Source organism: Rossellomorea marisflavi, from assembly GCF_022170785.1.
In the GTDB taxonomy this organism is placed as follows: Bacteria; Bacillota; Bacilli; order Bacillales; family Bacillaceae_B; genus Rossellomorea; species Rossellomorea marisflavi_B.
This window is the reverse complement of record NZ_CP081870.1, coordinates 2256898-2313354: the sequence shown is the minus strand read 5'-3', so window position 1 is coordinate 2313354 and position 56457 is coordinate 2256898. Positions and strand designations below refer to the sequence as shown.

Here is a 56457-nt window from a genome sequence, read left to right as displayed (position 1 = left end):
GTCTGGACTTGAAATCGCAAAAGCGATGAGAAACGGTGACGTAATGGAGAAAGTAGAAGTCTTCGACGCGTAATCAGGCACAAGGGTTGAAATAAATCCTGCGTTGTTGTATCATACTATCTACAGGCTGCGTTGTACGTAACCATAACGAAGTTTTAACCTTTAAGCTGTAATAGGGAGTTTTATATCGAAGTCGGAATGCCATGCCTCCACGATAGAGGACGGCAGGAAACCTTCTGCAAACACCCACTTTGAGGAGTGGTGGTTTAAAACTTTCTTATAATCCGTTACGGCAACTGTGGCTCTTAACACACACATGGAAGCCAGTCTCTCAGGAGGCTGGCTTTTTATGTGTTTGCACATACTGCCTTCAAACACGGACTTTACTAGCACTCAAGCATCTTCGTTCGTAATATGACCATAGAAATCACGGTCGGAATGCTGCCATTAAGGCTTATGAAGGGTGTCCTGTATGGAAAAAATAAAGAAAATCAGTATCCCTGATACGGCAAGAGTGATCGTTATTGCTGATATCCACGGGGAACTCGGACTTTTGAAGGAATTAGTGCAAAAGGCAAAGGTTCATCGAGACGACCGGTTGTTGTTCATCGGGGATTTGTGCGAAAAGGGACCTGACAGCAGTGGGGTGGTGGATTACATCATGGAACTTTCAGTTAGGAATCCGAACGTGCACGTACTTGAGGGGAATTGTGATACGCTGGTGGACGATTTGATGGACCTGAATCCAGACCTTATAGGGTACTTGAATCGACGGGGGAAATCCCTCTTTCATGAGTGGATGAAAAAAGAGGGAATGACGTTTTCAGAGGATATGGGAATAGAAGAAATGAAAATTGTCCTGGTGAATAGCTTCAGTAAGCAGATCGAGTGGCTTTCAGGACTTCCCACCGCCATCGAAAGCGAAAGGTATGTGTTTGTACATGCAGGGATTGACCCAGGGGAAGAGTGGCAGGAAACAAACCGGATGGAGGCATTGACGAAGAGGACGTTCATGGAAGGGTATCACTGTGCCGGTAAACAGGTCATCGTTGGACATTGGCCCGTGGTCAATTACCCCGAAAATGGCTTCTCCCATGCACCTTTAATCAATCACGACAGGAAAATGATCTCCATCGATGATGGATGTGTCGTGAAATCGTCCGGACAATTGAATGCACTGATCATCAAATCAGGAGCATACTCCTTCATGTATGTCGATCATCTTCCTGATTTTGAGGTTAAAGGGGATTATATGCCGCGCAAACAAGAGGCGGCCGGCATCACGTTCCCGGATTATGAGATCGAACGGTTGGAAGTGGCAGAGGATTTCAGCCTATGCATGCATAAAAAGACGGAAAGAATGCTCTGGGTTAAAAATGAGTACATAGAGGAAGATGGTCATAACGTGAAGGACGATGTGTCATGCACCTTGCTTCGTGTAACAAGAGGTGAAAGAGTGCAGTTGGTCGATGGAGGATGTACAGGATTCGATCTGGTGAAAAAAGAGGGAAGGGTGGGGTGGATTCCCAAGGGGTTACTCAAGTAAAGGTGCCCCTCCTGTCCGTACATGGTTAAGTGTCCCGCAACAAGCGAATGTCCAGGAGGGGCAACTCCACTATATCAGAGGCAAACCAATCGTTCAAATATATCATAATAATATTATGTAAACCCGAACGAATCAAAACGAAATCCCTCACTAGAGGAGGGATTCAAGCCTTCATATTTTTAAACAATGATTTGATGGAGCGTGGAAGATCCTTTGCTTCTTCAACTGTCATCGTGATGCTATCCTTCTTGAACTCGATATCCTTCTGGATTTCCTGTTGGGTGGCCTTAAGCTGGGACGATTCGTCTGTCAGTTTATTCATTCTTCCCTGGATGCTTTCCACTTGTTCATTCATACGATTAATGACCGGTTTAGTCGTTTTTAACGTTCGGACAATGGATACGCCGAGCATGATGATGGCAATCACCACGATGGCGATGCTTATATAAACAATCCACATGTCGATTCCTCCTTCTAACGGATATGTATACTTACTATGTTCCCTTTTTCACCTTAAAAAAACGCATGCTCGTGATTATTATAGACGAATGTGGCGTCTCCTTGTAATCTTAAGAGTATAAAACAAAGTGGAGAGAAGGGATGAGTTTTGTTAAAAGCAATTTTTTTCGATTTGGATGACACGTTATTATGGGATGCCAAAAGCATTTCCGAAGCATTCAGTGCTACATGCCGGTATGCAGCCACTCAGGTGAAAGTGGATGCTGATGAGCTGGAATCTTCTGTGAGGGATTCTGCTAGGGAGCTTTATGCCTCGTATGATACATATGAATTCACACAAATGATCGGGATCAACCCATTCGAAGGTCTTTGGGGGGATTTTTTCGACAATCATGACGAGAATTTCACCAAGCTTAGCCGGATTGCACCGGGCTATCGTGAAGAAGCTTGGAAAAACGGACTAGAACGTGAAGGTGTAAGGGTGGAGGGTCTAGGAGAAGAACTTGCCGAACGTTTTAGGGAAGAACGCAAGAAGCATCCTTTTGTATACGATGAAACATTTGATGTACTCGAGAAGGTGAAAGGTTCGTATGAACTGATCCTTTTGACAAACGGATCACCCCATCTGCAGCAGACCAAGCTTGAGCTGACGCCTGAATTGGTCCCATACTTCAAGGAAATCATCGTTTCGGGGGCAGTAGGGAAAGGAAAGCCGGAGCCTGAGATGTTTGAGCTTGCCCTCGAGAAAGTCGGGATAGAAAAGGAAGAAGCCATCATGGTAGGCGATAATCTGAATACAGATATAAAAGGTGCCAATCAATGTGGGATCAGGACCGTTTGGATCAATCATCATCAAAAGACGCCTGAAGTGGTTACTCCTACTTATGAGATTGATCGTTTGGCCGGTCTCATTCCACTGCTCGATCGTCTTTGATTAGACACTGCAAGGAGGTAGCGTTTTGGTCAAAAGTAGCTGTTCCCTACTTGTTCATGCGCCCATCGAAGCCGTATGGGATTTCATATCCGAGTTGGAAGAATGGGCTCCCCTCGTCTCAGGGTATATAGGACACAGGCGTTTTGCACGCGATCACGTAGAATGGAAGATGAAGATCCCTTATGGCCTCATTAAAAAAACGGTCGCGGCGGAAGTCAGGGTGACGGAATGGATCCCGCCGGAGAAAATCAGCTTCACCATGGAAGATGTGAAGAAATCTTTCGGGGGATGTGGTGAATTCACGGCTAAAGCTGACGGGGACGGGACCATCATGAACGGATGGCTGTCCATGAATCCGAAAGGTTCCCGAAAGTGGGTCCCGGACAGGATATTGGAAGGAATCATGGAGGAAATGATCGTGTCGTTGTCAACTGCCATCAAAATCAGGTTGGAACAAAACTAAGCCCGCTGGATTGCGGGCTTTTTGTGTTGCATCCAACTATGATAAACTAAAGATTCTTAGAATAATAAGATTGGGGAATACAGCATGCAAAAGCTTCAGGACGTAAGGGAAGAAGCCATAAATGAAACGAAACAAAAAATAGATGAAGACATCATACGCTACATGCAGGAGAGAAAAAGCTGCCCGTCATTCGATGACTATGTAACAGACAGAAGGTCTTTCTTTCATCAGGTGTGGATCAATACGTGGTTGAATAGGGTAACCAATGACCTCATGATCAGCCACAAAAAGGCCTTTCTCCGTAGCCGGGGAATCGAACTGAACGGAATGGAGAAAAAATGGGTGAATCAACTTTTCAGGAACGAGATAAGGGAGATAGACCCATTCGATGGAGAAGCTTGGTTAAAAGAGACAGTCAAGGCAGGTCAGGAGTGGAAGGACCGTTTCAATGCAGTCAAAGATCAACAGAAGGAAGATCATGCCCGTATAAAGCGCTCCACGCTTCAAAAGGAAATCAGAAGGGATATCCTTCAGTGGGTGGAGGACCAGGTTCGGAAAAAGGAGCTTGCATGGTACGCAGAGCTTCGCTACCTCATGGCGCAGAAAGTTGTAGGTGACATCGGAAATAAGAAAAAATTCATCCTAGAGGAAGACCAGCTAAGAGAAGAGGGTGCATTCCATTCTTCACACTATCCTTTACTGGAGGATTTCATGGGAGAATTCACGGGATCCCTCAATAAAAAAAGTGAGCATTGGGACCGGGATGCCTGGGAGTATGAAACATATCTGGCGCCTTACGAGCGATTCAGTTCCTATCATGCCGATCAGCTGATTGTGAATTCACTGCTTGAAGCCCTATCGGAAGATCACCTCGAACGTTACCTGGAAGCCTTTGGTCAGCCTTTGAATATGGAAAGGCTGAGCAGGATGAATCACCCGCTTTTCTTGTCAATGATGAACACCTGGTTTAAATGGCTAGGTGAAGAAAAGGTAGCGCGCCTCCTTGAGATTGCGGAAGGACCGTGGGATCCTGAAGTCCAGCTGATTAGCTTGACAGCAGATATGGAAGAGAGAGAAAAGCGTGAACGGGAAGAAAGGGAGGAACAGGAGAGGAAACAGCGGGAAGAGGAGGCCATGATGGAGTCCATTTTTGGACGGGAGTACAGTGCCCCTGGTAAGAGCAATATCCGATATATCCTGCATCTCGGTGAAACGAATACAGGCAAAACCCATACCGCACTGGAAAGTATGAAAAAAGCCCGGAGCGGTATGTATCTTGCACCTTTGCGTCTTCTTGCCCTGGAGGTTTACGATAAACTAAATCGTGAGGGAATCCCATGTAATCTGAAAACCGGTGAAGAAGAGAAAGTGACTGTTGGTGCCCTTCATAGTGCCAGTACCGTGGAAATGTTCCATGAGAAGGATTTCTATGATGTGGTTGTGATCGATGAAGCCCAGATGATTTCCGACCAGGACAGGGGCTACGCATGGTATCGGGCCATTACCAAATCCAGGGCGAAGGAAGTCCATATCATTGGCAGCACCAATGTGGAAGAGTTGCTGTTCCGTTTGCTCAGTGAGGAGGATGTCACGGTCCACCATTATAAACGCGAGATCCCCCTGCAGGTGGAACCAAAGGAATTCAAGCTTCGAAGCGCGAAGAACGGAGATGCGATCGTCTGTTTTTCAAGGAAAAAGGTTCTGGAGACAGCCTCAAGGCTTCAGTCCGGCGGACATAAGGTGAGTATGATCTATGGAAGCATGCCGCCTGAAACCCGCAAAAAGCAAATGATGCAATTCATAGAAGGGAAGACGAATCTGATTGTCTCAACGGATGCCATCGGAATGGGTCTCAATCTCCCCATCCGGAGGATCGTGTTCCTTGAAACGGAGAAATTCGATGGGACCAGGAGAAGACGGCTGTCTTCACAGGAAGTCAAACAGATCGCCGGTCGTGCAGGACGGAAGGGGCTTTATGAGATAGGGAAGGTTTCATTCAGCAGGCACGTCAAAGCGATGGAAAAACTCCTTCATCAGGAAGACCGCCCCCTCAATCGTTTTGCCGTTGCACCCACCTCTTCGGTCTTTGAACGGTTCCAGCGCTACAGTAATCACTTGGGGACCTTTTTTGAGCTTTGGGATCGATTCAAGTCTCCTGAAGGAACCGAGAAGGCTTCGTTGATTGAGGAAAAAGAGCTGTATGAGCGGATCGAGGGATCAGACATTGAAGCAAGGCTTTCCCTGGACGACCTATACGGTTTCCTTCACCTTCCTTTCAGCAAAAAGGAGGATCGCCTGATCACACAGTGGCTCCAATGCATGCATGCCATCATCGATGGTGAGGAGCTCCCGGAACCGGTCATCAGGACACGAAATTTGGAACAACAGGAACTATCCTATAAATCAGTGGGCTTACACCTCCTCTTTCTCTATCGTCTAGGCCGCCAGACAGAAGCGGCCTATTGGGAGCGGGTCAGGGAAGAGATAGCAGATGGCGTGCATGATTCCCTTTCAGACGAGGTTCAATCCTACAGCCGCACGTGCAGGAGCTGCGGGAAGAAGCTGCCGCCTGAATTCGGCTTTTCCATCTGTGACCGCTGTCATGGCAATAGGTCGAAACGAAAAAGAAGAAGGCTGAGCTGATGATGGGTATTATGACTCAAAATATGGTACGATGCCCCTAGATTAAACAGTAAAGAGGTGCAAGGGATGAAAATAGAAGTATGGTCTGATTATGTTTGTCCATTTTGTTATATAGGAAAACGCCGCCTGGAGCAGGCACTTGAGCAGTTTGATCATGCAGATGAGGTGGAAGTCGAATTCAAGAGCTTCGAGCTTGATCCCAACTTCCCTAAGGATACAGATAAGAACATCCATCAGCTGATTGCCTCCAAATACGGGATCACTGAAGAACAAGCAAGGAATAACTCCGTAAGCCTCACCCAACAAGCGGCTGCCGTTGGTCTTGATTTCCGCTTTGATACCAGTGTGCCGACCAATACATTCGATGCTCATCGACTCACTAAATTCGCACAAACCAAAGGAAAAGCGGCTGAGTTGACGGAGTTGCTCTTGAAAGCTCACTTTACCGATTCTAAGCATGTCGGTGACGAAGACACCCTTCTCGACCTTGGGGAGTCTGCCGGATTGGACAGGAATGAGGCAACTGAAGTCCTTAAAGGTGAAGCCTATGCGAAGGAAGTCCGAATGGATGAAGCAGAAGCACGCGAGATCGGGGTACAAGGCGTACCATTTTTTGTGATTAACAGAAAATATGCCATTTCCGGCGCGCAACCACCTGAAGTTTTCCGTGATGCGCTGGCTAAAGTTTGGGAAGAGGAATCCCGTTCCCCTTTGACTTCACTAAATACGGACCAGGGGATGACGTGCGATGAAAATGGGTGCGAGATACCTGAAGAAAAGTAAATGATATAGCAGCGTTTGGAATGTTTTTCCTCTATACCACTAAGACCGACTCATCACGAGTCGGTCTTCTTGTTTGTCATAGGGGTGAGAATAGGAAGGGGCTGGGACAAAAGTGTCTTACTCACAGTAAAACCCGGATGAACTTCCCTACTTTCAGGCAAGTTCATCCGGGTTATTAAATTGTTCTTTGACCATTTATATGTACTCGTTTCCAGCGGTTGATTGGAGTGCAAGACGAAGACTCCAGCGGGAAGAGTAGCTGATGTGAGACCCCGCAGGCATGCCGAGGAGGCTCACGGGCTACCCGCGGAAAGCGTAGTCTTGCACGGAAATCATGAGCGGTATAACGAAGCCATACTGATATTGTTCGTCGTGAAATAATCCCTTTTTAGTTTTGTCCCAACCTCCTTGCTCTCTGCTTGAACGGATGAGGATTATTCACTAAAGAAGTTCTCGGTGTAATAGGGTTGGGCCTTTTCATTGAATGAAACCCCTACGCCGAGGTACTCATAATGGGACTGAAGGATATTTTCACGGTGACCCATCGAGTTCATGAGGCCTTCGTGGGCAAAAATCGAGCTGAGCTGCCCATAGGCAAGGTTTTCTCCCGCCGTCCTGAAGGCTACCTGATCATCGGCCATTCGGTCGAAAGGCGATTCCCCGTCGAGGTTTGTGTGACTGAAGTAGTTATTTTCTGCCATATCATCGCTATGTTTCCTTGCCGTTTCCCTGACGTGGTCATCCCATGTCAGGACAGATTCACCCATCCTGACCCGGATGGCATTCGTGAGGTCGAAGAGTTGATACTCAAATCCTTCTTTCATGGATGCAGAGGCTTTAGTGTAGTAATCCTTCTTCTCGTTCTCCAACCCAGAATCGATCACCTGGATGGCTGTGACAGTATTATTCTCATGCTTATCATAAAAGATCGTCACATAGGAGTCATCGACTTCAAAAACATCATGCTCCCCGTCGGTCTGAAGTTGAAAAAGCGTCATCCCCTTACGGATATGTTCGAGGGGTTTGCCCATTTCATTACGTACATCCTCTTTGGAGGCCCCGATTTTAATGCCTGTCGTTGAAGCGATGAGATCTTGATTCGTGTACAGGCCGTTCACCTTGCCATTGTCGTCATAAGAGGCCATGAAGAAGTTTTGGTAGTGGTCATGGTAGGCGAACCATTCTACGCCATACTCATTCATGGAATGCCTCTGGGCATCACCTGCTTGCTTCTCTACTTCTTTCTTGTCAGCGCCAAGTTCGATATTGTGAACAGAGAAGGTGTCACTGCTTGGGGTGGTTAGTGCCGGCTTTTCTGCTTGTGGCTCTTTTGGCTCTCTATCTTTGCTCTCTTTTAAATCATCCAGCTTTGTAAGCAGGGATTGCATGCCTTGATCTAGGCCGTCTATCGCACCCTGTACGTCATCCCGTTCCTTGAATTTCTGGAATTTGTCCATGATGGAGCCGAGACTCGATGCCTCAACCTGTTCGATCCATAGTGGCTTGGTAATATATGCAGCTGCTATAAGTACGATAAGCAGTAGTAGTTTTTTCACGATATACAACTCCATTCCTACTTCCATTCTAACCAATCCAAGCTCAAAGTAAAAAGAAAAAGCTATTACCAGTTTGTTTTACCTTGGGGGTGTTCGGGTAACATACACACATACGTGTAATGAGGGGGAAGTGTTTCATGAATTTATCTCATCAAGAGCGCATTCAGCTCCATGAATTCAATAATCTGACAAAGTCCTTAAGCTTCAATATGTACGATGTATGCTATACGAAAACGCGAGAAGAGCGGGAGGCGTACATCGAATATATTGATGAACAATACAATGCGGAACGTCTAACGGGCATATTGACACATGTGTCTGACATCATCGGGGCTCACGTTTTGAATGTGTCCAAGCAGGATTATGTCCCCCAGGGAGCAAGTGTCACCATCTTGGTATCGGAAGGTCCGATCGTTGAAGTCCCCACTGAACACTTCGATGAATCTCCAGGCCCACTTCCGGCAAGCGCCGCCATGCACCTGGATAAGAGCCATATTACCGTCCACACATACCCGGAATACCACCCCCATGAAGGGATCAGTACATTTCGGGCGGATATCGATGTATCCACCTGCGGTGAAATATCTCCACTGAAGGCATTGAATTATCTCATCCATTCCTTTGATACAGACATCATGACGATGGATTATCGAGTACGGGGGTTCACCCGGGATATCAATGGCCGCAAGCTATTTATAGATCATGATATTCAATCCATCCAGAATTATATACCTGAAGCAATCAAAGAGGAATACGACATGATTGATGTAAATGTATATCCGCAGAACATCTTCCATACAAAGTGCAAACTGAAGGAATTCGATCTGAACAACTATCTGTTCGGGTATACGGAAGACCGCCTCGATGAAGGAGAGGCGAAGGAAATCACAAGCAAGCTGAAAAAAGAGATGGATGAAATTTTTTACGGTAAGAACATGGATAAAAGGGAATAGGGAAGGCGCCCGGGTCAGAGGGCGTCTTTTTTTTGTCAGATTCACGGGGGCAGGCTGTAAGACATATGGTTTACTATGGGCGAACCGCCTCCCTGCTTAAGGGAAGAGTGAAGAGAGGATGATTCCATGACGATTAAACATTATTTTGCATGCGGGAATACTGCAAAAGGATTGATCAGTTTATCGGATTCCGCTTTTGAAGAATTGGAAAAAGTGTATATACTCGACGGTGGGCCAGGGGCAGGGAAATCGACCCTTTTGAAGGAGCTCGGTAAACGGTTTGAGAAATCGGGATATGACTTGGATTACATTCATAGTGCTTTGCAACCTGATGCCTTGGATGCCATCCTGCTTCCGGAGAAGGGGATTGGTGTAATCGATGGCAGTGAAATGTTCAATGTAGCCCAGGCGGTCGTGGAAAGAATTGATCTTACAAAGGCATTGGATATGGAGAGGCTAGCAGATCATACGGAAGCCGTGTTATCTTTTCACAATCAGTTCATCGGTAAACGACAGGAAGCCTATGATACGTTTGCAGCGTCCTTGAGAGAACATGATGACATCGAAAAAGTGTACATTTCCAATATGGATTTTGAAGAAGCCAATACCCTGACGGAGGAATTGATTGCCAGCTTCTTTGCAGGAGAGGAACAGGGAACAGAAGGGAGAATCACGCGTCGATTCCTTGGTGCGGCAACCCCGATCGGCGCAGTCGACTACATCCAAAACCTCACCGATGGTCTTACGGACAGGTTTTTCATCAAGGGAAGGGCAGGATCCGGTAAGTCAACGATGCTGAAAAAAATTGCAGCAAGCGGGAGGGATAAAGGGTTCAGTGTGGAGGTTTACCACTGCGGTTTTGATCCCAATAGCCTGGATATGGTCATCCTAAGGGAACAGGGCATCGCCATTTTTGACAGTACGGCTCCCCACGAGTATTTCCCTTCACGGAAAGGGGATCACATCGTTGATATGTATGATCGATGTATCACGGAAGGAACCGATGAAACATTCAGTCGTGAGATTGAAGAGGCGACGAAGGGCTACAAAGATAAAATGAAGGAAGCGATCCAGACGCTGAGTGAAGCAAAGGATTTTCATGACAAGATGAAAGGGATCTATGTCAGTCTGATGGATTTCGATAAGGTGGAGCGGATATCGGAAAATCTCTACAACCGGATAGAATCAGAAATCCAATGATGAGGAATGAAGGTGCGGGCATGATCCCCGCGCCTTATTTTTGTAGGAAAATAATCAACGCGAGCTAATGTTATTCAAATATAATAATGGCAATATCATATATTATCTTAGTATAATTTCGTTCGTCTGAATGAAATATGGTAGAATAATAGCAGGGATTCCGACCAGAGATCAACGATCGGAAACATGAAATCAGAGGTGCAAATGAGAGATGGTCAAACTAATTTCTTGGAATGTGAACGGAATCAGGGCCTGTGTCAAAAAGGGCTTTCTTGATTTCTTCAAACATAGTGATGCGGATATCTTCTGCATTCAGGAATCAAAGCTCCAGGCGGGTCAAATCGAATTGGATCTGCCAGGATATCATCAGTATTGGAACTATGCCCAAAGAAAAGGATACTCTGGGACAGCCGTCTTCACAAAAACGGAACCACTCCATGTGAGTTACGGATTTGTTGAGGGAGAGGTTGAAGAAGAAGGGCGATTGATTACATGTGAATTCGAATCCTTCTATCTTGTGACCATGTACACCCCGAATTCAAAGCGGGATTTATCCCGAATAGTCGACCGCCTTCGTTGGGAAGATAAGGTAAGGGGATATATAAAGAAGTTGGACGAGCATAAACCTGTCGTCCTATGTGGGGATTTGAATGTCGCCCATCAACCCATCGATTTGAAGAATGACCGTTCAAACCGTGGGAATTCTGGGTTTACGGATGAGGAAAGGGAGAAAATGACGCAGCTCTTGGATGCCGGATTCATCGACACGTTCAGATATCTTCATCCGGATCGTGATGATGCGTACACCTGGTGGTCTTACATGAACAAGGTGAGAGAGCGGAATATCGGATGGCGCATCGACTATGTCATTGCTTCGCGTTCCCTGGCGACTTCACTTGCTTCAGCCGGGATGGAACCAGCGGTGCTCGGCAGCGATCATTGTCCCGTATACGCTGAATTCAAAGAACTATCCGAATAAGGAGGAACTACATATGAAAAAGAAAATGACTGAGTGGGCAGACAGAGTCGAGGGGACCATTGAAGCCCTGCCTGAAGAAATGGAGTATCTCCTTCAAAATGACTTGAAGTCCCCGGAAGGACTCACCATCATCGATTTTAAGACCGCCCTTTCACAAGCGGTTGTGGAGCGATGCGATAAGGAAACGGAAGAATTGATTGCTGATGGTCATGCGATACTGGACGAACCTGTCCGGTACCTGAAGGAAAACCCGGAACACTTCGTCTATCTGGAAGCGGAGTGCTTTGACCGTGTGGGAGTTGACGGAGTCTCCCTTGAGATGAATGACGTCTTCCAAACCTACGGCGCTCTCCTTGGACTGAAACTCCAAAAGAAATTTGGTCCTGAAATCAAGCAGATCCTGGCTGAGACCCTGACGAATGGAGAGGACTCCTACGAACTTTTATTCAACGGGGAGGATGGTCTGTGGGACCTCAATCTGACATTGAATGATATGAGGGGGTTCAGTGAAGAAGCTACCCTTCTGGAAGCGTATGAGATGGTTTATCAATTTATTTTCTTCCTTCGCTTTACAATCGAATGATAACCAAAAGGAACCTCCCGGATTTGTTCATTCCGGGAGGTTCCTTTGCTTTTTAACGGGTTCATAATCTGACAGTGTCCCTTCGTAAATCAGCTCAAACGATGGGGATCTTCTGAAATCCTCGGGGGTAACCAGGGCGGGTAGCTTATCCCAGAGCTTGACGCCCGACCGGCTTAATACTTCCGCGACGAATTGGGAGCAAAAGTAGGAGTTGCTGAATTCCACCGGCTCATTCATCGTCACGCCGACGATCCCGAAAAGATTATAGAGATACTTATTGCTGCTGCGTTTGAATACATTCAGAACCCGGAGCATTTTTTGCGTATCCCTCTGAGACACCTTCAGCCTGTATATCACACAGGTCGTCTTCGGATATTTGCTGTATGTACCACTGTGGACATCTTCCTTTACAAATCCACCAGACAAAGGATTGGATGGATGCTTCCTCCCGAAGCTGTACATGTCCGTGAGTTCCCGATCAAATGAAATGGACGCGTGATTGTAGGGGGCTTTCGTATAGCTCTTAATCGATTTAGTGAACAGGGTGCCCGTATCCGTCAATAAAATATAAATAAAGTGGTCTTCCAACCGCGCACCTCCTAAAAAAATGTAGATGTTCCACCTTCTTCATTATACAATAACCTGAGGGGTTAATATGACCAATGACCCATCCTTTTAAAGGATTTTAACAATAGGGGGGACATCTTTGACCACTAGCGCTTATTGGACGTTATTCATCATTTTCCTGACGCTTTCAGCCGGTCATCTGGCATTCCTTTCAGTAAGGAAGTTCCAAGGGGACAAGGATTTCTCCCGTGTTTCCCTGCGGATCAAAACATGGTGGGGGATGTTTGTCGTTTTTACGGTTGCCACCCTTTTCAACCCTCTTGTATCCATGCTCTCATTAATGCTCCTTTGCTTCTTCTCTCTGAAAGAGTATTTTTCCATGATGAAGACAAGGAAGGCCGACCGGCGTATTTTCTTGTGGGCATACATATCGATCCCGCTCCAATTTTATTGGATCTACCTTGGCTGGTATGGAATGTTCATCGTCTTTATCCCTGTGTACGTTTTTTTACTTCTGCCGCTACCGAGGATCCTGGGGAAAGGCACCGTAGGGTTCTTAAGGTCGGTCAGTTCTACTCAATGGGGCCTGATGCTTATGGTGTTCGGCCTTAGCCATCTGGCCTATTTCCAAGTTGCGAGTCCCGAATACGGAGCCAATCTTGTCCTTTACCTTGTCATCCTTACGCAGGTGAGTGACATCGTTCAACATCTCGTTTCCATCTATGCCGGCCGCTTAAAGGTGGTTCCTACAGCGAATCCTGCCATCACATGGGAAGGATATATGGTGGCTTTACTGGTTACAACGGGCTTATCCTTTAGCCTCTACCCATATCTGACGCCACTGAATGAAACATTCGGCCTCTTGTCAGGCGTCATCATTGCGACAGGTGCCTTTATCGGAAGTCTTACGGTATCTGTATTGAAACGCGATCTTCTGATCGGAGACCGGCCGAAGTTCACTTCCCTGAAGGAAAGCTACTTGAACCGGGTGGACAGTCTGGCTTATACAGCACCCATTTTCTTTCACATCATCCGCTATTATTTTGATTTTATGTAAAAAAGAAGCTTGGAAGAGAATCCAGGCTTCTAGATTAAGAATGTTAACGATGGATGTGTATAACGGATTTAGTTGGCGATTTTCCTTCAGTTCTTTTGCATGTCCTGAATGGCGATGGCCAAATCTTCGTTTCCGAACAACTGGAGGACGCCCAGAAGGGTACTGTAGGGAATATCTGAGGATTCCTCTTTCGGGACCGTCAGCTCCATCATTTGTTTCAGGACAGGATTATCTCTCTGCTCCGGATACGCTTTGAGGTAAACGGCAACGGGATCAAGATCCTGATTCACGCACCATTGGGCAAATACCATCATCATCATATTTTCATCTTTTTGATAGTTTTCAATGATTTTCTTTTCCATTTCATTTCGTTCCATGAGATCACTCCTTAAAGCACCATTATAACCGAGAAAACATGGGGTTGAGAAGAGAATGGTGTGAAAGGGAGGGATTACGTGTATAATAGGGGTTTAGGAAAAGGTATGAAAGGAAGTTATGCATGGAGATTATTCAAATGAACGCAGAAGAGTTGAAAGACCCGACCGGAATCCTTCCGGGACAGCGGTATGAAGTCATGATTGAAATCGAAGTTCCGGAAGATGATGAATTATATACACCATCCGGAATGTATATAAAAGGCATTTACGTCAGGGAGGAAGCATCCTCCAAACTCGCTCAGTATTCTATCATCGAACGGGGTTCCGAAACCTACTTGGATTTTGCCCTTGAGGAAGAAGAAGAGCAGGCATTGGTTGCTTATTGTGACGAAAATATCTGATGTGAAAACACCCTTTACGGCCCTGGCTGCGGTAAAAGGGTGTTCTTTTTTTATGATAAGAAGGGGGTGTGGATGGAGAGGATTTCCTCCTGGGATTTCTTTTAAACGTTGTAATTTTTGGTCGATTTTTCCTGATATCATGTGCTATGATAAAGATATCTAAGTGCTAGCAGTTGCTATACTTCTGATGAAAGGTGGAGATAAATGTTGTCAAATCAAGGGAAGATGCAGCTTAATGTAAGGATTGACCCGGAAACGTCGGAGAAATTGGATGAGATTGTCGAATACTATCAAGAGAACACAAAAATCGGCCGTGTTTATAAAGGTGACGTGTTAAGCGATATCATACATAAATCGTATGACGTGATGCAAAAACAAAAAGCCATTCAAAAAAGGAAATATTAAGGGCTTTATGTCTGAAAGGAAAAGAGGAATCATGATGAACATTTCCACAGGGAAGCTCAAAGGTTCAGGCACGTCACCTTATGTGTGGGCCATTGCGTCGATTCTGCCGTTTTACTTCATTTTTCAATCTTCCTCCACCATGGAAATCATCACCGGTATCATCCTGACGATCATGTTTTTCATATCGTTGCGGTTTGCCTTCCTGTCGAGCAGGTGGCCGGTGTATTTGTGGACAGGGATCCTGATCGCCATTTCCATCACGATGACCGTGCAATTCAATTTTATCTATTTTGCCTTTTATATCGCCTATTACAATGGGAATATACGGAACCGGGCGGCGTTCCTGACGCTATATGTGGTGCATTTGGTCCTCACAACGGCATCGATCAATTATAAATTCGTCCTCCAGCATGAGGTTTTCCTCTCTCAGTTTCCTTTTATCCTGATCATTTGGATCAGTGTGATTCTGCTTCCTTTCAATATTTTCAATCGAAACAAACAAGGGCAGTTAGAAGAGCAACTCGAGGACGCCAATAAACGGATCTCGGAATTGGTGAAGCAGGAAGAACGGCAGCGGATCGCAAGGGATCTCCACGACACCCTGGGTCAGAAATTATCATTGATCGGATTGAAAAGTGATCTTGCCAGAAAGCTGGTTGAAAAGAATCCGGAGCAGGCGAAGAGCGAGCTCATGGATGTCCAGCAGACGGCACGGACGGCGTTGAGCGAAGTCCGGACACTCGTATCACAGATGAGGGGTATCCGGCTCGAGGATGAATTCATCCGGATCCGTCAGCTCTTGTCAGCTGCCGACATCCGGTTCATCCCTGAATACGAGGAACCGCTCCCCAATATATCGCTGTTCCTTGAGAATATCCTCAGTATGTGCCTGAAGGAAGCCGTTACAAATATCGTTAAGCATAGCGGCGCCACAGAGTGTACACTCAGGGTGGTGGAAAGCCATGATAGCCTTAGATTCGTTCTTTCTGATAACGGTAAAGGCATCCCTAAGGATTACCGCAAATCAAAAGGGAGCGGATTGATTGGAATCCGTGAGCGGCTCGACTTCGTGAACGGAGAGCTTGGAATCGAAGGAGAAGATGGCACCACTCTGACAATGATCGTGCCTAAAGTAATAAAAGATACAAACAGGGAGGGTTACAATTGATTTCAATCGTGATTGCAGAAGATCAGAGGATGATGCTGGGGGCCCTTGGTTCCCTCTTGAACCTCGAGGATGATATGGAAGTCGTAGGGATGGCAGGAGACGGGGAAGAAGCGCTCTCGCTCGTTCGGGAACTACGTCCTGATATATGCATGATGGATATCGAAATGCCCAAGATGACCGGCCTGGAAGCAGCAGAAAGACTGAAAGACACGGACTGCAGGGTCATCATCTTGACCACCTTTGCACGATCAGGGTATTTTCAACGCGCCCTGAAGGCAGGGGTGAAGGGATATCTTCTGAAAGATAGTCCCAGTGAAGAACTGGCTCAATCCATACGTCTCGTCATGGACGGTAAGAGGATGTTTGCACCAGAACTCATGGATGATGTCTATGGGGAAGAAAATCCATTGACCGATCGTGAGAAAGAGGTCCTATGGCTCGTCGCAGATGGGAAAAACACGCAGGAAATCGCCGATGAACTCAGTTTGAAGGCAGGGACCGTCCGCAATTATATCTCAACCATCCTTGAAAAACTAGGCGTGAAAAATAGGATCGAAGCCATTACCCAATCGAAGGAGAAAGGCTGGTTCAAGTGAGTTGTTTTTTTGCACTGAACAAAAATGATGATCCCCGACCTGAAACCACCCTTCACCATGGGTAGAACCGAAGGAACGGGTAGACAACTTGACCTGCTTACAACAATGATCAGAAAATCAAACGTATATAAAGTCCTTCTTTTCTTTCTACGGTAACTTCCACTTTTCACTACAGAGTGTTAGAAGCGGAAGCCAACTGACTCCAACGTGCCAAGCGGGCAGGGTGAAACCCTGCAAGAATGAGGAGGCTCACCGCACATCCCGTGGAAAGCGGTTGGCCGCAGCGAAGAGTACGGACTCCTACTTATCACATGCCAATCCAAAAACTAATAGAAATTATATAACGCCACACCTTTGAACGATTTTATAGGATAAAAGCAGTTTCTTCCTTGGATGGACTTGACAATCCATCTCTTCATGATAAGATAGCATCGAACTCAACTTACATATGACGATCCACTAGGGGGGCCCTTAATAGCGGCTGAGATTGAAGTGAAACTTCAAGACCCTTTGAACCTGATCTGGTTGATACCAGCGTAGGGAAGTGGCGCTTTGAGGGTATTTCCATCCGTTTTATATTCTCAAAAAGCCATTTTCCACCAACTATGTGGAAAATGGCTTTTTTTCGTTTCAGTGGATCGTCAGGAGGAGGAAAAAGAAATGAAGTTTTCAGAAGAATTACGGCTGGCTGCAGATGATTGCTGGGAAGCGAGTTTTCAACACCCTTTCGTACAGGGGATCGGAGATGGTTCCCTGCCGCTTGAGAATTTTAAATTTTATGTTTTGCAAGATTCCTATTACCTGACCCATTTTTCAAAAATGCAGGCACTGGGAGCTTCAAAAGCGGCCGATCTTCAAACTTCTGCCCGGTTGGCTGCACATGCACAGGCAACATTCGAAGCAGAGCTTTCTCTCCATGAAGGGTTTTCTAACAAACTCGGAATCACAGAAGAAGAAAAAGAGCGGTTCGTCCCATCTCCGACTGCGTACGCTTACGCTTCACACATGTATCGGTCTGCTCAGGTCGGTGACTTGGCTGATATCTTGGCTGCCTTGCTTCCTTGTTACTGGCTTTACTACGAGGTGGGAGAAAAGTTGAAAGGAAGCTCTCCGGAAGAGCCTATCTACCAGGAGTGGATCGCCACCTACGGAGGGGAATGGTTCAGGGAGCTGGTCGAGGAACAGATCCAACGGCTCGATGAACTGGCAGAGCGCGCAAGTTATGATCAGCGTGCTCGTATGAAGGAACTGTTCATCATGAGCAGCATCTATGAACTGCAGTTTTGGGAGATGGCTTTCACCCTTGAGCGGTGGCCCTTCCAGGAATTACTGACGACCGTCCGATCCGGAGCTGGAGCTTGATGGTGAGACCCCATCCGGAGTTTCACATCATCACTTCGGGAAAGCAGGTTCCGCGAGAGGTCATCCATATTTGTACTCGTGTGCATCACCTGGTGGATGCCATTCACCTGAGGGAAATCAATTGGTCATCACGCTGTTTATATGACACCATTATCGCCCTGCTTTCAACCGGGGTGCCTGCGGGGAAGCTCGTGGTCAATGATCGTGTAGACATAGCATTGTTGACGGGGGTTGAAAGAATTCAGCTGGGATCCCGGAGCGTCAAGCCATCCCAAATCAAAAAGGCATTCCCGACTATTAAAATCGGAGTCTCCGTTCATACCCCGGTCGAAGTAGAAGCGGCAAGGAAAGCAGGGGCAGACTCCGTCATCCTGGGGAATGTATACCGTACTGATTCTAAACCTGGAAAAGCCGGTATCGGTGTGGGTGCGATCAGCACAGTAAAGGATAGATTGCCCGTGGTTGGAATAGGTGGAATTACGCCGAACAACGCGGCTGAAGTGATCCGTGCAGGGGCAATGGGCATCGCCGTGTTGTCTGGTGTCTTTCTCAGCCGGGATCCGCTGAGAGCGGCCGAGGAATATCGATTATCTATAAAGGGAGCTGAAGTACTATGAAGCGTATCATTATTGTCGGTGGGGGTGTGATTGGTCTATCCATCGCCTTCGAGCTTGTGAAGAAGGGATGCAGCGTCACCCTTTTGGAAAAAGATACGCTTGCATGTAAAGCCACAGGTGCAGCAGCGGGAATGCTGGGGGTTCATACTGAAACAAGGGGAAACCCATCCATGACATCCCTTGCCAAAGAAAGTCGGAATCTCTTCCCTGACCTTGCTGATGAACTTCTGGACTGTTCAGGGGTCGATATCGGTTTAAAACAAAATGGAATGATCATCCCGGCTACGACCAACAGGGAACAGCACCTCCTCCGAGGGGAAGCGAATAGTCCTGAAGGAGTAATGGAGCACTTACGATGGCTGGAAGAAAGAGAGTTAAGGGAAATGGAACCATCCTTGTCCCATTCGTTCATTGGTGGTCTCTTTATTCCCCGTGACGGGAACGTTCTCGCACCGCGACTGTCCGAGGCCCTGTCTATATCGGCTGCAAGCAAGGGGGCGGTACTCCATGAAGGCACCGAAGTAGAATCCCTGATCATGGAAGGTGGAACAATCCTCGGGGTCAACACTTCGAGGGGTCGTCTTTACGGTGATGAGGTGGTGGTAGCGGGAGGGGCATGGAGCCAGCACATCCTGCGACGGTTAGAAATCGTCCTGGACGTGGTCCCGGTGAAAGGGGAATGCATTTCCTTGGTTCCTAAGGAAGGATGTCTGAACAGGACGATTGTGACAGATGACCTGTATTTGGTACCGAAAGCAGATGGCACTTTGACGATCGGGGCCACCGAACAAGAGGGATCATTCAATGAGGATGTATCTGCTGAAAGTGTTTCGAGTTTACTTGCCAAGGCATGCACCATAGCACCGGATCTTGCTGACGCAGTATGGAGAAAAGCCTGGGCAGGCACCAGGCCGAAAACATCTTCCCGGCTTCCATACATCGGTAGGGTTCCGGATGTGGAAGGACTGTCATTGGCGACAGGTCACTACCGGAATGGGATCCTTCTAGCCCCGATTACTGGCGTGCTGATGGCAGATTTACTGATTGATAAGGACTTTGAAAGGGGCTTGGGTCATGAATATACTTGTCAATGGAATAGAGACCATGATTCCGCATCATGTGAATTCGGTCGATGACCTTCTTATCCATCTTACGATCGGTGATCGTAGGGTGATTGTGGAGTGGAACAAACAGATACTGAAGAAGGATGAGCATGAGGATATTAAATTGAACGCTGGCGATCGGGTAGAGATCGTCCATTTTGTAGGAGGCGGATGACATGTTGAAGATAGGGATGTATGAATTTCAATCAAGATTGCTCCTCGGAACGGGGAAATATCCGGACCAAGAGATTCAGCGACAGGCGGTGGAAGCGTCCGGTGCAGAGATCCTCACTTTTTCAGTCCGGCGCTTGAACGTATTTGATCCCCCTGGAGAAAATGCCTTGGAAGAATCAGATCTCGGGCGTTTTACTTTACTGCCCAATACTGCCGGAGCGAAGGATGCCGCGGAAGCCGTCCGCCATGCGCAGCTTGCCAAGGCATCCGGTTTGTGTGACATGGTCAAAGTGGAAGTGATCGGATGTGAAAAGACCCTGCTACCGGATCCGTTGGAAACCTTGAAGGCATCTGAAGAACTGCTGAATCAGGGGTTCACGGTACTTGCCTATACGTCGGATGACGTCGTCCTTGCCAGAAGACTAGAGGAGCTTGGTGTGCATGCCATCATGCCTGGTGCTTCTCCGATCGGATCTGGTCAGGGGATTATCAATCCGCTGAATCTTTCCTTCATCATCGAACAGGCTCATGTACCCGTCATTGTCGATGCAGGTATCGGCTCACCTGCAGATGCAGCCAAAGCGATGGAGCTTGGAGCAGACGCCGTTTTATTGAACACGGCCGTTGCTCAAGCAGGTGACCCTGTGAAAATGGCAGAGGCAATGAAGCACGCGGTGTTATCTGGCCGACTGGGATACGAAGCGGGCCGTATACCAGAAAGGATCTACGCTACCGCAAGCAGCCCCTCGGAGGGACTGATGAAGTGAAGAGAGAAAGGTATTCCAGACAGATTTTATTCTCTCCCATCGGGGAACGGGGGCAGGATGCCCTGGGGGAGAAGCACGTCATCATTATCGGTGCCGGTGCGCTGGGATCTTCTGTCGCCGACATGTTGGCAAGGTCGGGTGTAGGGAAGCTCACCATCATCGACCGTGATTATGTGGAATGGAGCAATCTTCAGCGGCAACAGCTCTATACGGAGCATGATGCAGAGAATTCACTTCCAAAGGCGGCGGCAGCCGAACGCCGGTTGAAGCAAGTGAATTCACAGGTGGAAATCGAAGGGAGGGTCGGCGAAGTCACTCCCGGTATGCTTTCCTCGATGGAAGCGGATCTTTTGATTGATGCAACCGATAACTTCGAAGTGAGACTTATGGTGAATGATCACGCCCGGATGAGAGCCATTCCGTGGATTTTCGGCGCCTGCCTTGGATCCTATGGGATCACGCATACGTTTCTCCCTGACGAAAGGCCCTGCCTTCGCTGCATACAAGACGTGATCCCCATGAATGGAGATTCGTGTGAAACGCAAGGTATCATCTCTCCAGCCGTCACGATGGTGACCTCTTATCAGACAACAGAAGCGTTGAAGATCCTTACCGGCGCAAACGGCGCTTTAAGAAAGACCCTCTTGTCCTTTGATCTGTGGGAAAACAGCCGTAGTGAGATTTTGATTCAACGCTTAAGGAAAAAAGATTGCCCGACATGCGGACCCAATCCAAGCTTTCCTGCATTGAAAGGGGTAACTGGAGTGAAAGCTAGCATCCTTTGCGGGAGGGATGCCGTTCATATCAGACCGTCAAGCCCACTCAATCTTCATTTTGAATCGTTCACTGAAAGGATGAAGGGGGTACAGCTCCTCAGTGCGAATCGCTTCCTGGTGAATGTGAGCATCGAAGGGCACCGGATGGTCGTTTTTTCAGATGGACGTGCATTGATTCATGGGACTTCAGACATTTCCCAAGCAGAGGCCATCTACCGTAAATACATCGATGAACAGGAGTGTGTGCAAGATGAAGAAAGTATTGACCATAGCAGGATCAGATAGCGGTGGCGGCGCAGGGATCCAAGCGGATTTAAAGACGTTCCAGGAGCTCGGGGTGTTCGGAATGAGTGCGATCACTGCTGTTACGGCACAAAACACATTGGGCGTCCACGGGATCCATCCTGTACCACCGTGTTTTGTGGGCGAACAGATGGAGGCCATTGCAACGGATTTGTCTCCTGACGCAGTGAAGACCGGAATGCTGGTAGATGCTGAAATGATTTCCCAAGTCGCTTCATCCATCAAGACGCTGGGGTGGAGTCGCGTAGTAGTGGACCCGGTCATGGTGGCAAAAGGGGGGGCTTCTTTGCTTCAAGAAGAAGCCGTGGAGACCTTGATCAACGAATTGATCCCCTTATCTTTTGTGGTCACCCCCAATATCCCTGAAGCAGAAAAACTGACAGGAATCAAAATCATTACAGAGATTGATCGACAGAATGCGGCTAAATCCATCCACTCCATGGGGGCGGATCATGTCATCATTAAAGGAGGGCACCTTATAGACTCATCTTCGGAACAAGTGACCGACCTATTATATGACGGGGATCGGTTCCATCGTTTTACTTCCAGACGGTCCAATACACCTCATACACATGGTACAGGCTGTACGTTTTCTGCAGCGGTCACCGCACAACTTTCCAAAGATCAACCTGTCCATGAGGCCGTATCTCTGGCAAAGGAGTTCATTTCTTCTGCAATCGAACACACCCTTCAATTTGGAAATGGTCATGGCCCGACCAATCATCAAGCTTTCAGAAAATTTACGAGAACGATAGAATAATCCGTTTTGTTGTATCCTTTTTGGGGTTTTTAGATCGGACAAAGAGGTCTACTTAAATGATTGCGTTTACATTAATGGAATATTCAAAATTGACAATAAACTTATTGACGCATATTTTATTACCTGTTAATCTTATCTATAAAATTGAAGAATCATATTCAATGACGAGAACAGTAAGGTGATAGCGTGTCCCAAAGAGAGCCGGGTTGCTGGGAACCGGTGGATGCCATGATCTGAAGATCCTCTCCGAGAAACAAAGCTGAAACGATGCAGTAAGCTTTGTCGGTCTTCACCGTTAAGAAGAATGTTTCATAGAGTGCCGGACCCGTGAGGACCGGAACTAGGGTGGTAACGCGATCAGACTCGTCCCTATTCAGGGGACGGGTTTTTTGTGTTAAAAAGCAATAGAAAGGAAGAGAAGCATGGATCATACACAGGAAAAGAGCCGAACCGTATTGGTGGAGGATATCATGATTGCCAATCAGCGCATCAAAGACGTAGTGCTTCACACACCTTTGCAGTTCAATCCCCTGTTATCAGATAAGTACGGGTGTAACGTATATTTGAAGAGGGAAGATCTTCAAGTCGTACGTTCGTTTAAAATCAGGGGTGCCTATAACCGAATCAAAAAACTTACCCAAAAGGAACTTCAAAACGGGATCGCCTGCGCGAGCGCAGGAAACCATGCCCAGGGTGTCGCCCATTCCTGTCACCTGCTGCAAAGCCGCGGGAAGATCTTCATGCCGACTACGACCCCGAAGCAAAAAGTGGACCAAGTAAAGTTCTTCGGAGGGGAGTATGTGGAAGTCGTCTTGACAGGTGATACATTCGATGATGCTTATGAAAAAGCCATTCTATGCAGCGAAGAAGAAAACCGGACGTTCATTCATCCCTACGATAATGAAGATGTGATTGCCGGACAAGGAACTGTGGCAGTGGAAATCCTCAATGACTGTGAGGAACAGATCGACTATCTCTTCGTTCCCGTCGGTGGAGGTGGGTTGGCTGCGGGAATGGGGACGTTCCTGAAGAGCGTTTCGCCTGATACGAAGGTGATCGGCGCTGAACCATCGGGCGCTGCCGGAATGAATGAGTGCCTGACCCAAGGAAAGCATGTCACCCTTTCAGAGATCGATCCATTTGTGGATGGTGCAGCCGTTAAAAACGTAGGGGAGATCACCTACACAATTTGCCGGGAAGTCCTCGATGATTTGCTGGTGGTCCCTGAGGGTAAGGTATGTTCCACCCTTCTGGAACTCTATAATCGCAATGCGATCGTTGCGGAGCCTACAGGTTCCCTCTCCCTCGCAGCCCTCGATCAGTATGCCGATCAGATCAAGGGGAAAAACGTGGTATGTGTCGTGAGTGGTGGCAATAATGACATCGGACGGATGCAGGAAATCAAGGAGCGTTCAATGATCTTTGAAGGACTGCAGCATTATTTCATCGTCCATTTTCCCCAAAGGGCCGGAGCACTCAGGGAGTTCTTGGATGAGGTTCTTGGTCCACATGATGATATCAACCGCTTTGAGTACACGAAGAAGAACAATAAAGAGAGCGGACCCGCCCTTGTAGGGATCGAACTCAAGCATCGTGAGGATTATCCTGGGCTCTTGGACAGGATGAACCAAAAGGGATTTGCCTATCAATGTGTCAATCAGGATAAGACGCTGTTTCAATTATTGGTGTGATAACAGAGCCCGGAAAGCCCAGCGGTGATCCGGGCTCTTGTTGTGTTCACCTATCGATTGAAAAGGACCTTCGTGACTCTTACACCTCCTTAGCATGTGTGTCTACAACCGGTTATGGGCAGGAATTTTCCGTGGTTTGCCGAATTGTTACTAGGAGAGGTTGTTGTACGATGCAACCTACTGAATGAACAACCATTCATGTAAGGAGTGAATAGAACGTGACGAATATAAAAAGGGTGGCAGTCGTTACCGGTGGAGCTAAAGGGATCGGGAAGGCTGTTGTGGAAAGGCTTGCTCATGAGGGCCATCAGATCGCAGTGCTAGATACGGATGAAGAAGCACTAGGATTGATGCTTGAAGGGGCACAAGGGTATGAACCGTTTACAAGGATCACGGATATATCCCGACCCGAGGAGGTGAAGAAAGCTGTGGAGGAGACAGTTGAGCGCTTCGGACGGATCGACATCCTTGTGAACAATGCAGGCGTCATCCGGGACAATCTCCTTTTTAAAATGTCCGACAGCGACTGGGATACAGTCATGGACGTTCACCTGAAAGGGGCGTTCCTGATGTCGAGGGAGGTCCAGACCTTCATGGTTCATCAAAAGCATGGGAGGATCATCAACCTATCATCCACGTCTGCATTGGGCAACCGGGGGCAGGCGAATTACTCGACTGCCAAAGCTGGTCTTCAGGGATTGACGAAGACGCTTGCCGTTGAACTGGGTCCATACGGAATCACCGTGAATGCCGTGGCTCCTGGATTCATTGAAAGCGATATGACGCGACAGACCGCCAAGCGGATCGGGATGCCGTTTGAAGAATTCGTCAGCATGAGCATCAGACAAATACCGGCCAGGCGAAGCGGTCAGCCAGAAGATGTCGCCAATGCAGTTGCCTTCTTTGCAGATGAGCGCTCATCATACGTGAACGGACAGATCCTTTATGTATCAGGTGGGCCGGCTTCCTGAAAAACCTCCTCCACAAAAAATCGTGATTCTATGATCGCGATTTTTTTGTGGTTCACGGGTGTACACTTATACTTCAAGATGAATAAATTTGGATAAGCCCATCAACAAAAAAAGGTGGTTGAAACGAAATTCTGTGAATACCTTGAGTTAAGGGCATGGAAGAAACAAATTTGTGAAAAATAGTTCAATTTCATTATTCCTATCAAAAAAGTCGGATTGACTTATCTCAATTATCTGTTATCATTTTAATTATTCAAATGAATATCACTTATCCAGAGCGGTGGAGGGAACTGGCCCGATGAAACCCGGCAACCTACGTATTGTAAGGTGCTAACTCCAGCAAAATGGGACTCATTTTGGAAGATAAGGTTCGATACCTGAACAGCTTTCCGAAATGGGGGGCTGTTTTTCCATGGACCCAGATGTTGAAACCGGGGGGAAGTCGATGAACAAGAAGGATAAACAGGAAGATGTGGCGGGATGGATGGATACGATCAATTCAATGCTTGAAAACATGGACTTCGGTTCCATCACGATCGTGGTGCAAAATGGTAAAGTCATTCAATTAGAGCGGAATGAGAAAGTACGAATCAAATAATCATGCTGACTAGAAAAACTAGAGGCATTCATCTGCAGGATTTATTTTCCTGTGCATGAATGCCTTTTTCTTTTGGGCATGAGGAAAGCGGTGATCAACGTGTTGACACACGAAAATTGGAAAGAACATGATCAGGACTTCGAGGTTGATCCCACCTATAAAGGGGCTCTAAACGTATTGGAGTGGGCATATGAGCATTATGGTGACAGGATTGTGTACGCATGCAGCTTCGGGGTCGAGGGAATGGTCCTGATCGACCTCATCTACAAGGTGAATCCCCATGCAAACATCGTCTTCCTGGATACAGATGTACATTTCAAGGAGACGTACGAAACAATCAAAAAGGTACAAGAAAAGTACCCTTCCCTTCAAATCGAGATGAAAAAACCCGCGCTCTCCCTTGAGGAACAAGCAGCTCAATTCGGGGATCGATTATGGGAAACACAGCCGAATCAGTGTTGTCAGATCAGGAAGCTCGATCCGCTGAAAGAGGTGCTTTCAGGAGGGGATGCCTGGATTTCAGGTCTTAGGCGCGAGCAGTCACCGACGCGGAAAGATACACAGTTCATCAATAAAGATGACAAGTTCAAGTCCGTCAAGATCTGTCCACTGATCCACTGGACATGGAAGGATGTATGGAGATATGTCCATAAACACTCCCTTCCATATAATGAGCTGCATGATAAAGGCTACCCGAGCATCGGATGCTTCCATTGTACGGCCCCTGCATACGATATGAATGATTTGAGATCGGGCAGATGGACAGGCAAAGGCAAGACGGAATGCGGGCTACACTAGGAGGGCAGACATGCTGGAAATCATCGCCATTATCATCAGCTTATTCTTTGCCATGAATATCGGGGCAAGCGGTGCGGCTGCGACAATGGGGGTCGCTTACGGATCGGGTGCCATCAAGAAAATGAAAGTTGCCCTTGTCATCTGTTCCATCGGGGTCCTTGCCGGTGCAGTCCTCGGAGGTGGTGAGGTGGTCAAGACCATCGGGTCGGGAATCATTCCATCGAGCATCCTGACATCGAAGTTAGTGATCATCATTCTTATATCGGCTACCTGTTCGCTTTTCATCGCCAACCTGATGGGCATTCCCCTTTCGACAAGTGAGGTGACAGTCGGTGCCGTAGTCGGAGTGGGTGTAGCATATCAGGTTCTATTCATAAAATCCCTGTTCACCATCATGGTGTTCTGGGTGATTGTCCCGTTCACGGCGTTCATTCTTACATGGTTGCTGGCCAAAGGGCTATATGGGCTAGAAAAGCGGGGATGGACATTCAATCATACATGGATCGGGTACGTTTTGATACTCGCGGGCTTCCTGGAGGCCTTCTCAGCAGGCATGAACAATGTAGCCAATGCCGTGGGGCCACTGGTGGGGGCCGGAATGCTGAAGGCGGGACCGGCCGTTTGGCTTGGTGGAGCGTTTGTGGCAGTAGGCGCGCTTCTGTTGGGTGCCAAAGTAGTCGAAACGAACGGAAAGAAGATTACGAGGTTTTCAAAGCCTGAAGGGATCCTCATTTCTAGCGTCGGTGCAGGCTTGGTGATCACCAGTTCGATTTTCGGGCTTCCCGTTCCACTGGTCCAGGTGACGTCTTCTTCCATTATAGGACTCGGAACCGCGAGGAATGGAAGGGAAGTCATCCAGAGTGATATTGTGAAGAAAATCGTGAAAATTTGGATTGTTTCACCGCTTGTGTCATTGAGCATTTCTTATTTCCTTGTAAAACTGTTGGTTGATTATGACATTTATTCCATCATCATTCCCGTTTCGGTCATGATCGCGACGATAGGGGCATTATCCTTGATGAAGGCGATCCGAAAAGAAAAACGGGCCGTTCATGAAGATGGTGGAGGAATCTGATTGTATTGAAGGAGGAAACATAATGAGTTTAGAACCACATGGAGGAACACTGGTACGATCATATGCACCTGAAGAGGAAGTGGAGACCATCAAGACGGAGATTCCCCTCGATGAGATTTCATTGAGCGATCTCGAATTGATCGCGATAGGAGGATACAGTCCCATAAATGGCTTCCTGCAAGAAGCCGATTATAAGAGTGTTGTCGAGAATCTGAGACTTGCCGATGGGACCGTCTGGAGCATCCCGATCACCCTGCCGGTGGAGCAGGAGGTTGCAGATCGCTTAACGATCGGGAGTAAAAGCAGGCTGGTATACGACGGGACAACGTACGGATCGATCGATGTACAGGAAATCTTCACCCCTGATAAAGAAAAAGAGGCGCTGCTCGTTTATGGAACCACAGACCTTGAGCATCCCGGAGTCAAAAAGCTTTTCCACCGTGGCCCCATCTATGTGGGAGGGAAAATCACCCTACATAAGCGCTTGAATAAACCCTTCGAAGCTCACACATTCGATCCTGTGGAGACGAGAGCAGCATTCAATGAAAAAGGGTGGAAGACGATTGTGGGATTCCAGACCAGGAACCCGGTTCACAGAGCTCATGAATATATCCAAAAGACGGCTCTAGAAACAGTGGATGCCTTATTCCTCAATCCCCTCGTCGGAGAAACGAAGTCAGATGATATTTCGGCTTCGATCAGGATGGAAAGCTATGAAGTCCTTCTCAAAAACTATTACCCTAAGGACCGTGTGTTCCTGGGGGTATTCCCGGCAGCCATGCGGTATGCAGGACCTCGCGAAGCCATCTTCCACGCGCTGGTGAGGAAAAACTATGGCTGCACTCATTTCATCGTGGGCCGTGATCATGCCGGGGTCGGGGACTATTACGGAACCTATGATGCACAGAAGATCTTTGAGCAGTTTAACGAGGATGAGATTGGCATCGTACCATTAAAATTCGAGCACAGCTTCTACTGTCAGAAATGTGAAGGAATGGCCACGACGAAAACATGTCCCCACGGGAAAGAGGACCGGGTCATCCTGTCGGGAACGAAGGTGCGCGGTATGCTAAGGGCCGGTGAAGTCCCTCCAAGCACCTTCTCAAGACCGGAAGTCATCAACGTGCTCATTGAAGGATTGAAGAAGGAAGGATCACAGTAAGGAGGAGAGATCATGTCTGATATCGTCTGGCATGAAAGTGCCGTAAAAAAAGGAGACCGCCGAAATAAAAATGGCCATGGCAGCTTCATCCTTTGGTTCACGGGGCTATCTGCCTCCGGGAAGTCATCGGTTGCAAACGCCCTGTCCCATCGACTATTCCAAGAAGGGAAGCAAGTGTATGTACTCGATGGGGACAATGTCCGCCATGGATTGAATGCAGATCTTGGCTTCAATGAAAAGGACCGCAAAGAAAATATCCGCAGGATCGGTGAAGTGTCGAAGCTATTCGTGGACAGCGGACAAATTGTCCTCACGGCTTTCATATCACCGTACAGGGAAGATCGTGCAGTGGTCCGCAGCCTGGTTGGAGAAGGAGAATTACTCGAGGTCTATGTTCATTGTCCACTGGATGAGTGTGAAAAGAGAGATCCAAAGGGGTTATACAAAAAAGCGAGGAATCAGGAGATCCCGAATTTCACAGGGATCAGCGCCCCTTATGAGGAGCCGGAGAATCCTGAAATCACGTTGAACACAAAAGAACATTCGATAGACGAGTGCGTTGAACAGATCTGGAATCATCTTCAAGTAAAACAATTGATCTAAGGAGTGGAGAGCATGGCTTATCAGAAGCACTGGGAACAAAATGAGAAATTGAACAAAACCGAACAATGGAAGCTTGAGCGCGATGGGTTGACCATACTGGAGGACATTCCTGAGTATGCTAAAAACGGATTTTCTTCGATCCCGAAGGAAGAGTGGGATAAGTTCAAATGGGCAGGATTGTATTTGCAACGTCCAAAGGAAGATGGTTATTTCATGATGAGGGTCAATGTCCCTTCTGGCATCCTTACCTATGATCAAGCCGTCGAACTTGCAGCCATCTGTAAAGAGTATGGTCGTGATGTGTATGACATCACGACGCGACAGGCAATCCAGTTCCACTGGCTGAAAATCGAACAGATTCCCGACATCTTCGAGCGTCTTGAAAAAGTCGGCCTTTCCTCCGCAGGTGCTTGCGGTGACATTACAAGGAATATCGTCGGTAATCCATTGACAGGTATCGATCCGGATGAACTGTTCGATACAAGGGAAATCGTGAAGGAAGTGTATGACTTCTTCCAGCTCAATGAAGATTTCTCAAATCTTCCGAGAAAATATAAGCTCTCCATCTCTTCGAACATCAACAATGCATCCAATGCTGAAATCAACTGTGCATCTTTCGTTCCGGCCACCAAGGTCATTAATGGAAAGAAGGTGGCAGGATTCCACCTGAAGGTTGGTGGCGGACTGTCTGCCAGACCATTCCTTGCCGAGACGCTGGATGTATTCATCGAACCTCATCAGGTAAAGGACGTAACGATTGCTGTAACCACGATCTTCAGGGATTTTGGATACAGGGAGAAGAGGCATCTCGCCCGTTTGAAGTTCCTCGTTGCCGACTGGGGACCTGAAAAGTTCAAGGAAAAACTATTGGAGTATGTCGAGCTACCTGATGGTGGGGAAGATGCCGTAACGGGATGGAATGCAGGCTACTTTTACGGAGTAAAGCCTCAAAAGCAAGAGGGGCTGAATTACGTGGGGTTGAATGTGCCGGTGGGCAGACTCAGTTCCGACGAAGTGCTGGAGCTTGCAAGGATATCGAAAAAGTACGGGAACGGTGAAATGCGAAACTGCAACTCACAGAATCTCATCATCCCGAACATCCCGGATGAGCATGTGGACGCCCTGTTGGCAGAGAAAATATTCGACAGGATCTCTACAAGCCCGTTATCCTTCATAGGCTATTCCGTGTCCTGCACTGGAATCGAATATTGCAATCTTGCCCTCGTCGAAACGAAGGAGAGAATGAGAAGAATCGCCAATGAACTGGATCGTGAACTGAGCCTTGATGTGCCGGTGCGCATGCATATGGTCGGATGTCCCAATTCATGCGGGCAGAGACAAATTGCCGATATCGGTCTTCAGGGGATCAAGATGAGGACAAAAGATAAAAAGATGATCGAGGCATTTGAAATTTATGTAGGCGGGACACTCCAAGATGGAGGGACATTGAATGAAAAGCTGAAGGGGAAAGTCGAAGCTGAACAGCTATCCGATGTGGTGAAGGGTCTCCTGCTCCACTTCAAGAATACGAAGGAACCAGGGGAAGCCTTCTTCGATTACGTAAATCGGGTAGGCACAGCCGATCTTCAGCAGTCACTTGACGGGTTGCTTCAGGAAGCATAAAGGGGATGAATTGATGAATCTTTACCGATTTGAAGTAACGACTCCGACATTTGTCACCCCTGTCGTTGTCGCAGCAGACTCTGATGAAAAAGCGTTTGATCTTGTAGAGATCGAGTTGGAGAAATATTTTCTTAAGAAACCGGAGATCGTGGATATTTCGCTTTATGAGAAACGGAGATTGCGAGGAGGAGGAGCGGCATTCGTCCTCCATGAGAAGGAAACCATCATAAAGTAAACTCTGAAGGAGGAGATCCAATGGGGAAAGTATATTTAGTTGGGGCCGGGCCAGGGGATCCGGACCTTCTGACCATCAAAGGGCTGAAAGCCATCCAGCAGGCCGATGTGATTCTTTATGATCGACTGGTGAACAAAGAGCTCCTAACCCATGCAAAAGAAGGGGCAGATCTGATTTACTGCGGGAAATTGCCTCATTATCACACGATGAAGCAGGAAACGATCAACCGTTTTCTCATTAAATATGCATCGGGATCCAAGGTAGTAGTCAGACTGAAAGGGGGAGATCCATTTGTGTTCGGAAGAGGTGGAGAGGAGGCAGAGGCACTAGCTGCTAAATCCATCCCGTTCGAAGTGGTGCCAGGCATCACTTCGGGCATTGCCGCTTCTGCTTATGCGGGTATCCCTGTCACCCATCGTAATGTGAGCGCAAGCGTCGCATTTGTCACCGGTCACGCACACGGTGAGGAAGATGAAGAGAAATGGGAAGGTCTTGCAAAAGGTGTCGACACCCTCGCAATCTACATGGGGGTCGGCAATCTCCCTTTTATCCGGGACCGCCTAATCCGCTATGGTAAATCTCCCGAAACCCCCGTTGCCCTAGTTCATTGGGGCACGACGGATGTACAGAAGACGGTCACCGGAACGCTGGCTGATATCGTCGATGTCGTGAAGAAAGAAGGCGTACAGAATCCAAGCATGATCATCGTCGGAGAAGTCGTCCGTTTCCGGGAAAAGATCAAATGGTTTGAGAATATGCCGGAACCGGCCATCAGTGAGGCATTATAAAATGAAGAAAGCCGTCTTATATGTTTGTCACGGAAGCCGCGTGAAGGAAGCGAGGGATGAAGCCGTCGACTTCATCACCTCGTGCAAAGTCCATGTCGACGCAGAGATCCAGGAGATCAGTTTCCTCGAACTTGCAGAACCATCCATCCAGGAAGGGTTCGCTGCCTGCGTGGAAAAAGGCGCAACACACATCGCCGTCGTACCGCTCCTTTTACTCACGGCCGTGCATGCAAAAAAAGATATCCCGGAAGAGATTGATCAGTGCATGATACAGTACCCTGAGATATGCGTCAGCTACGGACGTCCGATCGGTGTGCATGACAAACTGATTGAAAGTGTGATCCTCCATTTGAATTCCGTGGTTGATCATGTGGTCCTCATCGGAAGGGGAAGTTCAGACCCGGCAGTCAAACGTGATCTCGGAGCGATTGCAGAGAAGGTCCAGCGGCGATCAGGAATGAAAACGGTCCAAACATGTTTTCTGACCGCATGTGAACCATCCTTCACCGGTATCCTCGAGGAGATGTCATCAACAAAAGAACCAGTCCTCTTTATCCCGTACCTCCTATTCACGGGCCTATTGATGAAAGACATTCAAGCGAAAATCAAGAAGACTGGAAATCCCCATCTTCAGCTCGGAAAGTATCTAGGGTACAACCATCTCGTAAGGGAGGCGTTCGTGGAGCGTACGCACGAAGCCCTGTTGAGTCCTCTCTATAGAAGGGGTGAGCAATTTGTTGCCGCTGATGCTTGATGTTACCGGGAAGAAGGTGATCATCGCTGGCGGAGGGAAGGTTGCCCTGCGCAAGTTATCCATTTTCATGAAGGAGGGAGCGGCGATCACCGTCATCAGCCCGGAGGCATCTGAAGAAATCCAGCGACTTCATGAAAAAGGCACACTCTTTTGGAAAAAAACCGTCATTAAGAAAGAAGATTTGGAGGGGGCCCATTTTCTCATCGCTGCCACGAATGATCCCTCCACGAATGAAGCGCTATGTGACATGGCGGATACAGGCACATGGGTCTGTGTGGCAAGTGACGGCAATAAGGGGAACATGCAGATGATGTCCTTCAAACGGGATGGGGATCTCACCATTTCCGTTTCCACCTCTGGCTCAAGCCCCGGGCTGGCGAAAGAATTGTCCGGGATCCTCATGGACCGGTGCAAATCGATTGCGGAAAAGTTGCCTGTCATCAAAAAAGAGCGGGAGCGAATCAAGAATACCCTGCCAATGCAAGAGAGGAGGGAGCGGATTCGCTTCTTCATACAGGGACTCATGCGCAACTAAAACAGGAAAGCCGGTCTCTGGTGGAGGCCGGTCATTTTCTGGTGGTGGAATATTTTGGGTTGTGTTAGATTGTGAGGAGAAGAATGAAAGAGGGTGAATGGATATGAAGTATTTTGTTGAGGTAGTCGGAAGCGGACCAGCCCCCCTCATATTCCTACACGGTCCATATGATCGACCTGCCGGGTATCGGGAGGGGGGACGGGCCTTTCTGGCATGATCACTATGGAGGATGCAGCCGGATGGGTGAAGGAATATATGGATGAACAGGGGTGGGAAAGCGCCACCATCATAGGCCACTCTTTGGGAGGAGCCATTGGGTTATCAACAGCATCCTTTCATCCGGACCGGGTCGATAAACTGGTGCTCCTCGACATCGAATTTGCCAGGATTGAACGGTTTCCAGTCAGTATGTTTGGCACAACGGGATATTTCCTCCCTATCATCAGTGGGCTTCATCGCTTATTCGGACCAAGGTTTCTTGGACAGGATGGAGAGAAAAAAACAGATACTAATGTGAAATCCGAAGAAAAAATGGTATCACTGATCTCAAGCCTCGAACTCATCGATGATGCGTTCATTCGAAAAGCGATCCTTTCCATGCAGGAAGCTTCCCCATCGGGAATTGGTCTTCTCCTGGCTCTTTATCGTTATCATATGCCAAAAGCATTGAAGGGATTGTCTACACCGACCCTCGTGTTATATGGAAACCGTGAAGGGAAAGCATCAAGGATCCAACGAAGGATTTCACGCCAGGTCTCCAACTATCAGAACCAGCAGCTTCATTCAAATCACTCGTTAGTGGGCACTATGCCCATATGAGTGACAAGCGTTCAATCGGGTACATAAGGGATTTTTTATTCAGTAGCGAACAGGTTCAGAGAAGTGAAATTCGATGAACTCATGAATGGATTCTGATTTATGTAAGATATTTGATTCGATTTCCTGCATCTATTGCCAGAGCCAAACCACAGTGTTTGCGAACAATAACTTGGAAATACTCCCGAACGTTAGGAAATACACCTTTACAAATCGTTTTTTTCCCGATATAATCCGTACTATCAACTACATAAAAAGCACACTCATATAAAGGCAGGGATAAGGCCTGCAAGTTTCTACCGGTTCACCGTAAATGAATCGACTATGAGTGAGCAATGCGGCGTATTTTTGCGCTTTCCTTTCATAACCCGAAGGCATTGTCTCACTCTGAGAGATGCTTTCGGGTTATTTCATTTTCAAAAAGGGAGCGAAGCCACATTGGAACTACTTCACAAGAAGATTGAACAAGAAGGAAAGGTATTATCAGATACAGTATTGAAGGTGGATTCGTTCTTGAATCATCAAGTGGATCCGCAGCTGATGAAGGCAATAGGGGAGGAATTCGCAGCTCGCTTCAGACAAGAGGGCATCACCAAGGTGCTCACGATTGAATCATCAGGGATTGCACCGGGTGTGATGGCTGCCATGGAACTCGAAACGCCGTTGATCTTTGCCCGCAAAAAGAAGTCTCTTACTCTATCAGAAGGTCTCCTCACAGCCGAGGTCTATTCCTTCACGAAGCAGGAGACCAATACCATTTCAGTATCCACCCAATACCTCAAAGAAGGGGACAGGGTGTTGCTGATTGATGATTTTCTGGCGAACGGACAGGCTGCCCTTGGACTGATCGAGCTCGTGAAAAAGGCCGGTGCACACGTGGCAGGAATCGGAATCGTCATTGAAAAATCCTTCCAAGAAGGCGGGAAACTCGTAAGGGAAACAGGTTACCGGGTCGAGTCGCTGGCTGAAATTGAGTCACTCAACGACGGGCAAGTCACCTTCAAAAAAGGAGCTGAAGTGTCATGAATCAATCATCTCTCAAGACCGCTTCCCTAGGGATTCAGCACGTACTCGCCATGTATGCGGGAGCCGTTATTGTCCCTCTAATTGTTGGAGGTGCCCTAGGTTTGACGGGCGAGCAACTCACTTATCTCGTGTCGATTGACATCTTCATGTGCGGAATCGCCACCCTGCTTCAGGTGTGGAAGAATAAATTCTTCGGCATCGGACTTCCGGTCGTCCTTGGATGTACCTTCACAGCCGTCGGTCCCATGATCTCCATCGGAGCGAAATACGGGATCACAAGCATTTATGGATCCATCCTTGCTTCAGGTTTGTTCGTCATCATCATCAGCACGTTCTTCGGAAAGCTTGTACGGTTCTTCCCACCGGTCGTGACAGGATCTGTCGTCACCATCATCGGGATCACCCTGATTCCCGTTGCCATGAATAATATGGCTGGAGGAGAGGGGAGCGCGGATTATGGTTCCATGGATAATCTTCTCTTGGCATTCGGGACCCTGATCTTCATACTTGTTCTTTACAAGATGTTCACCGGCTTCATTCGATCTGTATCCATCCTGCTGGGGCTCGTGGCAGGAACCATCGCTGCCATGTTCATGGGAAAAGTCAATTTTTCAGAAGTAGGGGAAGCATCATGGTTCCATATGGCACAGCCGTTCTACTTCGGCATGCCGACCTTTGACATCGCCGCGATCCTAACCATGATCCTTGTGGCCATGGTCAGCCTGGTAGAATCGACGGGCGTCTATTTCGCCCTCGGGGATATCACGGACCGGAAGCTTAGCGAGGAAGATCTATCCAAAGGGTACCGGGCAGAAGGGCTTGCCATCTTCCTCGGTGGGATCTTCAACGTCTTCCCATATACCGCGTACTCCCAAAACGTCGGGCTTATCCAGCTTTCAGGCGTAAAGAAATCAAATGTGATCTATGCCGCGGCAACCTTCCTGATCATCCTGGGCCTTGTACCGAAGATCGGAGCCCTCACGACCGTCATCCCATCTGCCGTGCTAGGCGGTGCCATGGTGGCCATGTTCGGCATGGTCGTCGCATACGGAATCAAGATGCTTAGCAGGGTGGACTTTTCATCACAAGAGAATCTTCTCATCATTGCATGCTCCGTCGGGATGGGTCTCGGAGTTACCGCTGTGCCGGAACTCTTCTCAAAAATGCCCGAAGCGGTCCGCATCCTCACCGATAATGGAATCGTGGCCGGAAGCCTCATGGCCATCTTCTTGAACCTTTTCTTTAATGTCTTCTCCCGTCAACGTGACAAGAGGGTTGTGTTGCAGGAGCAGAAGGCGTCGTGATCGTCTACCCATTACCAGCACCTCTACATAAGTAGGGGTGTATTTGTATGCATTAAAACGACATTATATTGTCCAGCAAAAAGGATAACGCATACAAGCGTAGAATCTATAGGATAGATATCCATCTGCGCATCGCATCATTCAAGCCCTGGTAAGAGGGCGATCGAGGGGGAAGACGATGTACGCAACGACTGGAACGATGTTTGATCAAAGTGTGGAGAATTACCGGAACCAGGAAGCAATTGTAGAGGTGAAAAGTGGACAGCGGATGACTTACGGACAATGGCAGGAAAGAGTCCACCAGATGTGCAGTGCACTTCAGGCAGAAGGAGTGAGGAAGGGGGACAGGATTTCGACCTTTCTGTATAATACCGAGATGCTGGCAACTGTTTATTTTGCCTGTGGGAAAATCGGAGCCATTATCAACCCGATCAACTTTCGACTTAATTCAGATGAACTGGCCTTCATCATGCATGACGCCAAACCAAAAGTGTTCATATTTGAAGAAGCACTTCGAAACGTCGTGGAAGGAATAGCACCGGATTTCGGTCAAACCGTCTTCTGGTATGAAGGTGGGAATCCGCCTGCCTTTTCAAAGCGAGTGAGCGACATGGCCTTTTCGACTCAATTTGAAAGGGTGGAAGTGGATGAAAATGATCCGTATGCGATGATGTATACGAGTGGGACCACGGGAAGGCCGAAAGGAGTGCTTCATCGCCACCGTGATGTGATGGAACAGGCGTTGATCCTGACGGGTGTCATGGGATACCGGTCGGGTGATGCGGGATTGGTCACAGCTCCGATGTTTCACTGTGCTGAACTCCATTGTGCCTTCGTACCAAGGGTACTCGCCGGCGCAAAGAACGTCATCCTTCATCAATTCGATCCAAAGCGCGTTCTAGAAACAATTGAACGGGAGGGCATTACGACTCTTTTTGCAGCTCCTACCATGTGGAGTATGATCCTCGAGGAGGGGGCCTCCCACTATAACACCTCGAGTCTACGTAATGGGCTTTATGGAGCGGCACCCATGGCACCTAGTCTTGTAAGGAAACTTCACGATGAACTAAAGATCGAGCTGATACAAGCCTATGGACAAACAGAAATGGGTCCGGCAATTGCGTTCCTTCTACCCCATGAACAACTTATCAAGGCAGGTGCGGCAGGAAAAGCGGCCTATCATCATGAGATACGGGTCGTTAAACCAGAGACGACGGGACCGGCAGAACCGGGGGATGTCTGTGCTGTGGGTGAAATTGGTGAAATCATCGTGAAGGGGTCGTGCACGATGATCGGGTACCATGGCCGGTCGGAAGCAACGGAACACGCTTTATATAAAGGATGGTATCATACCGGAGACCTTGGATATGTTGACGGAGAAGGATACCTTTATATCGCCGACCGAATCGACGATATGATCATCTCCGGAGGGGAAAATATCTATCCGAGGGAAGTCGAGGATGCCTTGCATGCCCATGAGGGAGTAGGGGATGTCGCGGTCCTTGGAACACCGGATGAAAAATGGGGGGAAGTGGTCACGGCCGTCATTGTCCCTAAGTCGAACACGTTGACGGCTCAAGAATTGAATGACTATTTGAAGAATGGAAAGGCTCTTGCAGGCTATAAACGCCCACGGACCTATCGCTTCGCCCCGTCACTTCCACGAAACGCCAGTGGGAAGATTCAAAAATTCTTGTTGAAAGAGACCCTGTCAAATGAAATACACACTAATTAATACTATAATAATATTATGTAAACTAAAATTGAATTCTATCATCTTTTGCTGAACATGATACAATGAAATGTACCATGTATTGAAAGAAGTGAAAAATATGATCACCTACCAGAGTCTTCACCATGTCAGTTTGGCTGTGACCGATCTCGAAAGGTCTAAGAAGTTCTACAAGGATGTTCTGTGCCTGGAAGAGACCAAACGTCCGGAATTTGGCTTTCCAGGTGCTTGGTACGCCATAGGTAACCAGCAGCTCCATTTGATTGTCCATCCGACCTCTCAAACGATACGGGATGAGAAGGTGCTATCAAGTAGGGAAGGCCATTTTGCCCTGCGGGTGGACGATTACGACAGAACCTCGACATGGCTCAAGGAACACGGAGTTGAAATCTTGGAAAAACCTCAATCAAAAAGTGGTTTTGCCCAAATCTTTTGTCAAGATCCTGATGGCAATCTGATTGAATTGAATGTAGATCAAAAAGATTTATGAAGGATCGAAAAAACCTCCCGCGGCTCAAGGAGGTTTTTTTCATTCAACGTATGATTCGATCATGGCTTGCAATGAAATCACACACCCATTTGATCACCAGTCCGACAATGAACAAAAGAACGAAGGACGAGAAAGGATTCCAGTGATGGAGCTCATAAAACTGAAAATGGACGAAAATCGGCATGCCTACGAATCCGATCAACGCACTGACCAGTAATAAAGTGATCAGATAGGCCTTCCATTTGGTGAAGTACTGGTATATCAAAGCAAATACCACTGGAATCGTCATAAAATCTACGGCATTGAAGCTTTCAAGAAATCCGATGAACTGATAGGGATAGCTCCAATAGCCGAAGTAGTTGCCAATTTCGTTCACGAGGGCAACCAGGAAGAAAGAAAATAGCAGGCAAAACGCACTCATGATAAAACGGGATCGGTCGATTAACACGATGAACACCAGAAAGAACAAGATGTTTATAATGAGAATAAACCACCAGTGTCCGCTGAACAGGTTATCTTCCATCCAGTAGGCCATTTCGGTCTGCATAAGGTGGTGCCGTGCTTCATTGACTGTATGCAAGGTCATCCTGATTACTCCTTTTTAGGAGTATCATGCACCTTAACGCTAGCAATTATACGAAATCAAGCGTGATCAATCAGAAAAAGCGGGTCCCTGTGAGAGGTTTCCCGCTTTCCAATTATTGCTTAATGTCTTTATATTCTTTTTCAGTGCCGTCAGGGAATGTCACTTCAAGTTCAAACTTTTCGTAATCATCCTTTAGAGAGAAGGTATCCTTCACTTGCTTCATGACCTCTTCATCAGGGGTATCTTTGTCAAAGTCAAGCTTCTCAAGCATAGGCGTAATCTTATCCATGGCTTTATCCCCAGAAAGCTTTTCGTCATTCATGTCATCCTGGAAACTCGCTTCCATTCCATCTTCATCGTTATCGTAGTCCACCTCATAATCCTGATGATCGGCATAGTCCACATCAAGATCGAAGCTTGTAAAGGCGAATTTATTATCCTGTGACGTATCAGTCATAGAATCATTTGAGGTATCGTTATTGGCGCTCTCATTTTCCTTGGGCGCATCTTTAGGCGGGTCCTTGACTTCATCATTACTGCATCCAAACAGTAGAAGTGAGGCAGCGAATGCTGGTATGACAGCAGTTTTCAATTTCATGATTTTCTTCCTCCATTCGATGAGTTTCTCTTAGTATACCCAGATGTGGAATCGTGAATCCCCGATCGTAAGCTTTCGTGCTTTTGTACCATGGGTTGAAAGAGTGAAGGGAGTATGCTACTATATTCTAGGAAAATAAATACGTTGTATAACCTCAATAATATGGTTTGAGGGTCTCTACCAGGAACCGATAAATCCTGATTACAAAATTCTTTGCCTTTCATTTTGTAATCAGGATTTTTTGTGTTGTCATTTTCTGTGCAAAGTGGAAGGTGTACAGAAAGGTGAGGGAATATGAACTGGAGAGTGTATGTATTGGCTGCATCCACATTTGCAGTCGGACTGGTCGAATTGATTGTCGGAGGAATTCTTCCGAATATAGCGGAGGGACTGGATATATCCCTAGGGAAAGCAGGTCAGCTCATCACGGTGTTTGCACTGGCCTACGCCATTTCGGCGCCGTTATTGTTGTCCTTGACGGCCAAGGTGGAGAGAAAGAAGCTATACCTCATGGCACTTTCTGTCTTTACCGTGGGAAATATCATAACGTTTTTCAGCACTGATTTTACCTTGGTCATCATCGCCCGGATCATTACAGCCATGAGTACGGCTCTTGTGGTGGTTCTGTCTTTGACCATTGCGGCCAAACTCGTGAAGCCTAGTCACCGAGCAAAGGCATTGGGTCTCGTTTTTGTCGGAATCAGCTCTTCCCTGGTCCTCGGTGTACCGATCGGGATTTTCATGACAGAGACATTGGGTTGGCGATCTACATTCCTCGGCATCGCAGTCCTTTCAGCGATCTCTATCGTTCTTAACGCGTTTCTTCTGGAGAAGATGCCGGTCGACAAGGTGACACCTCTGAAGGAACAATTCAAGGCGATTCTACATCCAAAGGTATTTTCTGGACATCTGATCAGCTTATTCATGCTGGCAGGGCATTATATGTTTTATGCATACTTCACACCCTATCTGATCCAAACGTTTGATAGTTCACCAAAAGCCATCTCGATTTTTTATCTGCTGATTGGACTTGCCTCCGTTTGCGGCAACTGGGTGGGGGGATGGCTGAGCGACCGCATCGGTTCAAAGTCTATTGTCCTTGTAACGATCCTGTTTGCCATCGTGCTCTTTTCGATTCCGTTCACTGCAGGGTTCATGCCGCTCTTTGTCGTCATGACCATCCTATGGGGAGGACTCAGCTGGGCCCTTACGCCGGCACTTCAAAATTATCTGATCCAAACGGCACCTGAAACGTCGGATATTCAGCAAAGCATCAATACGTCTGCCCTGCAGGTTGGTATATCCGTAGGATCGGCACTAGGAGGTGCTGTCGTCAGCGTATCCCATGACGTATCGCACCTCGCAAGCTTCGGATCCATTTTAGTGGTGTTCGCCATCTTCAGCGCCCTTTTCTCGTTGAGGCATGCCCCTTTGAAACGGAACGATTCGTTAAAGCAAGTTGGCTGATCATGACCCGCATCGTGGATGCGGGTTATTTTTTTTGTTGAAAATTAGAGGAAGCAGTCGAATGCGGGTCGAAGTGATACATAGAAGGGTAAAGAAAGGAATGGTGAAACATGAATCGGTTTCTGAAACGATTATCCTTGGATAAACCGATCATACAGGCACCGATGGCTGGAGGGATCACCACGACTGAAATGGTAAAGGCATCGATGGACGGGGGGATCCTTGGCAGTTTGGCTTCGGGATATTTGGCACCTGACACACTTGAAGAACAAATTCGTTCCGTTTCTAATCATTCAGAGCGACACTTTCAAGTAAATGTTTTCGTACCCGGTGGGCAAAAGGTCCCCAAGGATGAGGATGTCGAATCATGGAAGGAAAGAGTCCCTGGGTCACAACACGCAGGGAATTTCATGACCATAGAGGAGCAGTGGGATGATTTTTACAGGAAAATCGATCTCATCCTTCACTATAAGGTGAACATGTGTTCATTCACCTTCGGGCTTCCGCCTGTCAAGATTGTGCAGCAATTAAAGGAAGAGGGTTGCCTTCTCATGGGAACAGCTTCCACGGTGAATGAAGCCGTGCTAATGGAAAAAAGGGGCATGGACATGGTGTGCATGCAGGGGAGCGAAGCCGGTGGCCATCGGGGAGGTTTCCTTGAGGAGAATGGAGACTCCTCCATCGGGCTGATTGCCTTGATCCCACAGACGGTAGATGCCATCGATATTCCTGTCATTGCTGCAGGGGGCATCACCGATTACAGGGGATTGAATGCCGCTTTGGCATTGGGCGCTGAAGGCGTTCAGGTCGGGACGCCTTTCCTCCTCTGTAAGGAGAGCGGAGCCTACCCTGTCCATAAGCAACGGATCATAGAGGCCAATGGTGCAGAAACAAGAGTGACTTCTTTGTTCACTGGAAAGAAGGCAAGAGGGATCGTAAATAAATGGATGATGGAGAACGAAGGGTATGAACGATCGGTTCTTCCTTATCCTCATCAACACGTCATGACTAAACCCATGAGACAAGAAGCCGCTCAGGCAGATGCTCCTGCCCGCATGTCCCTGTGGGCTGGCCAGGGAATCGGTTCATTGGGCAAAGAGACGACCGTAAAAGAAGTGATTGCCAAATTTGAAGGAACGGAGGGGGTTGTATGATCATCATGATCAATGGAGCCTTCGGTGCAGGGAAAACTACGCTCGCCAACTCCCTTTGCAAAGAGCTCCCCGGCAGTATGATTTTTGATCCGGAGGAAGTGGGGTATATGCTCAGGAATGTGATCCCGGAGGAAAGGAAAAGGCTCGAAGCTCCTGAGGGGGATTTTCAGGATCTGGATTTGTGGAGAGATCTGACTGTTGAAGTAGGAGGCCGCCTGTTCGAGAGGTATCGGACCGACCTGATCGTACCCATGACCATCCGCAAGCAGGAATATCTGACGGCCATAATCGAAGGCTTCAAGCAAAAGGGACAGGAAGTCATGCATTTCTGTCTCATGGCGTCTAAAGAGACCATCCATGAGCGCCTGCGGAGTCGGGGCGAGGAAGAGGGTAACTGGTGTTTCATGCAAACGGATGCCTGCCTTCTTGCCTATGAAACGGGTGAATTCGATCCATATTTGGAAACAGAGGGTAAGACAATTGAAGAACTGACATCTTTCATCGTGAGAACCCTGCAGAAGCAAACTTCTAAAGGATGAGGATATATGGTTGTCCCGGTACCTGTATGAAAGATGAAAAAATAGGTAAATGGGAGAGGAAAAGAATGAAACTTGTAATCATCATTGGCCCCCAGGCTGTCGGTAAGATGACAGTCGGGCAAGAACTTGCAAAGATCACCGGTTTGAAGTTATTCCATAATCATATGACCATCGACCTTGTAGGGAATTTCTTTGATTATGGAAGTACGGAAGGAAAGCGGCTTGTCAAATTGTTCCGACATGAGCTTTTTGATGCCATCTCCAAAAGTGATTTGGATGGATTGATTTTTACATTCGTGTGGGCATTTGATATGAAGGAAGATTGGGACTACATAGAGAGCATCTCCACAATGTTCTCATCCCGGGGAAGCTCCGTATTCTATGTGGAGCTCGAAGCAGGTGTCCAGGAAAGATTAAATCGGAACAAAAGTGAAAACAGACTCAACCACAAACCATCCAAGAGGGATATGGATTGGTCAGAATCTGACCTATTGGATTCCATGACTACCTACCGATTGAACTCCATTGAAGGAGAACTGAGCGGGGACAATTATATACGCATCGATAACTCTGCGTTGAGCGCAGCAGAGACGGCTGAAATAATAAAGCATCGTTTTGATCTATAGTTTCATATGATGATACGAAGTGAGTATCTCTCTAACACGTGAGGTACGCTCCATCATTCATGACCCGTTCAGAATAAAAGGATTGTGGGTGATGAGGATGATCGCGAAAGGGTGATCAGATGAATGGCCAACGATTCAGGCTTCTTTTTGTAGGGAGCCTATTGCTTCTCACCATCCTCCCGTTAACGCTGATGACCATCCATCAAAACGGAGAGAAGAAAGATGCCTTTCTGGAATTCGCACGATCCTATGCATCTCTGGATCGTGAGGTTGTCAAAGCGGTTGAAGAGTATCGGACGGTGCAGGGGACTGATGATGCCGCCGATGCCGCATCCGGTGCAGGTGCTGCGGCAAGCGAAGGCATTTCAGCTATGTGGGAACTTGACCCACCTGAAAATCTCCCATCTGATGTGAAAGATCAAGTGCAACAAGCGCTGAGCTCAATAAAGGATTCCTATCATTCAATCAAATTCGAAATGGACACTGTGCATCATCAGGTAACCAATCCCGATATTCCCTTTCTTGAAACACAAGTCGAGTATTTTGGATATGTGGCGGATAGGGAAAGAAAAGCTTCAAGGGAGTCCCTGATCAAAGCAGGGAATAGCCTCGGAGTTGCGAGGGAAGAAATGATGAAGATTTTAGGGGAATAAAAAAGACCAGAGCGTGGCTCTGATCTTTTTTTATGCTTATGAATGTGAGACGGTCTTTTCTATGAATCTTGCAAGGTAGTCGCTGACGCCATTTTCATCACATGATAAAGTGGTGACTTCATCCACCACATCCTTGATATGTTCTTTGGCATTATGCATGGCCACGGAGTGTGTCACAAAGTCAAACATTTGAAGATCATTGTCGCTGTCTCCAATGGCGAGTGTGCCTTCGTTTTTCAGTCCGAAATGTTGGAGCATTTCTCTGATTCCAGACGCCTTATTAACATCCGCCACCATCAGTTCTAGGTTGTGATTGGATGACTTCGAAAGGGTGAAGTCGGTGTCCTTTTTCATTTCTTGAAGGACATCTCCCCATTTTTGAATCTTTTCCTGCGTACGTGCAAAGAAATAAAATTTAGAGAATCCTTTTCCTTCCAGGTCTTCCCTGAAGGAGATCTCTTCATTAACGGCTTTCTTGCGTGATAACCATTCATTTTCTTCTACTCCATCGGGTTTCGGTTCCGCCACTTCCTTGAGTACATACTCCTGATCCTGCTTCAATGTAATACGTGGGGCGCCGTAAGGGAACACCTCGTAATAAATCTCATGGTTTCTCGCTTGTGCAATGACGTCTTCCACAAGTCCTAGTGACAGGGAATGCTCAAAAACCGGTGTATCGTCCACATAGCCTGCCATTCCGTTGGATGTAATGAATCCATCCACTTTGAATCCTTCCGGCAGCATGGCTTCAATCTCATCATAGGCTCTTCCAGTAGCGATGAACACCTTGATTCCTTGAGTTCTTAATGCATCGATGGTTTCCTTCGTCTGCACACTTACTTTATTTTGGGAACTCAATATGGTCCCATCCATATCCAAAAAGATGGTTTTCGGTTTATTTGACATACTAACTCCTCCTGTGAATTTGTAAATTTACTGTGGTTCTAATCAATATATAGGAAACGTAAATACTATTCAAAGATAATGAATGCTCTTTAACATTGTAACTGAATCCATGGATGTTTGCATCGAATGAGAAGATTTTTTCCAGTTTGATTGTCATCTGGTATAAAATGAAAGAGATTGAAAGTGGGACAGGGCCATGCTCTATGAAATGATCCAATCGTTAGTGAAGCGACATTCCCATGGACGCACGATGATCGGCATCGATGGATTGGGCGGGTCTGGAAAAACTAGCCTGGCCCAACGCATTCATGGGAATCTGCTGACAGGACCCCGACAGACGGTCCTCATCCACCTTGATGATCATATCGTCCCATCATGCTACCGTTACGACACCGGCAGGCCCCAGTGGCAGGAGTATTATAAGCTTCAATGGGATGTCGGGGGCCCGAGGCACATCTTTTTTGATTTACTCACGTCACCACATCTTCTTTTCCACGTTCCGTTTTACGATAAACATTCGGATAGTATCGTCCAAAAACAGCTGGATATTGAGGAAGATGCAGTAGTGCTCGTAGAAGGCGTTTTCCTTCAAAGACCAGAAAGGATCGAGTATTTTGATGCCGTCATCTTTGTGGACTGTCCTTTTCACACCAGAAAACACAGGGTGACCAGTCGTGACGGATATTTGGGCGATGAAGCAGCAATTCTGAAGGCATATGAAAACCGCTATTGGCCAGCAGAAGACTACTACATGACCTCGATCAGGCCGAGGGAACAAGCAACATTTTGCTACATACACAATGAACGGAGGGAGTATCCATGCGACAACTAAGAATTGGAATGGTCGGTCTCGGAGGAATTGCCCAGAAGGCGTATTTGCCCCTTCTATCAAGAGAAACCGGGTGGGAATTGGCAGGGATTTATACACCGGATCAAAGGAAGCGAAACCGGATCAGCAAGGAGTATCGACTTAAAGCATTCAATCATCTTGACCATCTAGCGGAGGAATGCGATGCGGCATTTGTACATAGTTCGACTGATTCACATTACGAAGTGGTATCAGCGCTTATGCAAAAGGGTCTCGATGTATATGTGGACAAGCCATTGGCAGCTACGGTAGAAGAGTCGGAGCAGTTGGTCGACGAGAGCGTGAAGTCAGGAAGGAAGCTGATGGTTGGATTCAACAGACGATTCGCTCCCCTATACGTCCAGGCCAAGGCCATGGCTGGAACACCTGCCTGGGTGAGGTTCGATAAGCATCGCCTGGATGATATCGGTCCAGCATCATTTGAATTCACCATGCTCGACGATTATCTTCATCTGGTCGATACGATCCGCTGGCTGAATGACGATGGCAATATGACAGTCGGTGGTGGAGCAATGGCAATCAATGAATCCAATGAATTGATTCATGCAAGGCACACCTTTCAATCTTCACTTGGTACACAATACTCTACAGGTATGCATCGAAGGGTGGGAACACAGCGTGAGACGTTGGAGCTCATATCGGATGGACGCATCTTGACCGTATCAGATATGAATGTCCTCGAGGTGGAAGAAGGAGGGCGAAGGATAGTCACAAAGCCTTCTTCCTGGGATACCATCCTCAAGCAGCGGGGATTTGAAGATGCCGTCATGCATTTCATTCAGAGTGTGATAGGGGACACGCCTCCTTGTATTGGAGGAGATCAGGCACTTGAAAGCCAATATGTGCTGGAAGGGCTACTCAAGGATCATTGATCAATACGAACCAACTGTGAGAAGTCTACAAAACATGAGAAGAGTATCTTAACAAAGGTGGATGACATGTCCAAAATTGATAGTATGTTAGCGATTCTATGGATGCTCCGTTCAGGTGAGAAAGTGACGGCGAAACAAATATCAGAAAAGTTAGAGATGAATATTAGGACGGTGTATCGTTATATCGATACCATTTCAACAAGTGGAGTACCGATCATTTCAGAATCAGGACCTAACGGCGGGTATACGTTATTGAACCACTTTATGGAGGCTCCTCTCTTTTTTGATGTTGGAGAACAAACGTCACTGTTTCACGCTGCCGTTTTTGCAGAGGAAGCGGGATATTATGGTGGTGAACCGCTAAAAAGAGCTATTTCAAAACTAAGTAAACACTCAAATCAAGAGCAGGAAAGAATGGTAAACCACCATGTGACCAGCCTTGAAGTCATACGTCCATTACGACCGCCCTCACTTGAACCGTTTTTGAAAGAGTTGGAGCATGCCATAGCTGAAGGGTACTCAGTAAACATGGTTTACCATAAAAGTAGGGAGCAACAAAAACATGAGAGAGTGGTCGACCCATACAAAATGCTCTACTGGAACAATAAATGGTATGTGATTGGATTTTGTCATCATAGAAGTGACCTTCGCAGTTTTCGAGTCGATCGGATTGAGCGTATAGGGTTAACTGAAAAGACGTTTAGCAGACCAGAAGACTTTTCAGCACGTGACTTTTTCATGAAAAATCTCCTTCCGACGATAAATGGAAAGGAAGGAATCACTCGTATGGTGATCATTGGGAATGAAAATACGCTTAATGATGTTTGCCAGCATTGGTTTCTAGGACATTATGTGCAGGAAAGGGAACCAAAAAAAGCTATGTTTCTTCTGGAAACTGACATCGTACATACCCATATCCCTCATCTGCTATTACCGTATGGAAAATCGATTCAAATTATTGAGCCGGTAAGTCTGAAAAAAAGGATTGTAGAGGTTTTATCGGAATATATAACATTTCATCAAGAATAATGACATCCCTGACAGTAGCTGTCAGGGATTTCCCTTTATAATAGGCTATATCAATGGTGATGGGAGTGTTATGAAATGCAAACAAGCGTTTATCTTTATGTATTCAACACAATGTCAGACTGGGAATATGGTTATTTGATTGCCGAACTAAACACGGGGCGATACTTCAAAAAAGGTCGTAAACCGCTACAAGTAGTGACAGTAGGAGCAACGAAAGAAAGGATTACGACGATGGGAGGTCTGAGCATCATACCAGATCTTTCCTTGGATGCGTGCATGGTTGAAAGAGAGGACCTGTTCATTTTACCTGGAGGGACTAGTTGGGGAGAATCCATTCATCAGCCAATATTGAAAAAAATCGGTGAAGCTTTAGAGCTTGGGACGATGGTCGCGGCCATTTGTGGTGCCACTGAGGCTCTTGCGAATATGGGATATCTGGATACCAGAAAGCACACTGGTAATGACGCGGCCTATATGAAAATGGTCTGTCCGAATTATCATGGAGAAGGGCATTATGAGATGGGACCTGTCGTAACGGATGGTAATCTGGTTACTGCCTCAGGGGTAGCTCCCCTGGAATTTGCGAGGGAGGTGCTGAAAAAAGTAGATGTATTTGCACCGGCTACATTGCAGTCATGGTATCACCTAAATAAGACCCAAAAACCTGAACACTTCTTCGAGCTAATGAATTCAATCCCTGGATAAAGTGAAAAGCCATTCAGGGGAGTTAGATTAGTAGTCAAAAACCACGCGTTGACAACGTCGTGGTTTTTGATTGTTTTTTGTATAGGTAAAAAAACCGAAGTATTTCTTAGGCGGTAAGATCAATGAATGCCTTCCTGAGGTAGAATGCTTTATGATCTTTCTTTGAGAGAGATGCCCATTACCTCAAAAGCCGAATACCGGATCCGTCTCCATCAGTTCCTGTACGGTGACAAACTGATACCCTTTTTCAGTCAACGTGGATAAGATTGTTTTCAGCGCTTTAACGGTTTCCTCCCGATTTCCACCGGAGTCATGTAGAAGGATGATGTCTCCATTGTGGATATTATCAAGAACATGGGCTGAAATGGCCTCGCTTGAACGTCCTGCCCAATCTCTCGGATCCTGATGCCACGACCAGAGGATCGGCATTAAATCCATTTCTTTCATCAAGCCCAGCACAGGTATGGAAAGGTCGCCTCCTGGCGGCCTGAACAACTTTGGCTGGGTGCCCGGCTGGAATTGGAGCAGAAGTTCTTCCGTAGTGGATATCTCTTTTTCGATATCCCTCAAAGAAAGCGAGCCGAAGTTCGGATGAGAAAAAGAATGATTTCCGATTTCGTGTCCTTCTTTCACTTCTCTTTTCACGAGATCAGGGAAGCGTTTGATCCGCTCGCCAGTGAGGAAGAATGTCGCTTTTGCATCATAGGATTTCAAAATCTGGAGGATCTGAGCGGTATAAAGAGGATGGGGCCCATCATCGAATGTGAGGGCTACTTTTTTGAAAGCCATGGGAACTTCCCAGATGACCTCTCCCCTCGGTTCCGCCATGCTTCTCTCTACCTGCTTGGCATCTGCCGGAGTCGGAAGCACAAAAAGGGCCATCATTGACATCATCACTACCAGCTTTCTCATGAAATCATCTGCTTTCAATCGTTTTTCTTAGTATGGCTGAGTGAGACCAGGGTATTCACCAGGTAATAAGAATGAAAAGTGGTGCAGGACATCATGTCCATGCACCACTTTCTTTGTTTTTCAGAAGGCATTCAATCACTTGATCGGCGGTGATACAACAAAATGCGGTAGTCGCCGGCAAGATATTCACATAAGGAACGCCACTCATAGTAAGAACATCCGATTCCCGTCTCGTTCACGAGTTGTTCTTCCCCAGTGCCGATCCATTCATATTCAACTGTAATGGCTTTTCATCTCCTTTTGTGAAATGACCAAAAAAAATCCTGCCCCTGGAGGCAGGAGACCAATCATTTTAGATCAAACCGGTCTGCATTCATGACTTTGACCCATGCTGAGACAAAATCATGAACGAATTTTTCTTTATTATCGTCTTGGGCATACACTTCGGCGATGGCACGCAGTTCGGAATTCGATCCAATTACCAGGTCAAATCGAGAAGCGGTCCATATGACTTCGCTTGTATGACGATCTCGCCCTTCATATTCATTGAAAGCAACACGTTTCCATTCGACTCCCATATCAAGGAGGTTGACGAAGAACTCAGAAGAAAGGCGTCCTACATGCTCAGTGAAAAGGCCACTCTTGCTTGACCCATAGTTTGCACCGAGTGAGCGCATTCCACCGATCAGCACCGCCATTTCAGGTGCACTCAATCCTAGCAGCTGCGCTTTGTCGACGAGCATTTCTTCTGGAGAAATGGAGTATTCCTGCTTTTGATAGTTACGGAATCCATCTGACACCGGTTCCAGGACGTCGAAGCTCTCTTCATCGGTTTGTTCTGGGGTTGCATCACCTCGTCCAGGGGAGAAGGTGATCTTTACGTCGAAGCCGCCGTCTTTGGCTGCTTTTTCTACTGCAGCTGTACCACCAAGGACGATAAGGTCGGCGATGCTAACCTTCTTGCCAAATGTGCTTTGGATGTCTTCATACATGTTCAACACGTTTTGGAGAAGGTCAGGTTCATTCACTTCCCAATCTTTTTGAGGGGCGAGGCGAATACGTGCACCGTTGGCCCCGCCGCGCATATCCGATCCCCTGAAGGTGGATGCGGAAGCCCAAGCGGTCTTGACCAGTTCACTGATTCCCAATCCTGAATCCAGGATCTTTGATTTCAGCTCTTCAATCTCTGAATCGGAGAGTTCATAATCCACTGCCGGTACCGGATCCTGCCAGATCAACTCCTCACTTGGAACTTCAGGACCAAGATATCTGACTTTTGGACCCATATCCCTGTGAAGGAGTTTGAACCAGGCACGTGCAAAAGCATCAGCAAACTCGTCTGGATTGGAATGGAATCGGCGGGAGATCTTTTCATAGGCAGGATCTTCCCTGAGTGCCATGTCCGCAGTCGTCATCATGGTCTTCACTTTGATCGATGGGTCTTCGGCATCGGGTGCCATATGCTCTTCGCCCATATCCACCGGAGTCCATTGATATGCTCCTGCAGCACTTTTGGTAAGCTCCCACTCATAGCCGAATAAAAGGTCGAAGTACCCGTTATCCCATGTTGTCGGATGGGTTGTCCAGGCACCGTCCACTCCGCTCGAAATCGTATCACGGCCCTTGCCGCTTCCGTAGCTGCTAATCCAACCAAGTCCTTGATTCTCAAGTGTAGCTGCCTCAGGATCATCCCCGACGTGTGAAGGGTCACCTGCACCGTGGGCTTTACCAAATGTATGACCTCCAGCAATAAGCGCCACCGTCTCTTCATCATTCATGGCCATCCTGCCGAACGTATCCCGGATATCCCTGGCACTGCCTTTTGGATCAGGTTTGCCGTTAGGTCCTTCAGGATTAACATAGATGAGTCCCATTTGAACGGCTGCGAGGGGGTCTTCTAGTTCGCGGTCCCCTGAGTAGCGGTTGTCTGCAAGCCATTCTTTCTCTGTACCCCAATATACATCTTCCTCCGCATGCCAAATGTCTTCGCGGCCACCTGCAAAACCGAATGTTTTCAACCCCATAGATTCTAGTGCCACATTACCCGTCAGGACGAGAAGATCTGCCCAAGAGATTTTGTTCCCATATTTGCGCTTGATGGGCCAGAGTAACCTGCGTGCCTTGTCGAGGTTCACATTATCCGGCCAGCTGTTAAGCGGGGCAAATCGCTGGGAACCCGATGCGCCGCCGCCTCGTCCATCCGATGTCCGGTATGTACCTGCCGCGTGCCAAGACATGCGGATGAAGAAGGGACCATAATGCCCATAATCTGCTGGCCACCATTCCTGGCTTTCGGTCATGAGGGAGTGGAGATCCTTTTTCAACGCTTCGTAGTCCAGCTTGGCAAATTCCTGACGATAATCAAAATCTTCTCCATAAGGGTTCGACTTCCGATCGTGCTGACGAAGGACATTCAGATTAAGCTGATTTGGCCACCATTCCTTATTCGTCGTTCCTCGTGGTGACCTTGACGTCGTTATGGCACTATCCTTGTGGTGGGTGACGGGACATTGTCCCGCTGCGCTATGTTCCTTCTGATCAGGTTTTTGATTGTGATCCATCGACCATTCTCCTTTCAAAATAAGGGGTTGAAATAGGGGTGGAACTCATAATTTGTGAAAAATTTGAAAATTAGAATCATTCTTAATTACTATTATAAGCCAGGCTGTTCCCGAAAGAAAGCGGTAACTATGAATGGGTGAACATTTCTTTTAAGGGAGAGAGAAACACCCCATAAAGGGGAGGGGAAGGGTCACCTTTATGGGGTTAGTGAAAAAGCTATAAGGTTATCAACTAAAAATCAGCCATTCATATGCAACGGTCAAGGAGAAGATAAAGTAAGGGGAACCGGTTCAGTGCTTCCATCGATAGCTTCGTAAAGGTAAATAGAGCCGGAAGGAGGGGCAGGGTCATTCTCATGGCTGATGAAATCTCCCCCTAAGGCGACCGTCCATCTGGCTTCGTCATTCTCAGTCAGCACGACAGCCAGGGTACCGAACTGCACGATATTCTCCCATGAAAAGCGTTCGACTTCATCACCATGCTTAACGGTGAGACCCTCAGTGGTGCTAGTAAGAATAAAATCTTCGCCTTTCCATGTTCCCTGAATGGATAGTGCCACATTCGTGTAGGAGGAACCTTGACCACGATCTCCGAATGTGCCGATGAATTGATGAATAGACCCATCTTCTGCGTGGTAGGTTGCTGCGACAATATCATCTTCAATCCATTTTATCTTCGCATCTCCTTTCATTGAAAAAGGGAGCGTTACCTTTGCTTGGACAAATGGACCATAATAGGGTCTGTAATAGTCGGTCTTACCCGAAAGGCGATCTTGTTTCAACACAAAATATGTCTTCCAATCAGGTGAAAGGGAAACCAATTCCCTGACAGCTCTCGAGTGCCGAAACGAAAGGACCCCGTGCAAGAGGATGATTACGATGGCAATCACTAAAAGCAGTGATTTTCCATTCTTTTTCAGGTCCATCAGGACAATCAGGGCCACAGTTGCGCAAACCACAATGAAAATGGTCATGAGATAGAAAAGTCGATTGTCTGCATATTCAACCCTCCATCTTAAGTGGAGGATCAAATAAAGTCCTTGGAAGAGGAAGAGAATAACCGAAAGGGCAAAACAACACCATCCCATAACCTGCTTCCTTTTATTCATCTGCATACACCTCGTGTTGGAACGACCAAGAGAGGCCATTATCCTCCGAAATGAATTTCCCTTTCACTTTCCCACCTTTGTAATCGCCGCTGGATCCCTGATTTACCAACAGAACCAAGTCATTACCCTCTATATAAGGAGTTTCAGCAGTGGTAAAGATGAGATGGTACTCATCGGGTATCTCAATGCTCGCCGACACCCAGGACTGTCCCCCATCTTGGGTGACATAAAGGTCGGGTTCTTCAGGATTTAGGATCCCATAAGATAAAAAACCGGTCTTCTCATCAATGAAATTACCGTCGTACAGCAGACGATAGTGATCCGGATGGGGCACCTCCTTCCATGATTCTCCCCCGTCATGCGTCAGAAATACCTTTGTTGCTTCCGAGGACATGGTCCTCTCTCCGGTATACACGACATAGCCGTCAGCTTCATTGAGGAAATCCACTTTCCTGAAGCGGGGAGCGATCGTTCCGTCTATATCTGCAACTTTCCATGTATCTCCTCGATCAAGGGAATAGAGCAGCTTTACACGTTGATTGTCCGCTCCTTCTACATATAGAAAGGCGGAGCGATCGTCTGATAGGTAAAAGCTGTGTTCGATCAGCTCGTTCTCCTGTCCATTGTATTCCCCGGCAAAAAGGCTTTCTATTCCGACCGGTACGCGTGACCAATGCTCTCCGTCATCATAGGTGATTTTGAGCTCACCTGCCAGGGCGTACCCAATAGGACCATTTGATTCAATCGGTTGAAGGGTATCGTCGTTTTCCGGAGGAGATTTTTGCTCCGGAGGCGTTCCTATTTCTGATGGCAAGTGGGTAGAGGGAGCGGTTTCGAACAGGTAGGTACCGACTGCGATACCGATGCCCAGTAAGGAGGCTGTTCCTCCAATAATAATCTTTTTCATGATTCAGGGCTCCTTTTCCTAGTGTCCAGATCCCTATTTTACCATTTAGGAAAACATATGTGAGCAATGATAAGAAACATGGGCGAGGAAATACTAACAGCACCTAGAAAAATGTTTGTGAAACACATCACTTGAAATGCAATCCATGATGGTTTATATTAATTGACGTGTCAACGATTGAAGGGAAATGAGATGAAATATCCTTGAAATCAGGGGAATATTTTCATATGAGCTCTTCTCTTGCATCGAACGCTTAAATGTTTTATAGTGTTTGATGTATCAATTATTGACCCATCAATTAATTGCGAAATTTACTCTCAACCAAGAAAGGAACATCACACATGAAACCTAATGATTTCAATGATATTGTATTAAACCGACGCTCCATCAAGAGGTATGATCCGGAAGTGAAGATCAGCCGTGACGAAATGGAGCAGATCCTTACCGAGGCTAGCCGCGCTCCTTCTTCCGTGAATATGCAGCCCTGGAGATTCATGGTCGTCGATACACAGGAAGGGAAAGGAAAGCTTGCTCAGATGGCACGATTCAATAAAGAACAAGTAAACACGTCAGCAGCCGTCGTGGCTGTCTTCGGAGATATGAAGAATATCGAGAATGCCGATGCCATTTATGACAAAGCGGTAGAGCTCGGCTATATGCCCCAGGACATCAAAGACATGCAGCTCGGGAAAATCAAAGCACATTATGATAACCAACTTGAGAATGATCTACGAGATGTAGTACTGATCGATGCAGGACTTGTTTCCATGCAGCTGATGCTCGTGGCACGTGCCCACGGCTACGACACGAATCCGATCGGCGGCTATGAGAAAGACATTATCGCAGAAGAATTCGGACTCGACAAAGACCGTTACGTTCCAATCATGCTCATATCCATGGGTAAAGCAGCTGATGAAGGATATCCTTCTTACCGCTTGCCCGTTAATGATATAACGTTCTGGAAATAAAAAGGGGGAATGACCTTATGACATCCAAAACCATTGTGATTACCGGAGCATCATCGGGAATCGGGAAGGCCACCGCCCGCTACTTTGCTGAAAATGGCTGGAATGTGGCGGCCACCATGCGATCTCCGGAAAAAGAGATTGAACTTAAGAAAAACGGGAATATACAGGTATACCGGTTGGATGTATCGGATCATGGCAGCATTGAAGCTGCCAGAGATCAAATTTTATCCGACTATCCTAAAGTGGATGCCGTACTCAATAATGCAGGCTTCGGGCTGATGGGTCCGTTTGAACTTGCAGAGGATGATCAGATTAGAAAGCAATTCGAGGTCAATGTATTCGGGCTCTTTGAAGTCACAAAAGCATTTCTTCCTCATTTCAGGAAGAACAAAGATGGAATGTTCATCAACGTATCTTCCCTGGGCGGACGAGTTGCCTTTCCATATTTGAGTCTGTATCATTCCACCAAGTGGGCGGTAGAAGGTTTTACTGAATCCCTTGGCTTTGAATTGAGCCAGCTCGGTATCAAGGCTAAGCTTATTGAACCGGGTGGAGTGGCCACTGATTTCGATGGTCGTTCATTGGAGAAAACTTCATCGGAAACCATAAAGGATTATGATACTGGAATGGCCTCTTTCCAGGAGCGGTTCGTTTCCAATATCGAATCAAGTGAACCCATCACCATCGCGAAGGTCGTTTTTGAAGCAGCTACCGATGGCACAGACCGCATACGCTATGCTGCAGGTCAAGATGCCATCCAGGCTCTTGAGGCACGCGAACGATCAGGGGACGAGGCGTTCATTAAGGTGACTAAAGAACGCTCTTTTGGTAAATAACAATCAAAGAGGAAAACAACAACAGGAGGGAAACATTATGTATCAAGATCTAAAAGATAAAGTAGTCGTTATTACAGGTGCATCCAAAGGATTGGGCCGCGCCATGGCCGTACGTTTTGGACAAGAGCAATCAAAAGTTGTCATCAACTACCGCAGTAAGGAAGAAGAAGCTCTTGAAGTTAAAAAAGAAGTAGAAGAAGCGGGTGGCCAAGCCATCATCGTTCATGGTGATGTGTCAAAAGAGGCAGATGTGATTAATCTTGTCCAAACGGCTGTTAAAGAATTCGGTACATTGGATATCATGATCAACAACGCAGGCTTTGAAAATCCTATGGCATCACATGAGCTATCATTGGATAACTGGCAGGCGGTCATCGATACGAACCTGACAGGAGCCTTCCTTGGAAGCCGTGAAGCCATCAAGTATT

62 protein-coding genes, 1 other RNA gene, 4 riboswitches and 1 other annotated feature (2 of these 68 cut by a window edge) are annotated in these 56457 nt (G+C 47.2%); of the genes, 52 read left to right on the top strand and 11 right to left on the bottom strand.

Translation table 11 applies throughout. The features are described from left to right. The 3 genes from K6T23_RS12100 to K6T23_RS12090 form a co-directional block, all read left to right on the top strand. A protein-coding gene (locus K6T23_RS12100) for a peptidylprolyl isomerase (RefSeq protein WP_048003744.1) crosses the window boundary here: on the top strand, nucleotides 1-73 show its end. Its footprint begins 365 nt before the window's first position; 73 of the gene's 438 nt are visible here — the last part of the coding sequence; its start codon lies beyond the left edge, outside the window; it ends in the stop codon at nucleotides 71-73. A 48-nt stretch (nucleotides 74-121) separates the two neighbouring features. Continuing rightward, nucleotides 122-309: non-coding RNA, 6S RNA (gene ssrS, locus K6T23_RS12095), on the top strand. Between the two features lie 163 nt (nucleotides 310-472). Beyond that, entirely contained in the window at nucleotides 473-1546 is a 1074-nt protein-coding gene (locus K6T23_RS12090; RefSeq protein ID WP_238281174.1) for a metallophosphoesterase, read from the top strand. A gap of 163 nt (nucleotides 1547-1709) precedes the next feature. On the opposite strand, the gene K6T23_RS12085 is transcribed toward K6T23_RS12090, so the two are convergent. Next, nucleotides 1710-2006 (bottom strand): DUF948 domain-containing protein, encoded by a 297-nt coding sequence (locus K6T23_RS12085; RefSeq protein ID WP_238281173.1) that lies wholly within the window; start codon nucleotides 2004-2006, stop codon nucleotides 1710-1712. Between the two features lie 147 nt (nucleotides 2007-2153). Between K6T23_RS12085 and K6T23_RS12080 the strand changes: the two genes are divergently transcribed. The 4 genes from K6T23_RS12080 to K6T23_RS12065 all read left to right on the top strand — a co-directional run bounded on the left by K6T23_RS12080 (nucleotide 2154) and on the right by K6T23_RS12065 (nucleotide 6828). Further along, the gene (locus K6T23_RS12080; RefSeq protein WP_238281172.1) at nucleotides 2154-2939 is read left to right on the top strand and encodes an HAD family hydrolase; all 786 of its coding nucleotides are present in this window, start codon (nucleotides 2154-2156) and stop codon (nucleotides 2937-2939) included. A gap of 25 nt (nucleotides 2940-2964) precedes the next feature. Then, nucleotides 2965-3402, top strand: a complete 438-nt coding sequence (locus K6T23_RS12075; RefSeq protein WP_179125819.1) for an SRPBCC family protein — start codon at nucleotides 2965-2967, stop codon at nucleotides 3400-3402. A gap of 84 nt (nucleotides 3403-3486) precedes the next feature. Continuing rightward, nucleotides 3487-6045, top strand: coding sequence for a helicase-related protein (locus tag K6T23_RS12070; RefSeq protein WP_238281170.1), 2559 nt, complete (start codon nucleotides 3487-3489; stop codon nucleotides 6043-6045). A 66-nt stretch (nucleotides 6046-6111) separates the two neighbouring features. After that, on the top strand, nucleotides 6112-6828 hold the full coding sequence (locus K6T23_RS12065) for a DsbA family oxidoreductase (RefSeq protein WP_079516157.1): 717 nt from the start codon (nucleotides 6112-6114) through the stop codon (nucleotides 6826-6828). Between the two features lie 434 nt (nucleotides 6829-7262). Here K6T23_RS12065 and K6T23_RS12060 read toward each other — a convergent pair whose 3' ends face one another. Beyond that, the gene (locus K6T23_RS12060) at nucleotides 7263-8384 is read right to left on the bottom strand and encodes a CAP domain-containing protein (RefSeq protein ID WP_238281168.1); all 1122 of its coding nucleotides are present in this window, start codon (nucleotides 8382-8384) and stop codon (nucleotides 7263-7265) included. A 137-nt stretch (nucleotides 8385-8521) separates the two neighbouring features. Between K6T23_RS12060 and speD the strand changes: the two genes are divergently transcribed. From speD to K6T23_RS12040, 4 genes are all read left to right on the top strand, one after another. Then, the gene (gene speD / locus K6T23_RS12055; protein WP_053426955.1) at nucleotides 8522-9337 is read left to right on the top strand and encodes an adenosylmethionine decarboxylase; all 816 of its coding nucleotides are present in this window, start codon (nucleotides 8522-8524) and stop codon (nucleotides 9335-9337) included. A 126-nt stretch (nucleotides 9338-9463) separates the two neighbouring features. Then, a complete protein-coding gene (locus tag K6T23_RS12050; protein ID WP_238281167.1) occupies nucleotides 9464-10537 on the top strand; it encodes a PRK06851 family protein in 1074 nt (357 codons plus the stop codon). A gap of 211 nt (nucleotides 10538-10748) precedes the next feature. Then, nucleotides 10749-11516 carry an exodeoxyribonuclease III gene (locus tag K6T23_RS12045; RefSeq protein WP_238281166.1) on the top strand — a complete coding sequence of 256 codons (768 nt, stop codon included), beginning with the start codon at nucleotides 10749-10751 and terminating at the stop codon, nucleotides 11514-11516. Between the two features lie 13 nt (nucleotides 11517-11529). Further along, nucleotides 11530-12099 carry a branched-chain amino acid aminotransferase gene (locus K6T23_RS12040; RefSeq protein WP_235563549.1) on the top strand — a complete coding sequence of 190 codons (570 nt, stop codon included), beginning with the start codon at nucleotides 11530-11532 and terminating at the stop codon, nucleotides 12097-12099. Between the two features lie 27 nt (nucleotides 12100-12126). Here the strand turns inward: K6T23_RS12040 and K6T23_RS12035 are convergent, their stop codons facing one another. Then, nucleotides 12127-12687 (bottom strand): hypothetical protein, encoded by a 561-nt coding sequence (locus tag K6T23_RS12035; protein WP_238281165.1) that lies wholly within the window; start codon nucleotides 12685-12687, stop codon nucleotides 12127-12129. Between the two features lie 118 nt (nucleotides 12688-12805). Between K6T23_RS12035 and K6T23_RS12030 the strand changes: the two genes are divergently transcribed. Continuing rightward, on the top strand, nucleotides 12806-13723 hold the full coding sequence (locus K6T23_RS12030) for a phosphatidate cytidylyltransferase (protein ID WP_238281164.1): 918 nt from the start codon (nucleotides 12806-12808) through the stop codon (nucleotides 13721-13723). A gap of 86 nt (nucleotides 13724-13809) precedes the next feature. On the opposite strand, the gene K6T23_RS12025 is transcribed toward K6T23_RS12030, so the two are convergent. Further along, entirely contained in the window at nucleotides 13810-14100 is a 291-nt protein-coding gene (locus tag K6T23_RS12025) for a hypothetical protein (protein WP_056536294.1), read from the bottom strand. 122 nt (nucleotides 14101-14222) lie between these two features. Between K6T23_RS12025 and K6T23_RS12020 the strand changes: the two genes are divergently transcribed. The 28 genes from K6T23_RS12020 to K6T23_RS11885 all read left to right on the top strand — a co-directional run bounded on the left by K6T23_RS12020 (nucleotide 14223) and on the right by K6T23_RS11885 (nucleotide 38733). Beyond that, a complete protein-coding gene (locus K6T23_RS12020) occupies nucleotides 14223-14501 on the top strand; it encodes a DUF6509 family protein (protein ID WP_056536297.1) in 279 nt (92 codons plus the stop codon). A 204-nt stretch (nucleotides 14502-14705) separates the two neighbouring features. Beyond that, nucleotides 14706-14906 carry a hypothetical protein gene (locus tag K6T23_RS12015; protein ID WP_373921185.1) on the top strand — a complete coding sequence of 67 codons (201 nt, stop codon included), beginning with the start codon at nucleotides 14706-14708 and terminating at the stop codon, nucleotides 14904-14906. Nucleotides 14907-14937: 31 nt separating this feature from the next. Next, on the top strand, nucleotides 14938-16074 hold the full coding sequence (locus K6T23_RS12010) for a sensor histidine kinase (protein ID WP_420493469.1): 1137 nt from the start codon (nucleotides 14938-14940) through the stop codon (nucleotides 16072-16074). Further along, nucleotides 16071-16670 (top strand): response regulator transcription factor, encoded by a 600-nt coding sequence (locus K6T23_RS12005; RefSeq protein WP_048003728.1) that lies wholly within the window; start codon nucleotides 16071-16073, stop codon nucleotides 16668-16670. Before K6T23_RS12010 ends, K6T23_RS12005 begins: the two co-directional genes overlap by 4 nt. Nucleotides 16671-17121: 451 nt before the next feature. Further along, a riboswitch (TPP riboswitch) is annotated at nucleotides 17122-17230 on the top strand. Between the two features lie 100 nt (nucleotides 17231-17330). After that, a complete protein-coding gene (tenA, locus tag K6T23_RS12000) occupies nucleotides 17331-18032 on the top strand; it encodes a thiaminase II (RefSeq protein ID WP_238281163.1) in 702 nt (233 codons plus the stop codon). Then, nucleotides 18032-18649 carry a thiamine phosphate synthase gene (locus K6T23_RS11995; protein ID WP_337946907.1) on the top strand — a complete coding sequence of 206 codons (618 nt, stop codon included), beginning with the start codon at nucleotides 18032-18034 and terminating at the stop codon, nucleotides 18647-18649. Before tenA ends, K6T23_RS11995 begins: the two co-directional genes overlap by 1 nt. Next, nucleotides 18646-19785 carry a glycine oxidase ThiO gene (gene thiO, locus K6T23_RS11990; RefSeq protein ID WP_238281161.1) on the top strand — a complete coding sequence of 380 codons (1140 nt, stop codon included), beginning with the start codon at nucleotides 18646-18648 and terminating at the stop codon, nucleotides 19783-19785. Before K6T23_RS11995 ends, thiO begins: the two co-directional genes overlap by 4 nt. After that, nucleotides 19769-19927: a sulfur carrier protein ThiS gene (gene thiS, locus K6T23_RS11985; RefSeq protein ID WP_238281160.1), complete on the top strand. Its 159-nt coding sequence runs from the start codon at nucleotides 19769-19771 to the stop codon at nucleotides 19925-19927. Before thiO ends, thiS begins: the two co-directional genes overlap by 17 nt. 1 nt (nucleotide 19928) lies before the next feature. Then, complete coding sequence (locus K6T23_RS11980) at nucleotides 19929-20693, top strand: thiazole synthase (RefSeq protein WP_238281159.1); 765 nt, start codon at nucleotides 19929-19931, stop codon at nucleotides 20691-20693. Next, a complete protein-coding gene (locus tag K6T23_RS11975; RefSeq protein WP_238281158.1) occupies nucleotides 20690-21754 on the top strand; it encodes a ThiF family adenylyltransferase in 1065 nt (354 codons plus the stop codon). The genes K6T23_RS11980 and K6T23_RS11975 overlap by 4 nt, the downstream gene beginning before the upstream one ends. Beyond that, complete coding sequence (thiD, locus tag K6T23_RS11970) at nucleotides 21720-22532, top strand: bifunctional hydroxymethylpyrimidine kinase/phosphomethylpyrimidine kinase (RefSeq protein ID WP_238281157.1); 813 nt, start codon at nucleotides 21720-21722, stop codon at nucleotides 22530-22532. Before K6T23_RS11975 ends, thiD begins: the two co-directional genes overlap by 35 nt. A 152-nt stretch (nucleotides 22533-22684) precedes the next feature. Then, nucleotides 22685-22906 (top strand) — a binding site (T-box leader). A 48-nt stretch (nucleotides 22907-22954) separates the two neighbouring features. Then, a complete protein-coding gene (gene ilvA / locus K6T23_RS11965) occupies nucleotides 22955-24223 on the top strand; it encodes a threonine ammonia-lyase IlvA (protein WP_056536315.1) in 1269 nt (422 codons plus the stop codon). Between the two features lie 218 nt (nucleotides 24224-24441). After that, on the top strand, nucleotides 24442-25194 hold the full coding sequence (gene fabG / locus K6T23_RS11960) for a 3-oxoacyl-ACP reductase FabG (protein WP_238281155.1): 753 nt from the start codon (nucleotides 24442-24444) through the stop codon (nucleotides 25192-25194). 265 nt (nucleotides 25195-25459) lie between these two features. Beyond that, nucleotides 25460-25564: riboswitch (SAM riboswitch) on the top strand. A 114-nt stretch (nucleotides 25565-25678) separates the two neighbouring features. Beyond that, nucleotides 25679-25792 (top strand): DUF2292 domain-containing protein, encoded by a 114-nt coding sequence (locus K6T23_RS11955; protein WP_370296022.1) that lies wholly within the window; start codon nucleotides 25679-25681, stop codon nucleotides 25790-25792. A 99-nt stretch (nucleotides 25793-25891) separates the two neighbouring features. After that, complete coding sequence (locus K6T23_RS11950; RefSeq protein ID WP_238284424.1) at nucleotides 25892-26590, top strand: phosphoadenylyl-sulfate reductase; 699 nt, start codon at nucleotides 25892-25894, stop codon at nucleotides 26588-26590. Between the two features lie 13 nt (nucleotides 26591-26603). Further along, on the top strand, nucleotides 26604-27665 hold the full coding sequence (locus K6T23_RS11945; protein ID WP_238284423.1) for a sulfate permease: 1062 nt from the start codon (nucleotides 26604-26606) through the stop codon (nucleotides 27663-27665). Nucleotides 27666-27687: 22 nt separating this feature from the next. Next, nucleotides 27688-28827, top strand: coding sequence for a sulfate adenylyltransferase (gene sat / locus K6T23_RS11940; RefSeq protein ID WP_238281154.1), 1140 nt, complete (start codon nucleotides 27688-27690; stop codon nucleotides 28825-28827). A 9-nt stretch (nucleotides 28828-28836) separates the two neighbouring features. Beyond that, nucleotides 28837-29430, top strand: a complete 594-nt coding sequence (gene cysC / locus K6T23_RS11935) for an adenylyl-sulfate kinase (protein ID WP_238284422.1) — start codon at nucleotides 28837-28839, stop codon at nucleotides 29428-29430. Between the two features lie 12 nt (nucleotides 29431-29442). Continuing rightward, entirely contained in the window at nucleotides 29443-31053 is a 1611-nt protein-coding gene (locus tag K6T23_RS11930; RefSeq protein ID WP_238281153.1) for a nitrite/sulfite reductase, read from the top strand. 13 nt (nucleotides 31054-31066) lie between these two features. Further along, nucleotides 31067-31288: a DUF3906 family protein gene (locus tag K6T23_RS11925; protein ID WP_053426976.1), complete on the top strand. Its 222-nt coding sequence runs from the start codon at nucleotides 31067-31069 to the stop codon at nucleotides 31286-31288. A 20-nt stretch (nucleotides 31289-31308) separates the two neighbouring features. Continuing rightward, entirely contained in the window at nucleotides 31309-32076 is a 768-nt protein-coding gene (gene cobA, locus K6T23_RS11920; RefSeq protein WP_053426977.1) for a uroporphyrinogen-III C-methyltransferase, read from the top strand. A gap of 1 nt (nucleotide 32077) precedes the next feature. Then, nucleotides 32078-32830, top strand: a complete 753-nt coding sequence (locus tag K6T23_RS11915) for a sirohydrochlorin chelatase (RefSeq protein WP_238281152.1) — start codon at nucleotides 32078-32080, stop codon at nucleotides 32828-32830. Further along, complete coding sequence (locus K6T23_RS11910; protein ID WP_238281151.1) at nucleotides 32811-33365, top strand: precorrin-2 dehydrogenase/sirohydrochlorin ferrochelatase family protein; 555 nt, start codon at nucleotides 32811-32813, stop codon at nucleotides 33363-33365. The genes K6T23_RS11915 and K6T23_RS11910 overlap by 20 nt, the downstream gene beginning before the upstream one ends. Before the next feature lie 213 nt (nucleotides 33366-33578). Next, nucleotides 33579-34184, top strand: coding sequence for an alpha/beta fold hydrolase (locus K6T23_RS11905; protein WP_238281150.1), 606 nt, complete (start codon nucleotides 33579-33581; stop codon nucleotides 34182-34184). A gap of 240 nt (nucleotides 34185-34424) precedes the next feature. Next, nucleotides 34425-34526, top strand: a riboswitch (purine riboswitch). 93 nt (nucleotides 34527-34619) lie between these two features. After that, nucleotides 34620-35207, top strand: coding sequence for a xanthine phosphoribosyltransferase (locus K6T23_RS11900; protein WP_238281149.1), 588 nt, complete (start codon nucleotides 34620-34622; stop codon nucleotides 35205-35207). Beyond that, entirely contained in the window at nucleotides 35204-36511 is a 1308-nt protein-coding gene (locus K6T23_RS11895) for a nucleobase:cation symporter-2 family protein (protein ID WP_238281148.1), read from the top strand. The genes K6T23_RS11900 and K6T23_RS11895 overlap by 4 nt, the downstream gene beginning before the upstream one ends. A gap of 178 nt (nucleotides 36512-36689) precedes the next feature. Further along, a complete protein-coding gene (locus K6T23_RS11890) occupies nucleotides 36690-38246 on the top strand; it encodes a long-chain-fatty-acid--CoA ligase (protein WP_238281147.1) in 1557 nt (518 codons plus the stop codon). Nucleotides 38247-38343: 97 nt separating this feature from the next. Further along, on the top strand, nucleotides 38344-38733 hold the full coding sequence (locus K6T23_RS11885) for a VOC family protein (RefSeq protein ID WP_148984299.1): 390 nt from the start codon (nucleotides 38344-38346) through the stop codon (nucleotides 38731-38733). 43 nt (nucleotides 38734-38776) lie between these two features. Here the strand turns inward: K6T23_RS11885 and K6T23_RS11880 are convergent, their stop codons facing one another. Both K6T23_RS11880 and K6T23_RS11875 read right to left on the bottom strand, forming a co-directional pair. Beyond that, entirely contained in the window at nucleotides 38777-39319 is a 543-nt protein-coding gene (locus tag K6T23_RS11880) for a CBO0543 family protein (RefSeq protein WP_238281146.1), read from the bottom strand. Between the two features lie 112 nt (nucleotides 39320-39431). Beyond that, on the bottom strand, nucleotides 39432-39917 hold the full coding sequence (locus tag K6T23_RS11875; protein ID WP_238281144.1) for a YusW family protein: 486 nt from the start codon (nucleotides 39915-39917) through the stop codon (nucleotides 39432-39434). Nucleotides 39918-40041: 124 nt separating this feature from the next. Then, nucleotides 40042-40141: riboswitch (purine riboswitch) on the top strand. A 70-nt stretch (nucleotides 40142-40211) separates the two neighbouring features. On the opposite strand from K6T23_RS11875, the gene K6T23_RS11870 reads away from it, so the two are divergent. The 5 genes from K6T23_RS11870 to K6T23_RS11850 all read left to right on the top strand — a co-directional run bounded on the left by K6T23_RS11870 (nucleotide 40212) and on the right by K6T23_RS11850 (nucleotide 44356). Continuing rightward, nucleotides 40212-41384, top strand: a complete 1173-nt coding sequence (locus tag K6T23_RS11870) for an MFS transporter (protein WP_238281143.1) — start codon at nucleotides 40212-40214, stop codon at nucleotides 41382-41384. A 110-nt stretch (nucleotides 41385-41494) separates the two neighbouring features. Next, nucleotides 41495-42538, top strand: a complete 1044-nt coding sequence (locus tag K6T23_RS11865; RefSeq protein ID WP_238281142.1) for a nitronate monooxygenase — start codon at nucleotides 41495-41497, stop codon at nucleotides 42536-42538. Then, the gene (locus K6T23_RS11860) at nucleotides 42535-43077 is read left to right on the top strand and encodes an AAA family ATPase (protein ID WP_238281141.1); all 543 of its coding nucleotides are present in this window, start codon (nucleotides 42535-42537) and stop codon (nucleotides 43075-43077) included. The genes K6T23_RS11865 and K6T23_RS11860 overlap by 4 nt, the downstream gene beginning before the upstream one ends. 65 nt (nucleotides 43078-43142) lie before the next feature. After that, the gene (locus K6T23_RS11855) at nucleotides 43143-43703 is read left to right on the top strand and encodes an AAA family ATPase (protein WP_238281140.1); all 561 of its coding nucleotides are present in this window, start codon (nucleotides 43143-43145) and stop codon (nucleotides 43701-43703) included. A 119-nt stretch (nucleotides 43704-43822) separates the two neighbouring features. Continuing rightward, nucleotides 43823-44356: a hypothetical protein gene (locus K6T23_RS11850; RefSeq protein WP_056536381.1), complete on the top strand. Its 534-nt coding sequence runs from the start codon at nucleotides 43823-43825 to the stop codon at nucleotides 44354-44356. 36 nt (nucleotides 44357-44392) lie between these two features. Here K6T23_RS11850 and K6T23_RS11845 read toward each other — a convergent pair whose 3' ends face one another. Beyond that, nucleotides 44393-45262 (bottom strand): Cof-type HAD-IIB family hydrolase, encoded by an 870-nt coding sequence (locus K6T23_RS11845; protein WP_238281139.1) that lies wholly within the window; start codon nucleotides 45260-45262, stop codon nucleotides 44393-44395. Nucleotides 45263-45470: 208 nt separating this feature from the next. Between K6T23_RS11845 and K6T23_RS11840 the strand changes: the two genes are divergently transcribed. The 4 genes from K6T23_RS11840 (at nucleotide 45471) to K6T23_RS11825 (ending at nucleotide 48736) form a co-directional block, all read left to right on the top strand. Next, a complete protein-coding gene (locus K6T23_RS11840; RefSeq protein ID WP_238281138.1) occupies nucleotides 45471-46094 on the top strand; it encodes a nucleoside/nucleotide kinase family protein in 624 nt (207 codons plus the stop codon). Continuing rightward, on the top strand, nucleotides 46082-47002 hold the full coding sequence (locus K6T23_RS11835) for a Gfo/Idh/MocA family protein (RefSeq protein WP_238281137.1): 921 nt from the start codon (nucleotides 46082-46084) through the stop codon (nucleotides 47000-47002). The genes K6T23_RS11840 and K6T23_RS11835 overlap by 13 nt, the downstream gene beginning before the upstream one ends. A 66-nt stretch (nucleotides 47003-47068) precedes the next feature. Continuing rightward, a complete protein-coding gene (locus K6T23_RS11830; protein ID WP_238281136.1) occupies nucleotides 47069-48031 on the top strand; it encodes a helix-turn-helix transcriptional regulator in 963 nt (320 codons plus the stop codon). A gap of 75 nt (nucleotides 48032-48106) precedes the next feature. Then, the gene (locus K6T23_RS11825) at nucleotides 48107-48736 is read left to right on the top strand and encodes a type 1 glutamine amidotransferase family protein (RefSeq protein ID WP_056536394.1); all 630 of its coding nucleotides are present in this window, start codon (nucleotides 48107-48109) and stop codon (nucleotides 48734-48736) included. A gap of 183 nt (nucleotides 48737-48919) precedes the next feature. On the opposite strand, the gene K6T23_RS11820 is transcribed toward K6T23_RS11825, so the two are convergent. From K6T23_RS11820 to K6T23_RS11805, 4 genes are all read right to left on the bottom strand, one after another. Next, nucleotides 48920-49648 carry a polysaccharide deacetylase family protein gene (locus K6T23_RS11820; protein ID WP_238281135.1) on the bottom strand — a complete coding sequence of 243 codons (729 nt, stop codon included), beginning with the start codon at nucleotides 49646-49648 and terminating at the stop codon, nucleotides 48920-48922. 347 nt (nucleotides 49649-49995) lie between these two features. Then, on the bottom strand, nucleotides 49996-52209 hold the full coding sequence (katG, locus tag K6T23_RS11815) for a catalase/peroxidase HPI (RefSeq protein WP_238281133.1): 2214 nt from the start codon (nucleotides 52207-52209) through the stop codon (nucleotides 49996-49998). A gap of 260 nt (nucleotides 52210-52469) precedes the next feature. After that, nucleotides 52470-53324 (bottom strand): hypothetical protein, encoded by an 855-nt coding sequence (locus K6T23_RS11810; protein WP_238281131.1) that lies wholly within the window; start codon nucleotides 53322-53324, stop codon nucleotides 52470-52472. Next, nucleotides 53311-54225 (bottom strand): WD40/YVTN/BNR-like repeat-containing protein, encoded by a 915-nt coding sequence (locus K6T23_RS11805; RefSeq protein ID WP_238281129.1) that lies wholly within the window; start codon nucleotides 54223-54225, stop codon nucleotides 53311-53313. The genes K6T23_RS11810 and K6T23_RS11805 overlap by 14 nt, the downstream gene beginning before the upstream one ends. Nucleotides 54226-54566: 341 nt before the next feature. Here K6T23_RS11805 and K6T23_RS11800 point away from each other — a divergent pair, with 341 nt between their 5' ends. The 3 genes in view from K6T23_RS11800 to K6T23_RS11790 are tightly spaced (at most 37 nt apart) and all read left to right on the top strand, a layout consistent with a single transcriptional unit that may run on beyond the window. After that, nucleotides 54567-55193 (top strand): nitroreductase family protein, encoded by a 627-nt coding sequence (locus K6T23_RS11800; RefSeq protein ID WP_238281127.1) that lies wholly within the window; start codon nucleotides 54567-54569, stop codon nucleotides 55191-55193. A gap of 17 nt (nucleotides 55194-55210) precedes the next feature. Beyond that, complete coding sequence (locus tag K6T23_RS11795) at nucleotides 55211-56029, top strand: SDR family oxidoreductase (protein WP_056536416.1); 819 nt, start codon at nucleotides 55211-55213, stop codon at nucleotides 56027-56029. A gap of 37 nt (nucleotides 56030-56066) precedes the next feature. Then, nucleotides 56067-56457: the start of a glucose 1-dehydrogenase gene (locus K6T23_RS11790; RefSeq protein WP_056536419.1), read on the top strand. Its footprint extends 395 nt past the window's final position; only the first 391 of its 786 coding nucleotides appear in the window; it begins with the start codon at nucleotides 56067-56069; the stop codon falls past the right edge of the window.

Excerpts from the sequence above, each read along its gene's own strand:
- K6T23_RS12090 (WP_238281174.1), top strand. The coding sequence starts at position 473 with ATGGAAAAAATAAAGAAAATCAGTATCCCTGATACGGCAAGAGTGATC.
- K6T23_RS12085 (WP_238281173.1), bottom strand. The coding sequence starts at position 2,006 with ATGTGGATTGTTTATATAAGCATCGCCATCGTGGTGATTGCCATCATC.
- K6T23_RS12070 (WP_238281170.1), top strand. The coding sequence starts at position 3,487 with ATGCAAAAGCTTCAGGACGTAAGGGAAGAAGCCATAAATGAAACGAAA.
- K6T23_RS12065 (WP_079516157.1), top strand. The coding sequence starts at position 6,112 with ATGAAAATAGAAGTATGGTCTGATTATGTTTGTCCATTTTGTTATATA.
- speD (WP_053426955.1), top strand. The coding sequence starts at position 8,522 with ATGAATTTATCTCATCAAGAGCGCATTCAGCTCCATGAATTCAATAAT.
- K6T23_RS12050 (WP_238281167.1), top strand. The coding sequence starts at position 9,464 with ATGACGATTAAACATTATTTTGCATGCGGGAATACTGCAAAAGGATTG.
- K6T23_RS12045 (WP_238281166.1), top strand. The coding sequence starts at position 10,749 with ATGGTCAAACTAATTTCTTGGAATGTGAACGGAATCAGGGCCTGTGTC.
- K6T23_RS12040 (WP_235563549.1), top strand. The coding sequence starts at position 11,530 with ATGAAAAAGAAAATGACTGAGTGGGCAGACAGAGTCGAGGGGACCATT.
- K6T23_RS12025 (WP_056536294.1), bottom strand. The coding sequence starts at position 14,100 with ATGGAACGAAATGAAATGGAAAAGAAAATCATTGAAAACTATCAAAAA.
- K6T23_RS12020 (WP_056536297.1), top strand. The coding sequence starts at position 14,223 with ATGGAGATTATTCAAATGAACGCAGAAGAGTTGAAAGACCCGACCGGA.
- K6T23_RS12015 (WP_373921185.1), top strand. The coding sequence starts at position 14,706 with ATGTTGTCAAATCAAGGGAAGATGCAGCTTAATGTAAGGATTGACCCG.
- K6T23_RS12010 (WP_420493469.1), top strand. The coding sequence starts at position 14,938 with ATGATGAACATTTCCACAGGGAAGCTCAAAGGTTCAGGCACGTCACCT.
- tenA (WP_238281163.1), top strand. The coding sequence starts at position 17,331 with ATGAAGTTTTCAGAAGAATTACGGCTGGCTGCAGATGATTGCTGGGAA.
- K6T23_RS11995 (WP_337946907.1), top strand. The coding sequence starts at position 18,032 with ATGGTGAGACCCCATCCGGAGTTTCACATCATCACTTCGGGAAAGCAG.
- thiO (WP_238281161.1), top strand. The coding sequence starts at position 18,646 with ATGAAGCGTATCATTATTGTCGGTGGGGGTGTGATTGGTCTATCCATC.
- K6T23_RS11980 (WP_238281159.1), top strand. The coding sequence starts at position 19,929 with ATGTTGAAGATAGGGATGTATGAATTTCAATCAAGATTGCTCCTCGGA.
- thiD (WP_238281157.1), top strand. The coding sequence starts at position 21,720 with ATGAAGAAAGTATTGACCATAGCAGGATCAGATAGCGGTGGCGGCGCA.
- ilvA (WP_056536315.1), top strand. The coding sequence starts at position 22,955 with ATGGATCATACACAGGAAAAGAGCCGAACCGTATTGGTGGAGGATATC.
- K6T23_RS11955 (WP_370296022.1), top strand. The coding sequence starts at position 25,679 with ATGGATACGATCAATTCAATGCTTGAAAACATGGACTTCGGTTCCATC.
- sat (WP_238281154.1), top strand. The coding sequence starts at position 27,688 with ATGAGTTTAGAACCACATGGAGGAACACTGGTACGATCATATGCACCT.
- K6T23_RS11930 (WP_238281153.1), top strand. The coding sequence starts at position 29,443 with ATGGCTTATCAGAAGCACTGGGAACAAAATGAGAAATTGAACAAAACC.
- K6T23_RS11925 (WP_053426976.1), top strand. The coding sequence starts at position 31,067 with ATGAATCTTTACCGATTTGAAGTAACGACTCCGACATTTGTCACCCCT.
- cobA (WP_053426977.1), top strand. The coding sequence starts at position 31,309 with ATGGGGAAAGTATATTTAGTTGGGGCCGGGCCAGGGGATCCGGACCTT.
- K6T23_RS11915 (WP_238281152.1), top strand. The coding sequence starts at position 32,078 with ATGAAGAAAGCCGTCTTATATGTTTGTCACGGAAGCCGCGTGAAGGAA.
- K6T23_RS11905 (WP_238281150.1), top strand. The coding sequence starts at position 33,579 with ATGATCACTATGGAGGATGCAGCCGGATGGGTGAAGGAATATATGGAT.
- K6T23_RS11895 (WP_238281148.1), top strand. The coding sequence starts at position 35,204 with ATGAATCAATCATCTCTCAAGACCGCTTCCCTAGGGATTCAGCACGTA.
- K6T23_RS11890 (WP_238281147.1), top strand. The coding sequence starts at position 36,690 with ATGTACGCAACGACTGGAACGATGTTTGATCAAAGTGTGGAGAATTAC.
- K6T23_RS11885 (WP_148984299.1), top strand. The coding sequence starts at position 38,344 with ATGATCACCTACCAGAGTCTTCACCATGTCAGTTTGGCTGTGACCGAT.
- K6T23_RS11880 (WP_238281146.1), bottom strand. The coding sequence starts at position 39,319 with ATGACCTTGCATACAGTCAATGAAGCACGGCACCACCTTATGCAGACC.
- K6T23_RS11875 (WP_238281144.1), bottom strand. The coding sequence starts at position 39,917 with ATGAAATTGAAAACTGCTGTCATACCAGCATTCGCTGCCTCACTTCTA.
- K6T23_RS11870 (WP_238281143.1), top strand. The coding sequence starts at position 40,212 with ATGAACTGGAGAGTGTATGTATTGGCTGCATCCACATTTGCAGTCGGA.
- K6T23_RS11865 (WP_238281142.1), top strand. The coding sequence starts at position 41,495 with ATGAATCGGTTTCTGAAACGATTATCCTTGGATAAACCGATCATACAG.
- K6T23_RS11860 (WP_238281141.1), top strand. The coding sequence starts at position 42,535 with ATGATCATCATGATCAATGGAGCCTTCGGTGCAGGGAAAACTACGCTC.
- K6T23_RS11855 (WP_238281140.1), top strand. The coding sequence starts at position 43,143 with ATGAAACTTGTAATCATCATTGGCCCCCAGGCTGTCGGTAAGATGACA.
- K6T23_RS11850 (WP_056536381.1), top strand. The coding sequence starts at position 43,823 with ATGAATGGCCAACGATTCAGGCTTCTTTTTGTAGGGAGCCTATTGCTT.
- K6T23_RS11845 (WP_238281139.1), bottom strand. The coding sequence starts at position 45,262 with ATGTCAAATAAACCGAAAACCATCTTTTTGGATATGGATGGGACCATA.
- K6T23_RS11840 (WP_238281138.1), top strand. The coding sequence starts at position 45,471 with ATGATCCAATCGTTAGTGAAGCGACATTCCCATGGACGCACGATGATC.
- K6T23_RS11835 (WP_238281137.1), top strand. The coding sequence starts at position 46,082 with ATGCGACAACTAAGAATTGGAATGGTCGGTCTCGGAGGAATTGCCCAG.
- K6T23_RS11830 (WP_238281136.1), top strand. The coding sequence starts at position 47,069 with ATGTCCAAAATTGATAGTATGTTAGCGATTCTATGGATGCTCCGTTCA.
- K6T23_RS11825 (WP_056536394.1), top strand. The coding sequence starts at position 48,107 with ATGCAAACAAGCGTTTATCTTTATGTATTCAACACAATGTCAGACTGG.
- K6T23_RS11820 (WP_238281135.1), bottom strand. The coding sequence starts at position 49,648 with ATGAGAAAGCTGGTAGTGATGATGTCAATGATGGCCCTTTTTGTGCTT.
- katG (WP_238281133.1), bottom strand. The coding sequence starts at position 52,209 with ATGGATCACAATCAAAAACCTGATCAGAAGGAACATAGCGCAGCGGGA.
- K6T23_RS11810 (WP_238281131.1), bottom strand. The coding sequence starts at position 53,324 with ATGCAGATGAATAAAAGGAAGCAGGTTATGGGATGGTGTTGTTTTGCC.
- K6T23_RS11805 (WP_238281129.1), bottom strand. The coding sequence starts at position 54,225 with ATGAAAAAGATTATTATTGGAGGAACAGCCTCCTTACTGGGCATCGGT.
- K6T23_RS11800 (WP_238281127.1), top strand. The coding sequence starts at position 54,567 with ATGAAACCTAATGATTTCAATGATATTGTATTAAACCGACGCTCCATC.
- K6T23_RS11795 (WP_056536416.1), top strand. The coding sequence starts at position 55,211 with ATGACATCCAAAACCATTGTGATTACCGGAGCATCATCGGGAATCGGG.